Raw genomic sequence first — 57,671 nt, 5'->3', positions numbered from 1 at the left:
AGACGAACACGCCGGGGGTCCCGTGAGCTTCGACTTTCTCATGACCGACCATCCGGCCTGGCATGCGGAGGGTCATCGTACGTCCCGTATCCTGACCCTCGACACAGGCGCTGCCTGGATCATCGAGGTCCGGGGCCAGCAGGTGACTACGACCCACGTGCACGGCGAACAGACCCCACCGCCCCTGGATGTCTTCTCGCTCCCGGCGGCACCCCGTCCGCAGGCGGAACCCATCCACGCTCCGTTGGTTCGAATGGGATCGGTGGCACGCCTTCGTAACCCCAGTCTATGGGAAGCGCTCGCAACGGCAATCATCCGGCAGGTGATCCGCGCGGGACAGGCCCGCAGGCTGTACCGGGACTTCTGCAGCCGCTTCGGCGACGTGATCGCACCATCCGGCGAGACGGACTTTCACACTTTTCCATCCGCCACACGTGTGCTAACCCTGAGCGATGACGAATTCGCCGAGAGTGGCATGTCGTTCAAGCGCAGACCACTTCGACACGCCGCCACCGCATTCCTCAACCACGGGCGCTCCTGGGCGGAGCTGTCACCGTCGGTCCTGGTCAAGGAACTCCAGACCGTTTCTGGCATTGGCCCGTGGAGCGCCGGTGCCACTGTCGCCGACTGGAGCAACGACTGGGCTCTCTACCCCTATGCCGACCTCGCTGTCCGCACCTGGGCGCGACACGCGAACCCCCACCACCGCTGGGCCGCTGACGAGCCGGCCTTCGCGCGACAATGGCGGCGGTTGACCGGTGAGCACCTGGCCACGTACACCCTCCTCACGCTTGCCTACGGCACGCAACAGGCCGGAACTGTCTGACCATCTCATTCTCGGCGTCGCCCCCGGCACACCGATCGATCTCCTGCTGGTCAACGCCCCACTGCGGGACTACACACTCCGTCCTCGGGTCAACGACTTCACGTTGCCGGTGCTCGGGATGGGCTACCTCGCGACTTACGCCGCAGCACAGGGTTTCACCGTCGGCGTCCTGGATGGTGAATCCCTCGGCCTCGGCATCGACCACATCCAGACGGTCGTCAATGAGGTCGCGCCCCGCTGGGTGGGTTTCAATCTGCTGGCACCGACCTACCGCCTGAGTGCCCGGATCGCCGCCGGGCTCGATCCGACGATCCAGATCATGGTCGGTGGGCATCAGGCGAAGGCGATGCCGCAGGCCGTGATCGAAGACCCCCGGTTCGCCCGGCTGGAAGCGCTGGTCGTCGGCGAAGGGGAAACCCGGGTGGCGGAACTCCTCGAAGATCGCCGTCACCGGGTGCGGTTGCCGGGGGTGATGTGGCGAGATCCCGTGCTGGGCACGCCGGTCACGGGCGGCATTCCGGGGACTGCGTGGCACCTGGCTCCCGACATCAATGCCCTACCGTTCGTCGACCGCCGGTTCTTCGCCGCCGACCCCTACCGGTCAGAATCTGGACCGCTTGAGGCAGCCATGGTGGGTGCCCGTGGTTGCCCGTACGACTGTTCGTTCTGCGGGGCAGCTGTCAGCGCCAACCCGGACGTCACCATCCGCACCCGCGAACCGGCCAACATCATCACCGAAATGGACGAGCTGCATGCCCGTTACGGCGTGACAGCTTTCCGATTCGTCGACGACCTCTTCCTCGGCCACGAACGCTTCATCCGGCGATGCATGGCCGCGTTCTGCGAGGTGGGCATCGGCGGCCGGTACGTCTGGGACGCCACTGGGCGCATCAACATCCTTGCCCGTGCCGACGATGCCCTGCTGGAGCAACTTGCCAGCAATGGCTGTCGCGAGGTGGCCCTGGGCATCGAGTCTGGTAGTGAGCGTCTCCTGGGACACATCGGCAAGCGGATCAGACCGGACCTGACGCGGGAGGTGGTCCGCCGCCTCACTCGCCTGGGTATCAGCGTGAAGGGCTACTTCATCCTCGGCCTGCCCACCGAGACGTACGACGAACTGGAAGCGACCGTCCGGCACGTCCACGAACTGTGGGACCTCACCGAGAACACGCCCGGAGGATTCCGCGCGAGTGTCTTTGAGTTCCGGCCCTATCCGGGCACGCCCGAGTGGCACCGGCTGATGGCGACCGGCCGGTACGACCCGGCTGATCTTCTCGCCTACACGGCAGTGGACCTGACCGACGACGGACTGGATGAAGCGATGCGCGCCCGCGACGAATTCAACTTCTCGGTCAATCTCCAGTTCGGGGAGGTCGAGTTGTCCCACGTCCGACGCCGGCTTGTCGAGCTGGCCCGCACCCAACATGACCGGTCGACGACGCGATGACCGGCCGATTCATCGTTCTTGAGGGCCCGAGCGGTGTCGGCAAGACGACCGCTGCCGCGTTGCTCGCCCGCCTCCTGACCGCTGACGGGTGGGAGGTCCACCAGACCAAGGAACCGAGCCACACCGTGCTGGGTGAGACAGCACGGCACGGCACGGACGACTACCGTGGTCTGACGCTCGCCTGTCTGGTGACCGCCGACCGCTACCACCATCTGGAGACCGAGATCCGTCCGGCGCTCGCCGCAGGGAAGGCGGTCATCTGTGATCGCTACCTGGCCACCTCGCTGGTGTTGCAACGGCTCGACGGTGTGGACGGTGACTTCATCTGGGCCCTCAACCAGCACGTCGATCGTCCGGATCTCACCATCATCCTCACCGGCGACCCGGCCCGTTCCCGAGCCAGAGCCGCCGCTCGCGGCATCCACAGCCGGTTCCACCGAGGTGGTCCGGAAGCGGGGCGGCAGGAACGTGAACGCTACGACCAGGTGGCGGTGGAGCTGGCGAAGGCGGGTTTTCCCGTTCACCGGCACGACGTCGGCGAGCAGAACCCCGAAGAGGTGGCAGCCGAACTGCTGCAACAAGTCAGGGAGCTGCTCGCCACAGCCGGCACTCAGCCACCGGCCGGCAATGCCGAGCGCAGCAGCGAATCGTAGGTCTCGGTGCTGCGCACCAACTCCACGCCGAGACTGCGGGCGAACCGGTCCAGTTCCTGCTGGACCTCGGTCGCCGACCGGTCACCGCCGATCATCGTCTCGATCTCGAAGAACGTGCCAAGGCCGTCGACCTCGTCGAGACAGAGCTGCATGTCGTCGATCCGGGCCGTGCGTCGGGCTTTCACGATCCGGGTGGTCGGATAGAACCCCATAACGAGGATCGCCGCGTGCATCGGCTCCCGATCCAGGACTTCAGTCTCGTGTTCCGCGCAGGCCAGTTCGTTCTCCAGCGGTCTCTTCACGCAGAAGGTGTGCCGGCCGTTCTCGGTACGCAATCGGGCGAACGCCGCGCCCGCCTTGCTCTGCCCATAGGTCCAACCGTTGGCCGCGTACGCCTGGTCGTCCTGGCGGATCGGCGCGGAGAAGACGGCACCCCGGGCAGTCAGGGCCCGGATCAGCTCCATCGGCTCGACCACCCGGTACTTGACCTCGATCTCCCGCAAAACGGTGGCCATCGCATCTCCATGAACCCGGTTGGTCTCGTACCGGATCACCCAATCACAGCGCCCACCGGCTGAACGAGCGACACCCTGACCGGACGCTTCCTTCTTCGGTGCCGATCAGCGCGCCCCGATCCCCAACTCCTCGACGCGCTGCCACAGCGGCGTCAGCGCCGCCTCCGGGTCGCGGCTGAACACGCTCCCACGGATCCGTACGAACACGCAGTTGCCGACCCGTTCCAGCACCGCCTGCCGGCGCATGTCGCTCTCCCACTGCTCCGGCCCATGGTAGGCGTCCCCGTCGCACTCGATCGCCAGCCGCCGCCCGTCCGGCGCGGGCAGTACGAAGTCGATCCGGTACGAGCCGATCCGGAACTGCGGCAGTGGCCGCAGCCCCCGGCGCAGCATGCGTCGCAGCACCTCGCGTTCGAAGTCGCTGTCGCAGCGCCGTTCCAGGTCGTCGTACGCCTCCTCGGCGGTGGTGACGTTCTGGCAGTAGCGCAGCAGCAGGCCCCGGGCGTCGTCGGGGCGCAGATCGTCGGGTTGCACGGAGTGAAACACCCAGAGCTGGTCGCGGGCCCGGGAGGCGGCGACGTTGACCCGGCGGTGATGGTCGCGCTTGGTGAAGGCGGCGACCGGGCCCTGGTGCGGGGAGACGACCGTCGACACCAGCACCACGTCGCGTTCGTCGCCCTGGAAGGTGTAGGAGTCGCCGACGCGCAGCCGGCGGCGTTCCATCTCCTCCGCGCCGATCTCCTCACGCAGCCGGGCCAGCAGGTAGAGGGCCTGCCCGCTGGTGCTGAGCAGACTGACCACGCCGACGCTGCGGCCCGCGTACGCCGGGTCGGCGACGATCGCGGCGACCCGGGCGACGAGCGCTTCGGCCTCGGCGACGTTGACGTCGCCGTAGCCGGGCAGCTCCTGGCGGACGCCTTCGGGCACGTGCACGGCGACGACCGGGTCGCCGATGCCGGCGGGCCGGTCGGTGCGCAGCGGTTCGATCTCGCCGCCGTAGTAGGTGTCGCTGGAGAAACCGATGATCGCCGGTACGGACCGGAAATGCTCGGTGAGCAGGATGCGTTCGGGCGAGCGGCGGACCGCGTGGTCGTAGAGGCTGCTCTCCGGGTCGAAGTGCTCGGCCGACGGCACGTCGACGAGGTGGGAGTTGATCAGGCCGGTGACGCTGCCGACGAAGGAGAGCTGCGGGCCGATCTGCTGGTCGTCGCCGACCACGACGGCCCGTTCGGCGAGGGTGAGGACGGGCAGGGCGAACAGGTCAGCCTGGGACGCCTCGTCGACGATGACCACGTCGAACCGCGCCCCGCCGGCGAACTGTTCGATGGCCCGGTCGACGGACATCACCCACACGGGCACGGCGTCCACGGCGGCGGTCATCGCCTTCTGGGCGTGGGCCTGCCACTGGGCGGCGTTCTTCCCCGTCCCCTTGCCGATCTTGCGCAGGGCGGTGGTCCAGTCGGCGAGGGCGGCCCGCCGCCGGTCGTCCAGCGCCAGCGACACCTCCAGCCAGGCGGAGGCGACCACGAGTTCCCGGGTGAGCTGGCGGATGCGTTCCCGGGTGCGGTCGACGCGCCGGCCCAGGGCCACCGGGTCGACGCTGCCGACGACCTGGTCGAACCAGGTCTGCGTGCGCCGCCACCGCCACCGGTCGAGGCAGTCCGCGCCGGTGCCGTGCAGGGCGACGGCGGCGCCGTCCTCAAGCTGGGCGGTCCAGTCCGGGGCGACGGGCCGCAGCCGCCCGGTGAGCTGGGCGAAGCGTTGCGCCTCGGGGCGCAGGGCGGCGAGCCGGCGCACCTCGTCGAGCAGGGCGTCCCAGCCGTCGAGGTCGCCCTGGTAGCTGTGGTCGAGCAGCCGCCACAGGTCGCTGGCGTCGACACCGGACATGCCGCGTTGGAGCAGCGCGTCGAGCCGGTGCTCCTCGGCCACCAGCTCGTCGTGGACGAACACCGCCGTGGCCCGGCCCAGCAGGGTGATCAGCGCGGTCAGCCGACGTACGTCGACTGTGTGTTCGGCGCGCGGCAGCACCCGGCGGACGGTGCGCAGCAGCGTCGGCCAGCGCCGTCGGTCCCAGTCCAGGGCGGTGGCGGCGGCGGTGAGCAGCCGGCCCGTCCAGTACTCCGGTTCGTCGCCGACCTCGGCGGGCAGGCCGAGCGGCGCGCGCCACTCCGCCCACCGGGTGGCCAGGGCCTGCCGCAGCCGACGCCGGGTGACGTACGCGACGACGATGTCGACGTCGTCGGCGTTGCGCAGCACCTCGCCGTCGATCCGGCAGTCGGTGGCGATCCGGGCCAGGGTGCCCTGGAAGAGCTTGTTGACGCCCTTGCCGGCGGCGAAGCGTTGCCGCAGCTCGTCGAGCAGCGCCAGCAGCCGGCGCGGTTCGGTCAGGTGCAGCTCGGCGACGGTGACCTCGTGCCCGGCGATGACCCGGGCGGCGGCGGCCAGGTCGGCGAGCGCCTGTTGGCTGGCGGCGACGTGGTCCTCCCACCGGATCCGCCAGTTCGCGTCGGCCTGCACCAGCGCGCCGAGGCGGTCGGTCCACGCGCCCTCCCGCTCGGTGAGCAGGGTCAACGCCTCCCGTAGCTGCCCGCCGAGCTCCTCCAGGGCGGGCTGCCCGACGGCGCGTACCTCGGCGACCAGCACCCCGGCGTCGGCGAGCCGGTCCAGTTCGTGCCGGGTCGCGGCCAGCTCCCGGCGGTCGTCCCGGATCGCCTCGGCGGTCGGCAGGTCGGCCGCCGTCGGCAGCTCCCGCAACGCCTGCGCCCGGTCGGACCGCCGGGTACGCCGGGCGATGTCGAGCAGGTCGCTGAACTCCTCCCCGGTCAGCGGGGCGTCCAGCTCGGGGGCGAGCGGGTCGGGGATGTCGCCGTACCGGTCGGCCCGTTCGCGCAGCCACCCACCGACGTCGCCGGGGGACAGCCGGACGCCGTCGATCTCGTACCTGGCGGATTCGTGTTCGGCGAGCGCGCGCAGGCCGGCCAGGGCGAGCCCCAGGTCCCGCTCCGCCTCCTCCAGTTGCCGGCGCAGCCGGTCGACCCGCTGCTGTTCGGCGCGACGGTCCAGGGTGGCGCCCCGGTCGGAGAGTTCCCGGGCGGCGAGCTGGAGCTGCACGAGCTGGTCGGCGGAGCGGCCGAGCACGGCCAGGCAGAGCGGTTGGATCTCCGGCGGCAGGCCGTCGCGCAGCACCCGCAGCGGGTCCTCCTTCTGCGCGACGACGAGCACCCGTTTGCCGTGCGCCATCAGGTGGCAGATCAGGTTGCGGATGGTGTGCGTCTTGCCGGTGCCGGGCGGCCCCTGCACCGCGACGTTGCGGTGCTGGGCGAGCCTGCGGGCGATGGACTCCTGCGCCTCGTTGGTGGGCAGCGGCATGAGCAGCCGCTCCCCCAGCGGCTGCCAGCGCTGCGGCTGGTCCTGCGGCATCTCCAGCCGGCTCGGCTCGTGGGCGAGGATGGCGGCGAGCGCGCCGATGCCCGTGGTGTCGCCGGCGAGCAGCCGGGCCCTCAGCTCCTCCAGGAAGCGGCGCAGCATCCGCTGCCGGGGCCGGACGAACAACACCCCGGTGTCGTGCACGTACGGGCCGGTGGGGGCGGGGGCGTCGGCGTCGCGCAGCACCGGGTCGTTGCCGAGGCGGCGCAGCGCCCGCTCGAAGAACTCCCGCCTGTCGAACTCCGCCCAGACGTCGAGGTCGAGCTGCCCGCCGGACCCGGCCAGGGCCAGCAGTTGCCGCAGGTAGCGTTCGTCGAGGCCGGTCAGCGGGTCGGTCTGCAGCCGGGCCGGCCCCTGCGGCACCACCCGCACGACCGACCGGTCGGGGTCGTACTCGACGGCGACCGGGGTCACCACCAGCGGATACCGCACCCGGTGACCGGCGACCTCGGTGCCGATGACGCCGTGGCCCCAGACGAGTTCGTGGCTGGCGGCGGTCATGTCGACCCGGTGCATCAGGTCGAACAGGGCGCGGTGCAGCCGGCGTACCCGGTCGGTGCGGTCGGCCTGCTCGGCCCAGGGCCGCCAGTCCTGCTCCCGCCACTGCTCGAAGCGGGGCCGCAGCCGCGCGATGGTCTTCTCGTCGCCGGTGAGCCTCGGCTCGGCCGGGTAGGGCGGGGGGTCGGCGAGGTGCGCGACGAACTCGACGGGGGTCTTCAGCCGCCGGGGTGCCGCCGGCAGGCCGACCTGGAGCCAGCTCACCCCGTCGGCCGAGACGCCCACCTGGCAGTCGGGGTGGTCGGGCAGGTCGTGCTGCCAGAACACGTCGGCGGTGGGCACCGTCCGGGCCGGCTTCTCCAGTTGGGCACGCACGGCCATCAGGTAGTCGACCAGCGCGGTGGTGCGCTCCAGGATCAGCGCGGGCGATTCGATGTCGGACGTGGCGCGGGAGAGCATGCGGCACCTTTGCTGGCTGTGGCGGTCCCCGGCACCCTACCGGCGAATTCCTCCCGGACGGGACCTCCGGTCGGCATTCTTCACCTCCGGCGGCGGTCAGCCGGGTTCGGCGCCCGCCCGCGCCAGGTTCTCCGGCACGTCGTCGGTGTGCTAGGCCCGCCCGGACGGCTCGATGCCGGCGAGGAACGCAGCTTCCGCCCCTCGTCGTCGGCGGCGAGCAGGGCCGGGGTGGCGGGGTCGTCGGCCAGCAGCCGCAGGACGGTCACCTCGACGTCGTACGCGGCGCGGGCCCCGGCGACGACGGCCGCCGCGTCCTGCCACCAGGGCACCGGCACGTCGAAGTCGGGTGGCGCGCCGAGCGTCCGGCCGGTGGCGTCGACCAGGACGAGGCGGACGGTGTGGGACAGGCCCGGACGGTCACGGTGGCCCCGAGCCGACCAGCGCGATCCCGGGACGCCGCCCGCGACGAGGTGTGGCGGCGGGGGCGCGTCCTCGCCACGGAACCCGTCTTCGTCGGCACCACCGACGGCGAGCCCGTCCGGCTCATCCACGACGTCGAGGTCCACCGCGACGTCGTCGGGTAGGCCTTCGCCGGACGGTCAGCGGACCGGGTCGTGGGTGCCCCGCGGGACGCCCGGCCGGCAGCGGCGCAACCGGTCCGCCGCCATCCGGCCACCGACGGCCAGGCCGTGCCGCTCGACGGCGGCCAGCCCGTACGCGCTGCATGTCGGGGTGTAACGGCACTGGCCCGGCCAACGGTGCGACAGCCACCGCCGGTAACCGAGGATCGCCGCCCGGCCCACCCGGTCCGCCACCGGCGCGCGGCTCACCCGGGCCGCTCCCGCGCCGAGGGTGAGCAGCAGGGAGAACAGCCCGAAGTCGCAGCAGGGCAGGCCGTCACAGCCGTCGCAGTCGGCGTCGCACCAGTCGCGCTTCTTCTTGTGCTGCTTACGCTTGACATGGATCACGCCGTACATGATGCGACGGTCGCGCCAGCCCTGCCGGCCAGGGCTTCCCTGCCGGTGGTGGGCCGAAGTGGCGGCGTCAACCGGGGCCGGACACCACTACTTCGCCCCAACCGCGAGGAACACCCCAGGGGTCAGCGGTGGACGGTGCGACGGACGCCGTCGTGGCCGGCGCAGGGCTTCGGCCGGCCGCCGGTCAGGCTGACCGCGCCGTCGCGGCACAGCACCAGGTAGCCGCGACCGGCCCAGAACTGCGGTACGCAGTCGAACCAGTCGCAGACCCGGTGGTCGGGTTCCCGCACGGGTTCGCCGCCGCAGTAGTCGTACCCCATCGGGTTGGCCGGGGCCCCGCAGCGCCGCTCCCGCACCACGGACGGCGACGGCGACGGCTGCGGCGGCCCGGTGCGCGGCGGGGTGACGCCCGGCCCGGGCGCGGCGGTGGCCGCCGACGCCACCTCGGGGGTGACCGGCGGATCGGACTCGACGAGCACCGCCGGCACCGCCAGGGTCAGCGCGGCGGCCACCGCGACGGTCCGCCGACCACCGGGGAGGCGGGCACCGAGCCGGGCCTGCGCGGGGGTGGCGATCGCCGGCCGGAACGGCGCGCTCTCGGCGTGGGTGGCGATCAGCTCGTCGAGCTGGGCGAGGACGGCGGGCCGCTGCTCGATGGCGTCGGCGAAGGCCAGGGTGAGCACGAACCGGAACTCGGCCGCCGCCCCCGGCGGCAGCAACACGCCGGAGGTCTGCCGCCGGTCCAGGACCTGGATCAGGGTGACCGGGGCCGCCGGGTCGTGCAGCAGCCCGGTCATCCTCCCGTACGCCCAGTCGCGCCGGCCACGCCCGCCGACCAGGACCAGCCGACGGTTGGTGACCACCGCGATCCCGGCGTCGGTGGCCCGGACCCCGTCGGGCAGCCGGTGGCGCAGCGGCCCCGGTTCCGCCTCGACGACCAGGTCGGGGGCGGGCAGCACAGCGGTGTGCCGGACCTCGACCAGTTGCGCGCCGGGCATCGTCCAGAGGACCGCCTCGCCGGGGGTCAACGCCAACGGCAGGCCGACCCCGGCCGCCGCGGTGCCCCGCAGGCCGACGGCGAGGACCCGCAGCCGCCGCAGTTCGTCGTCGCGGCGTCGCCAGGCCCGCTCGACGGTGCGGTAGGCCCGCCGCCGTCGTTCGTTCTGCTGCCGTGCCCAGGTGTAGCGCCAGGTGGAACCCGTCGAATCAGTCATCGCCACGCCGATCCCTCCGCCGTGCGAGCCACCAACCGGGGTGTTCACCCGGCTCAACGGCAGCGACGAGACCAACGGACCCGGCATTACGGATTTACCACCCGATCGGGGGATGGATTTCACCCGACTGTCGCCCTCCGCACGTCCGGTCCACCTTCCGGCCCGACGCCGTGCGGGGTGGTGCCGGCGTGGGTAACGTCAGCCGCAGCCGGGCCGCGACGCCCGCACCGCCGACGCGAAGGGGGACCCGTGACCGGTCCGGACCAGCGCCGCCGCGTGGTGCTCGGCGTCGACATCGGCACCACCAGCACCAAGACCGTGGCCTACGACACCGACGGCCACCAGCTCGCCAGCCACTCCGTCGGCTACCCCCTCGACGAGCCCCACCCCGGCTACGCCGAGCAGGACCCCCGGCTCATCGTCGACGCGGTGGTGGAGACCGTCCGCACGGTCGTCACCGAACTGGGCGACGGCATCGCCGGCCTGTCGTTCAGCACCGCGATGCACAGCCTGATCGGCCTCGACCCGGACGGCGTGCCGCTCACCCCGTCGGTGACCTGGGCCGACTCCCGGGCCAGCAGCCAGGCAGAACGGCTGCGCGCCGCCCCGTGGGGGCTGGCCCTGCACCGGCGCACCGGCACCCCCGTGCACCCGATGGCCCCACTGCCGAAAATCCTCTGGTACGCCGAGCAGGAACCGACGCTGCACGGGCGGGTCGCCCACTGGGTCGGCATCAAGGACTACGTGCTGCTGCGGCTGACCGACGCGCTGGTCACCGACCACTCGGTCGCCTCGGCCACCGGCCTGATGGACATCCACCAGCTCGCCTGGGACGCCCAGGCGCTGCGCATCGCCGGGATCAGCGAGGAGCAGCTCCCCCGGCTCGTCGCCACCACCACCGTGCTGCCGGGGCTGACCGCCCGCGCCGCCACCGCCACCGGCCTGCCCGCCGACACCCCGGTCGTGGTCGGCGCGGGCGACGGCCCCCTGGCCAATCTGGGCCTCGGCGCGGTACGCCCCGGCGTCGTCGCCTGCTCGATCGGCACCTCCGGGGCGATGCGGGTGGCCGTCGAACGTCCCGCCGTCGACCCGCTCGGCGGGGTGTTCTGCTACGCGCTCACCGAGGACCGGTGGGTCGTCGGCGGGGCGATCAACAACGGCGGGATCGTGCTCCAGTGGGCCGGCGACGCCCTCGCCCCCGAGTTCGGCGAGCACGGCGAGGAGGAACTGCTCGCGCTGGCCGCCACCGCCCCGGTCGGCTCCGGCGGGCTGATCATGCTGCCGTACCTGCTCAGCGAGCGTGCCCCGCACTGGAGCGCGCTGCCGCGCGGGGCGTACGTCGGGCTGGCCCACGGGCACCGCCGCGAGCATCTCGTCCGGGCCGCGTTGGAGGGGGTGTGCCAGCAGCTCGCCCTGGTCCTGGCGTCGGTCCGGGCGGCCGGCAACGAGGTCCGCGAGGTGCGGGCCAGCGGCGGCTTCGCCCGTAGCCCACTGTGGCGGCAGATGCTCGCCGACGCGCTCGGCATGCCGGTGCGGTTCCCCGCCGGCCACGAGGGGTCCAGCTTCGGCGCGGCGCTGCTCGGCATGCAGGCCCTCGGCCTGATCGACTCCATCGACGTCGCCGCCGACCTGGTCCGCATCGACGAGACGGTACGCCCCGAACCGGCCTCCGCCGCCACCTACGCCGCCCTGCTCCCCCTGCACGCCGAACTGTACGACGCGCTGGTGCCCACCTTCGCGTCGCTGCGCCGACTGGCCCCCGGCCTGCCGGCGCAGCCACCACCCACCCCCGCACCCATGTGACCGCCCGCCCCACGTCGGGTCGGACCCCGTCCGAAGGTCGTGATCGCCGTGCTCACCCTCCTCGCCGCACCTGCGGAACCGGCCACCAACGCCGGTGACACCCAACTCGTCGTGGCCGCCCTGCTGGGCATCGCCGCGGTCGTGCTGCTCATCGCCTGGGGCAGGGTGCACCCCTTCCTGGCGTTGATCCTCGGCGCGGCGGTGCTCGGCGTGGTCGCCGCCATGGCCCCGGACAGGATGATCGAGTCGTTCAGTGCCGGGGTCGGCTCCACGGTCGGCGGGGTGGGTCTGCTGATCGCCCTCGGCGCGATGATCGGCGGTCTGCTCGCCGAGTCGGGCGGGGCGGACGGCATCGTCAACCGGGTCGTCGGGCGGGTCTCCGGGACCACCCTGCCCTGGGCCATGGCCGGGGTCGCCGCGCTGATCGGCCTGCCGCTGTTCTTCGAGGTCGGCGTGGTGCTGCTGGTGCCGATCGTGCTGCTGGTCTCGCTGCGCACCGACGTCCCGCTGATGAAGGTCGGCATTCCGGCGCTGGCCGGCCTGTCGGTGCTGCACGGCCTCGTCCCGCCGCATCCCGGCCCGCTGGTGGCGATCTCCTCCCTCGACGCCGACCTGGGGCTCACCCTCGGGCTGGGCCTGATCATCGCCATCCCCACCGTGATCGTCGCCGGCCCGGTGTTCGGCAACGTCATAGCCCGGTACGTGCCGGCCACCGCCCCGGCCGCGCTGCTGCCCACCCGGCAGCCGGCCACCACCGGCGGTGGCCGGCGCGGACCGGGCAGCCCCGCCGCTCCCGCCGCCGGCCGCGACCGGGAGCCCGCCGGCCGGAACACCGGACGGGGACCGGCCGGCGACGACGACCTGCTCACCGACGACGACCTGGTCAACCCGGGCACCGGCCGGCCGGGCGCGCCGGTCGACGACAGCGGCACCGAGACGGCCCGGCGTACCCCCGGGTTCTGGCCGGCGGTGCTCACCGTGCTGCTGCCGGTGGTGCTGATGCTGCTGCGCGCGGTCGGCGAACTGACCCTGGCCGAGGGCACCGTCGCCCGGCAGGCCCTCGACATCGCCGGCGCGCCGATCGTGGCCCTGCTGGCCGGGGTGATCGTCGCCATGTTCACCCTCGGCTACCAGGCCGGGTTCAGCCGCAGCCAGGTCTCCTCGGTGCTCGGCGGCTCGCTGCCACCGATCGCCGGCATCCTGCTCATCGTCGCCGCCGGTGGCGGCTTCAAGCAGGTGCTGGTGGACGCCGGGGTGGGCGACCTGGTCGCCGACGCGGCCAAGGACGCGAACCTCTCGCCGCTGCTGCTGGGCTGGCTGGTCGCCGTCGGCATCCGGGTCGCCACCGGCTCGGCGACGGTCGCCACGATCACCGCCGCCGGCATCGTCGCCCCGCTGGCGGCCACCCTGGACCGTCCCGAGGTGGCGCTGCTGGCGCTTGCCGTCGGCTGCGGTTCGCTGTTCTTCTCGCACGTCAACGACGCCGGCTTCTGGCTGGTCAAGGAGTACTTCGGGCTGACCGTGGGGCAGACGATCAAGAGCTGGTCGGTGCTGGAGACGATCATCTCGGTGGTCGGCTTCGCCGGCGTGCTCCTCCTCGACCTGCTCCTGTGACGCCCCCGCGCCGCCCGGTCGGGTCGGGTCGGCGTTGATCAACTCAATGTCGCCGCAAGAGCGGTATCCGAGCGCGTCGACACCGCAGTTGAGGCGATGTTGCGAGCCGGGCCCGCCGGGCGGCCGGGCAGGCGGGCCCGGCGGAAAGGGCGTCAGGCGCCGGGGATGTTGCGGGGCGGGTCCTCGCCGATCAGGCCCGCCGCCGGCTTGTCCGCCGACACGGGCAGGCCGAAGTCCGCGTACGTCAGGTCGAGCGCCGAGACCTTGCCCGCCCCGCCTGACAACTCGATCCGGTAGTGGACCAACCGTCCCTGCGCGTCCAGGGTCGCCGTGAACGGCACCGCGGCGGCCCGGTCCCCGAGCACCCCGCCCACCCCGTCGCCGAGCACCCCGGTGCTGCGCCGCAGGTCCAGGGTCCCGGCGTAGGCCCGTTCGCCTGTCGCGCGCACCTCGGTGGCCGCGCCGAGCGTGCTGGCCAGCCGGGTGTTGTCCAGCCCGGTCCGCTTCGCGGCAGCCGCCTCGGCGGTGCCCAGGTGCCACCAGGTACGCCCGTCCCAGACCGGCACCCGCCGGTCCGGGGCGGTCACCTTCACGTACACGTCGGTGCCGGTGGCGAGCCGCTCGATGACCACCTTGCCGTTCGCCACGGCCAGCGTCGTCGTCTCCAGCCCGCGCCGGCCCCTCGGGTCCCAGACCAGGGTGGTGACGTCACCGCCCGTGCCGCCGTCACCGAGGGTCAGCCGGTAGGGCTGCTGGTCGACCCGCTGCGCGGCGGCGGCCAGCACGGCGGCCGGCGTGGTCGGGGCCGGTCCGGTCGTGGACGACCCGGCGGCGGGGGTCGGTGCCGCACCGCCGTCGTCCGAGGTGCAACCGGCCGCCGTCACCAGCGCGACGAGTGCGGCGGTGGCGGCGGCCAGCTTCGGGTGCTTCACGACGGTCTCCCCGGGTGGCGCGCCCGCCGGCCGAGCCGATCGACGCTGGTGACAGAGCGGTCGCGCCAGCCTAGCCCGACCGCCCGCCGCCGACCGGACACCCCTGTCCGGCCCGGCCACCCCCGACCGGCCGCCGCCGACCGGCCCGGCACCGACCGGCCTGCCGCCGACCGGCCCGGCGACGGGTGGACACCGGGACCACGGCCGGAACCAGGCGCGCGCCCACGCCCGGAACGACGGGCCGGGGCCGGTCAGGGGGCCTCGACGGCGGAGATGCGGTAGCGATGCACCTCCGCGCCCCGGATCGCGGCGACCTGCTCCTGTTCCGGGCCGCCGGCTCCCCGGAACGCCAGCAGTTCGTCGTCGGACTCCCAGCGTTCGTACACGTTGATCCGGCCCGGCTCGACCAGGTCGGCGCCGATGGCGAAGTCGACGCAGCCGGGCGCCGAGCGGGCCTGCCGGACCACCTCCACGCAGGAGGCCAGGTAGGCGTCCCGCTCGGCGGGATCGACGTAGAGACTTCCGGCGACGATGAACATGGGCGACCTCCGGTGGGTGGGCGGGACGAACCCCCATCCTCACCCACCGCAGGCGGCAACGCTCAGGCCCGGCTGATCGCGTTGGCGTGGATCGCCTCGGCCAGGTACTCCGCCAGCCCCGGCGCGATCGTCTCGTAGTAGGCGGTGAACCGGGGATCGGCCAGGTACATGTCGGCCAGCCCGGTGTGCACCTCGTACGAACAGTCGTAGAACCAGCGGACGATGAGCTGCCGGTGCTCCTCGGCCAGCGCCATCGCCTCCGCCGAGTCGGCAGGCGTCCCGGCGGTCGACGCCGCCACGATCCGCCGGCTCCAGTCGTCCTGCTCCGCCTTGTGGCGCAGCCAGTCCTCCTTCGAGTAGCTCGCCGCCCGCCGGGTCGACACCCGGTACGCCTCGGTGTCGCCCCAGCGCTGCCGCGCCTCGTCGGCGTGCTCCTCCGGATCGACGTCACCGAAGACCTCGAACCGTTCCTGCGGGGTCAGACTGATCCCCATCCGTCTCGCCTCCATCGCGATCTCGATCGCGGCGACCATCTCCCGGAGCTTCCCGATCCGCCCGCTCAGCAGGTCGTGCTGCCGGCGCAGGTGCGCCGCCGGGTCGGCATCCGGGTCGTCGAGGATCACCGCGATCTCCTCCAGCGGAAACCCCAGCTCCCGGTAGAAGCGGATGTGCTGCAACCGCTCCAGGTCCGCGTCGTCGTAGCGGCGGTAGCCGGCCGGCGTCCGGCCGCTCGGCGAGAGCAGCCCGATCCCGTCGTAGTGGTGCAGCGTCCGGACCGTCACCCGGGCCGCCTTCGCCACCTGACCCACCGTGTACGCCATGGTTTCCTCCCTTCCGGCACCAAGGCTCCGGCCTGCCGCGACGTGAGGGTCAAGCCCGATTCTGCGCCGGTTCCCCGGCCGGGGCGGCACGACGGCCCGGGTGGGCGGCGGGAGCGGGGCGTCAGCGCGGGGCGGCGAGGGCGTGCAGGGCGGACAGGCCGCCCGGACGGCCGTACCGGTAGCCCTGGCCGTGGACGCAGCCGATCGCGGTGACCGCCGCGTGCTGCCCCTCGGTCTCCACCCCCTCGGCCACCACCGCCAGGTCGAACGCCCCGGCCAGCCGGGTGACCATCTCCACCGTGGCGTACGCCCGCGCGTCGGTGTCGAGCCGGGCCACGAACGACCTGTCGATCTTGAGTTCGGTGGCCGGGATGCGGTGCAGGTAGCTCAACGACGAGTAGCCGGTGCCGAAGTCGTCGATGGCGATACGGATGCCCAGCTCACGGAGTTGGGCGAGCCGTTCCAGCACCGACTCGCTGCCGTCGATGAGCGCCGACTCGGTCAGTTCCAGGGTGAGCGCGCGGGGGGCCAGGCCGGCGGAGGCGGTGGCCGCCGTGACGGTGGCGATCAGATCGGGACGGCGCAGGTGCGCGGCGGCGATGTTGACCGCCACGGTCGCCTCGGGCACCCGGGCCCGCCAGGTCGCGGCGGCCCGGCACGCCTCGTGGATCACCCACCTGTCGATCGGCACGATCAGCCCGGTCTCCTCGGCCAGCGGCAGGAACGCCGCCGGGGCGAGCAGGCCGAGCCGGGGGTGCCGCCAACGCACCAGCGCCTCGGCGCTGCGGACCGCGCCGGTGGCGAGGTCGACGATCGGCTGGTACTCCAGGTGCAGCTGCCGCTCGTCGACGGCCCGCCGCAGGTCGGCGATCAGCTCGGCCCGGGTCACCGCCGACTCCCGCAGCGCCGGCGTGCAGGTACGGTACGCGGACTTCCCGGCGGCCTTCGCCGCGTACATCGCGATGTCGGCGTCACGCAGCAGGTCGGTGTGGGAGGCGTGCTGCGGGCCGAACTCGGCGATGCCGATGCTGGCCGACGGGTGGACGCCGCCGTCCTCCTCGCCCGCCGACGGTTGCAGGGCGGCGAGCAGCCGCTCGGCGAGCCGTTCCGGCACGACCGTCCGGTCCCCGGCGACCAGCACGGCGAACTCGTCCCCGCCGAGCCGGGCGACGGTGCCGTCGCCGCCGACGGCGGCACTCATCCGCAGCGCGATGCTGGTCAGCAGGGTGTCGCCGGTGGCGTGCCCGAACCGGTCGTTGACCTGCTTGAAGCCGTCCAGGTCGAGGAGCAGGACGGCCACCGGCGGCCCCTCGCGCAGCGCCTGACGGAGCCGCCGGTTGAACATCAGCCGGTTCGGCAGGCCGGTGAGCTGGTCGACGTAGGCGAGTTGACGCAGCCGGGCCACCAACCGCAGGTTCTCGTTGGCGGCCAGCCCCTGCCGCAGGGCGAGCACCCCGAGCAGCGCCATCATGCCGCCGAAGACCAGCGGCGGGGTCTGCCCGGTGGGGCGGCGGGCCAGCACCACCGCGATGATCGCCCCGCCGACCGGCAGGTACGGCAGCGCCACCCGCCACCAGGACGGGAGCGGGGACTCGCCGGTGTCCTCGGCCCCCTCGCAGGTCGGCGGCGGCGGTCGGGTGGTGGCAATGCCGATCAGCAGGTAGCTCAGCGGCCAGCAGACGTCGATCGGGTGCCCGGGGGTGTAGCTGCCGTGCGCGACCAGCGAGACGTAGACCGCGTCCGCGCCGGCCCGGGTGACCAGGCCCGCCCCGATCAGGGTCAGCGGCGGCCACATCGAGCGGGCCGGGCCGGCCACCGCGACCAGGATGGTCAGCTGCATCAGGTCGATCATCGGGTAGAGCAGGCCGAGGGTACGCAGCGGATCGTCGAGGTCGGCGGCGGCGACGTCGCGGAACACCACCACCCAGCCGATCGGGAGCAGGGCCAGCCCGACGATCACCCCGTCCAGCACGGTGCGGGCCCGGCCCACCGCGCTGCGCGGCGCGGTCAGCGCGGCCAGCAGCGCGGCCGTGCCGGTGACGATGCCTGCGGTGAAGACCACCCCGATCAGCGGGGTGTGCGGCAGTTCGTCGGCGCGCAGCCGGTCCACCGTCCACAGCAGCCGGCCGGCGGCGGCGAGACCCATGGTGAGGGCGAGCAGCGCCCAGAACCGGCGCAGCGGGGCGGGGTGCCGGCGCATCGTGCGGACGCAGGCGAAACTGGCCCAGCTCGCCACGGCGGTGGCGGTGACGTCACTGACCAGGGCCGCCCTGGGCAGCGCGGCGAGCAGCCAGACCAACTCCAGCACGACGGCCACCGCGGCGACGACCGCGCCCAACCGGGGGAGGGTCAGCGGTCGGGTCGGCGCGCCGGAGACGGCGTCCTGGGATAGCACGGTGATCGCTCCGGCTCTCTCTCCAACGCGCACCTCGACCGTCGGACGGCCCACGGACGGCGAACCATCGAAGCCTAGCCAGCCGGGCGGGTCGCCGCCACACTCACCGGGTCGGCTATCCGACCACTGAGGACACGACATCGGCCGGGTCGAAGGTCGGGGGTCCCCCGTGCGTCCACGGTGTCTCCTCGGCGGTGGGGAACGTTCCGACAGGCAGGTACGCCTCCGACAGGGTGGTCAGGCAGAGCCGCTCCCCCACCTGCGGCACGCTGCCCGGCGGCGCGGTCAGCCCCCGGCCCATCCCGCCCGACAGCTCCAGCACCACCTCGGTCCGGCCGTCCGCCGCCGGGGTCACGAAGACCACCTTCGCCTTCTGCGCGGGCCGCGCCGTTGACCACAGGGTCGCCCCGACCGGCATCCGCACCGGCTCGGTGGTCACCACCTGGATTCGTGGCCGCAGCACCGGCCGCTTGCCGCTGTCGTCCACCCGGCCCGGGTCGGCCAGGGTCACGTCGGCGACGAACGCCTCCCCGGCCAGCCGGTGCTCGGCCATCACCAGCGGATCGTCGTAGGCGCGCTGCACGGCGTAGCTGGTCGCGGCGCGTTCCAGCCGGTGCAGCCGGACCGCCGCCGCGACCGCGCCGTCGTGCCGGGGCTGCGGCCCGCCGTCGGCGTCGAGGTGCTCGGCGTAGCCGGTGAAGGCGTCCCGGTCGCCGGCCCAGCGGCCCGCCACCCGCGCACCGGGCGGCAGCCCGCCGAGCAACCCCAGGCCGCGCCACATCAGCTCCCAGGTGGGCGCGAGCTGCCCGCGCAGCAACCGCACCAGCTCCGCGTACGCCTCGTCGCGGGCGGCCTGATCGTCGTCGGCCGCCGCCCAGGCCGCCATCACCGGGGCGAGCGCCACGTTGTCGAACTCCGGGTCGGTGGCCGGGCCCGCCGGCGGGCACACCCCCGGGTCCTCGGCCCGCGCGGCGGCCTCGACACCCGTCGAGCCGGCCGGCGGGTCGATCCAGCCGAGCAGCGCCGGCAGGTGCTGGTCCTCCACCACGCTCTGCCCGGTCGCCCAGTGCAGGGTCAACGCGTCGGTCATCGCCAGCAGCGCCGACGAGCCGGGCTGCTCGGCCCGTTCGGCGAAGAACGTCAGCCAGCGGCCGAGCAGCGGCACGGCCGGGTGCACCGGGTGTTCGCCGTCCGGCCGACGGAACCGGGTGGAGCGGCCCAGCAACCGCAGGAAGGTGATCCCCGCCGGGTTCGGCACCCACAGCTGCGGGGCGTCGGCGTACCGGTGGCGCACGTCGCGGCCCCGGTCCACGGCCACCGCCTCCGAGACGCCCCGGAAACCGTCCAGCCAGGGCAGCACGGTCCCGGCCAGCTCGGTGACGAAGCGGAACCGCTGGTCCCGGTTGCGGGGCTGCGGCACGATCAGCAGCCGGGCGTCGTCGGGGGCGGTGCCGACCAGCGCGGCGAGCGGGGCGTGCGCCTCACCGGCCATCGCCAGCGGCACCAGCACCAGCGGGCGCTGCGCCAGGTGCAGGTGCCGGACGGTGGCGACCGGCTGGGCCACCCCGGCGGCGAGCGCCTGCGCCTTCGCCAGCGCGCGCAGCGTACTCATGCCGGATGCCCGGCGAGGGCGTCGGCGCGCAGCCGGGCGGCGGCCCGCAGCAGCGCGGCGGCCTCCTCCCGCTCCGGGTCGGCGGCCCGCTCGCCGGTCGCCAGGGCCAGCACCTCGGCCACCTCGGCGATGCCGCCGAGAGCCTCCCGCACCGGTCGGCCCAGCGCCCCGGTCTGCCCGCGCGCCTCGTCCCGGCAGAAGTACGCCAGCTCGCAGCCGGCCAGGCAGTCCGGCGCGTACCGGGCCGGCACGGTACGCAACGCGGCGGTCAGCGTCACCGGGTCGACGGCCGGGTCGACGGTGAACCCGGCCGGCACGGCGGTGAGCAGGTCGTCCAGCCGGGCCATCCGGTCCAGTTGGCGACGCAGCACCAGCAGTTGCTTGCGGACGTCGATCAGGCTGGCCATCGGCTGGTTGGCGAAGTCCCGTGGGCAGACCAGCACCACGTCGTGCGACACCGACTCCGGGTCCCGTCCGGCGGCGGCGAGCAGGTCGCGCAGCGCCAGCACGTAGACGGCCGACTGGACGGCGGCGGCGGACACCTTCGCCGGATCGGCCTGCCCGTCGATCACCGGAAACGACTTGATCTCCACGACGTGGAACCGGCCACCGAGCCGGGCGGCGACCAGGTCCGGTTCCAGGTGCACCCGTTGGCCGGCCACGTCCAGGCCGAGCAGCGGATGGTCGAACAGCGCCGCGTCCGGCCCGGTGGCGGTCAGCGCCGCCCGCGAGCGTTCCCGCCGGTCGGGCAGGTCGTCCGCCCCGCCCAGGTCCGTCCAGCTCGCCCGCTGCGGCACCGGTACGCCCAGCCGCTGCGCGACCAGCCGCAGCAGCTCCGCCCCGCCGTCGGCCTTGACCTGCGCCTCGAAGGCGTTGCCCCGGGTGATCGCGAACCGGGACTGGCCGAACCGGGACGGGAAGCCGACCCGCTCGGCGAGCGCCGTCTTGTCCACCCCGGCCCCGTCCAGCACGGCCCGCCGGGCGCAGCCGGGGTTGCCGGTGAGCGCGGCGATCGTCCGGGCGTTGTGCCGTTTCGGAGGCACGTCGCCCCGGATCGCGGCCAGGCGTTGTGCGGTGCTCGTCACGACAGGCCACGATAGCGGCCCCGACCGACCCCGGCCGGCAGCCGACGCCCGCTCCCGGTGCCCGCGGGGCGGGTGGATCAGCGCTCGGCGGACCGGTTCCAGGGCGAACGGGGCGAACGGGCACCGGCGGACGGCCGGTGGCTGCGGCGCGCCTGGCGACGACCGGGGGTGCAGGACGGGCGGGCGGCGGTGTGCACAGGCGCGGGCGGCGGGCCCGGCGGGCGGCCGATCAGCCAGCAGAGGAAACGGGCCACGGTCAGCCGACCGGGAGGCGACGGGCCTCGTCGGCGTCGACGACGGACTCGGCCCCGCAGAACGAGCACTGCCGCACGTACCTCGACCGGATCGGGATCAGCGGAACGAAGAAGAGGGTGAACTTCGTCGACCTGCGGCTGATCACCTGCGCGGCCTGGTTGCCGCAGTACCGGCAGACGGCGGTCACCACCCCCGACCGGGTGACCCTGGTACGGAGTCCGAAGATGAGGAACATCGCCCGGCAGTACCCAGCCCGACGCCCCGGGAACCCCCGGTAGGGGAACTCCGCCCGCCGCACCGCGACGGGCGGCACCCGCTACCCGACGTCCTGTCGGGCTGACGACGTCGACGGGTCAGCGGACGACGAGAGCCGCACCACGGTGGCGCGGCTCTCGTCGGTTCGGTGCGGTCAGGGCGTCCAGTTCGGCCGCAACGGGTAGCCGTTGACGCCGTCCGGGCCGTTGCGGGTGGCCAGCACCTGGTGCAGTTGGATGCCGTTGCGTTCGAAGGCCAACCGCGACCCGGCCATGTAGAGGCCCCAGACCCGGGCGGTGCCCCGGCCCACCTCGTCGACGCAGAAGTCCCAGTTCGCCACGAGGTTGCGGCACCAGGCGGCAAGCGTCAGCGCGTAGTGCTGCCGCAGGTTCTCCTCGTGGTGCACCTCGAACCCGGCGTCGTGCACCTCGCTGATCAGGCGGCCCGGCCCGGCAAGCTCACCGTCGGGGAAGACGTACCTGTCGATGAACGCGCCGGAGCGGTGCGGGGCCCGGTTGTCGGCCCGGGTGATGCAGTGGTTGAGCAGCCGACCGCCGGGACGCAGCCGCTCCCGCAGCGCCCGGAAGTAGGCCGGATAGTTGCGTACTCCGATGTGCTCGGTCAGCCCGATCGAGGAGATCGCGTCGAACTGCTCCCGCGGGGCGTCGCGGTAGTCGAGGTGACGCACCTCGGCCAGCCCGGTCAGTCCCTCCCGCGCGATGGCCTCCTGCGCCCACTGCGCCTGCGCCCGGGACAGGGTCACCCCGATCGCCTTGACGCCGTACTCGCGGGCCGCGTGCCGGACCATGCCGCCCCAGCCGCAGCCGACGTCGAGCAGACGCATCCCCGGCTGGAGCGCCAGCTTGCCGGCGACCAGGTCGTACTTGGCCGACTGGGCCTGCTCCAGGGTGTCGGTCGGGCTGTGGTAGACCGCGCAGGTGTACGTCATCGAATCGCCGAGCACCTTTTCGTAGAAGGCGTTCGACACGTCGTAGTGGTGCGAGATGGCGGTGCTGTCCCGGCTGCGGGAGTGCCGCAGCCCGCCCATCACCCGCCGCCAGCGGGGCAGCGCCTCCTGCGGCGGGGCCGGCGGGGGCCGCAGCCGCTCCCAGCCGAGCCCGCGTACCAGGGCCAGCCCCTCGGCCAGCGAGGGGATACGCAGCCGCAGGTCCTGGAGCACCCGCAGGGCCTCGTACGGGTCGCCGGGGTGCACCCCGCCGAGCCCGAGGTCGCCGCTGACGTAGGCCCGCGCCATGCCCAGGTCGCCCGGGGCGGTGAGCAGGTAGGACAGTCCCCGCTCGGAGCGGATGTGGAGGGTGATCCCGGCGTCGGCCGGGCCGATCGCGCTGCCGTCGTAGCCGGTGATGCGGACCGGCAGGTCATGCGTGGTGACCGCGCGGACGACGTCGGCGACGGTCGGCGCCCGCCGACCCCCCGCCGGCGGGCTGGCCGGGGCGCTCGCCGCCCCCTGTTCTCGGTCGGTCAGGCTCATTTTCGTGCAACCGCCTTCTCGTAGAGTCCGGTGAGCCGATGGTCCGGGTCGTAGCGGTCCTTCACGGCACGCCAGGTCTCCCCGCCGTAGAGCCGGTCGAAGGCCGCCCGGTCGTAGTACGCGTCGGAGTAGAGCGACTTGTGTCCGCCGAACTCCGACACCATCCGCTCGATGGAGCGGTTCACCTCGCCGTCCGCGGCACCCTCCGCGATCGGCACACTGCCCCAGAAGCCGATGTTGACGTACGTCTGGCCGGGGTGCAGCGGATACAACGGCCAGGCGCGGGCGGAGCCGGGGCCGTCGGGCTCGCGCAGCCGCAACGGGCACAGCCAGACCGGCGTCATCCCCACGTTGCGGTCGAACCAGCGCAGGAAGTCGGCCGTGCCGTCCAGCGGGATCTCGACGTCCTGCACGACCCGTTCCCGGGCCGGCCGGCCGCGCCACCGGTCCACCCGGGCAGCCACCTGGTAGCGGTGTTCCAGCCGGACCAGCCGGTGGTAGACGTCGCTGCGCCGCCAGCGGGCCGGCCAGAGCCGGCGTACCACCGGGTGCTGCACCCCGAACGCGGCCGAGCACCAGAACCAGTCGGTGTCCCACCGCCACAGGTAGTCGTGGCCACTGAGGGTGTCGCGCACCCGGCGGCGCAGCGAGCGGTAGTAGATGTCCTGGCCGGTGTAGTCGCTGGGCCGCTCGGGCTCGTCGGTGAACGAGCCGAGCACCAGGTAGGACTCACCGGGGCTGAACATGACGCCGTCCATCGCGTCGACCGGCCGGCCCTCCCACTCGCCCTTGGCGACCACGTCGGCGACGGCGGCGGTCAGCTCCTCCAGCCGGGTGAACCGGATGTTGCGCAGGGCCACCGCCCGCCCGACCGGCTGGAGTTCGATGCGCAGCCGGGTGGCGTACCCCAGGCTGCCCAGCGAGTTGGGGAAGGCGGCGAACAGTTCGGCGTCCGGGCCGTCGGGGCGGGCGGTGACGATCTCCCCCGCGCCGGTGAGGACGTCCAGCTCGATGACCGACTCGTGCGGGAGCCCGTTGCGGAACGACGTCGACTCGATGCCCAGCCCGGTGACCGCGCCGCCCAGGGTGATCGTGCGCAGCTGCGGCACGACCAGCGGCATCAGCCCGTGCGGGAGGGTCGCGTCGACCAGGTCCTCGTAGGTGCACATGCCCTGCACGTCGGCGGTGCGGGCCACCGGGTCGACCGACAGGACCCCGTCCAGGCCGCTGACGTCGAGGCCGGGGGTGCCGGTGGCCGACCGGGGGCGGAACAGGTTGGAGGTGCGTTTGGCCAGCCGTACGGGGTGCCCGGGGGGCACGGCGGCGTACGACCGTCGCAACGCGTCCACCGCCAGCTCATGATCACGCAACGCGCGCATGAGATCACCTTACGCGCGAAGCGCCGTTCCGGGGGACCGCACCCCTGACCGTTTCGGATCAGCAGGCAACCGCTGCGGCGGCGGTGTCGCCGGCCTGGTCGACCGGGCCGGCGGCACCCGTCCGGCACCGGCGGACGGACGGTCGACGAGGGGCCCGCGCCCCTGGCCCGCCGGGGGCGTAGCGTGGTGACATGCCGAAAGCCGTGTGGAACGACCAGGTCGTGGCCGAGAGCGACGACACCGTCCTGGTGGAGGGCAACCACTACTTCCCCCGAAGCACCCTGCGCGACGACCTGATCACCGAGTCGGCGACGCACACGGTCTGCCCCTGGAAGGGCACCGCCTCCTACTACTCCCTCACCGACGGCGAGCACACGAGCGCCGACGCCGTCTGGTACTACCCCGACCCGAAACCCGAGGCGGAGCAGGTCCGCGACCGGGTGGCGTTCTGGAAGGACGTCCGGGTCGTCGACTGATCCCACCGGCCCGCGGGCCGACTGGCCGTCGGCCCGCCCGGTGGGTCACCATGCAGCCATGGCCGTCCCCGACCCGCACCACGATCCGTCCGGCACCGTGTACGGGGCCCGCCGGGCCGCCCGCCCCGGGCTGCCCGCCGATCCGCTGATGCGGTTCGCGCTGGCCGCCGGCCTGGCCGGCGTACTGCTGGGGGTCTTCTTCGCCACCGGCGTGCTCGGCGGCGGCGACGGCCGGGTGCCGGTGGTGCCGGCCGCAGCGCCGACCCCGGCCGCGTCGACCCCGCCCGCAGAGACGACCGGCCCGCCGGCCGCGACCACCTCCCCGCCCAGCCCGACCCCGCCGCCCACCACCCCGGCCACGGTCACCGGACCTGTCGTGTTGCGGGCGGTCACCTCCGGCCTCTGTGTCGGCACCGACGGCGCGGGCGAGACGGCCACCGCCGAACTGGCCGTCTGCACCGGCGGCGCGGAACAGCAGTGGGTCGCCAACCCGGTCGCGCCCGACCTGGTGACGCTCACCAACGCCGGGCACGGGCAGTGCCTCGACGTCGACGGCGGCAGCGGCGACGACGGCGCGCGGCTCCAGCAGTTCGGCTGCCACGGCCAGGCCAACCAGCAGTGGCGGCTGACCCCGGTCGGCACCGGGCCGGTCCTGCTCGTCGGCGTCGGGTCCGGCAAGTGCGCGCAGGTCCGCGACGACGGCACGGCGGCCGGCGACGACCTGGTGCAGGCCACCTGCACCGCCGCCGCCGGCCAACAGTGGACCCTCGGCTGAGCGCGGCCGGCCGGCGGCGGCCGGCCCGCGCCGGTCAGCCCCGGTAGCTCCAGGCGCCGGCGGGCCGGGCCGGCGTCGGGACCGGCACCGGCGCCGCGCGGCGGCGCAGCAGCAGCGACAGCAGCCCGGCGCCGATGGAGAGCGCACCGGCCGCGTACCAGGCCGGCGCGTAGTCGCCGAGCCGGTCGCGGACCAGGCCGGCGCCCGTCGCCGCGATCGCCGCCCCAAACTGGTGCGCGGCGAAGACCCAGCCGAAGACCACCGCCGCCGAGGCGCCGAAGTACTCCCGGCACAGCGCCACCGTCGGCGGCACGGTCGCCACCCAGTCCAGTCCGTAGAAGACGACGAAGACCAACATGCTCGGCCCGGTGCCACCGGTGAACAGGGCGGGCAGCAGCAACAGCGACAGTCCGCGCAGCCCGTAGTAGCCGGCCAGCAGCAGCCGGCTGTCCATCCGGTCGGTGAGCCAGCCCGAGGCGACGACCCCGACGATGTCGAAGAGGCCGACCAGGGCGAGCAGGCCCGCCGCCGTGGTCTGCGGCATGCCGTGGTCGTGCGCGGCCGGCACGAAGTGGGTACCGACCAGGCCGTTGGTGGTCGCCCCGCAGATCGCGAAGCCCCCCGCGAGCAGCCAGAACGGCCGGGTCCGGGCGGCGGCGGTGAACGCGGCCACCGCCCGCGCGGCGGCCCCGCCGGCCGCCGGCGGCCGGGGCGTCACCTCGGCCGCGCCGTAGGCGGGCAGACCGAGATCCGCCGGGTGTTCCCGCAGCCACCGGGCCACCAGCGGGACGACCGCGAGCGCCGCACCGGCCACCACCAGCGCGGCCGTACGCCAGCCGTGGTCCCGGACCAGCACCGCGAGCAGCAGCAGGAAGACCAGCTGACCGGCGGCCCCACCGGCGGTGAGCACCCCGGTGACCAGCCCCCGGCGGTGTACGAACCAGCGCCCGGTAACGGTGGCGACGAAGGCCAGCGCCATCGAGCCGGTGCCCAGCCCGACCAGGACGCCCCAGCAGAGGATGAGCTGCCAGCTCGCCGTCATGAAGACGGTCAGGCCGCTGCCGAGCGCCACCAGCGCCAGCGCGCCGGCCACCACCCGACGGATGCCGAAGCGGTCCATCAGGGCGGCGGCGAACGGTGCGGTCAGGCCGTAGAGCAGCAGGTTGACCGAGACGGCGGCGGAGATGGTGGCCAGCGGCCAACGGAACTCGGCGTGCAGCGGGTGCAGCAGCACCGACGGGGTGGCGCGGAAGCCGGCCGCGCCGACCAGCGCGACGAAGGCGACGGCGGCCACGGTCCAGGCCGGGTGGAGACGACGGGCTCGGGTCACGCTCCGAGTCTCGGGTACGCCCCGGCCGGCGACGAGTGGCCGGAAAGCCATGGTGCGCAATAATCGGGCCATGACCATCAGGCCGCACCGGATCGGCGTGCTCGCCCTCGACGGCGTGGTCGGCCTCGACCTGGGCACCCCGGCCCAGGTCTTCGGGGCCGCCCGCACCCCCGACCGGCACCCGCTCTACGCCGTCGACACCTGCACCCCCGACGGCGGCCCGGTCCGCAGCTCCGCCGGTTTCCGGATCCTCCCCGACCACGGGCTCGACCTGCTGGCCACCGTCGACACGGTGGTGGTGCCCGGCCTGCACGGCGGCCCGCCGATGACCGACGGCACGATCGACCCGGCGGTCACCGGCGCGCTGCGCGACGCCCACCAGCGGGGCGCGCGGATCATGTCGATCTGCACGGGCGCGTTCGCGCTGGCCGCCGCCGGGCTGCTCGACGGGCACCGGGCCACCACCCACTGGGCGCACGCCGACCGGTTCCGCCTGCTGTACCCGCAGGTCGACCTCGACCCGGACGTGCTGTTCATCGACTCCGGCCTGGTGCTCACCTCGGCCGGGGTGGCCGCCGGGATCGACCTGTGCCTGCACGTCGTCCGTGGCGACCACGGCAGCGAGGTCGCCAACCGGGCGGCCCGGCGGTGCGTGGTGCCGCCCTGGCGCGACGGCGGCCAGGCCCAGTACATCGAACGGCCCGTGCCGCGCAGCCCGGCCAGCGGCACCGCGGCTACCCGGGAGTGGGCCCGGCAGCGGCTGCACGAGCCGGTCGCCCTGCGGGAACTGGCCGCCCACGCCCGGATGAGCGTACGCACCTTCACCAGGCACTTCCGCTCGGAGACCGGGCTGAGCCCGGCGCAGTGGCTGCTCCAGCAGCGCACCGACCACGCCCGGCTGCTCCTGGAGACCACCGACCTGGCCGTCGACCAGGTGGCCCGGCGGGCGGGCTTCGGCACCACCGCCGCCCTGCGCCAACACCTGAACACCCGGATCGGCGTCTCCCCCTCGGCCTACCGACGCACCTTCCGCCGCACCCCCGCCGCCGGGCCGTCCGGTCCCGCCGCCGGGCCGCCCGGGGTGGAGTCAGGCGGGCTGCGGCTGGTCGCGGAGCATCCGTAGCTGCGCCAGGTGCCGGGGCAGATGCACCCGGGCATGCAGGTCGAGGGTGCGGGACCAGGGCAGCGGCTCGTCGACGACCAGGTCGAAACCCTCCCGCAGGTGCGTCTCGACAGGGGTGTCGGCGGCCGGGCCGAGCCGGTCCACCAGGCCGCAGAGCCGGCCGCTGGTGGCACGCAGCAGGGTGGCCAGGCCGGACAGCCCGCCACACTGCGCGACCAGGCCGTCCAACTCGGGCCGGTGCACCCCGGTCAGGTCGTAGTAGGCGAACGGCGTCCCGGCCAGCACCGCCTCGGTCGCCTCGCTCATCAGCTCGTCGTTGGCGATCAGGTGCGCCACGATCCGCTCCGCGTCCCACCCGCCCGGCGGGGCCGGCCGGAACCCGCCCGCCTCGACCTCGGCGAGCAGGCTCCGGTAGACCCCGCGCAGCTCCACGTCCCCAGTCAACCCCGTACCACCGGGGCGGGTGGACGGTTGTGCCGCCCGGATCACCCGGACGGGCGGCCCGGTCAGCGGGCGGAGGCGCGCCGGGACCGCAGGTAGTCGGAGACCACGTACTCGCCCAGGTCACCCAGGTCGGGAGTGAACAGGCGACCCCGGGAACGGCGGGCCACCGCGTCCATGAACCGGCGCAGGCCCGGGTCCTCACCGAGCAGGAAGAGGTTGAGCGTGACCCCGGCCCGGGCCAGCCGGTCCACCTCGCGGACGGTGGCCCGGACCGTCTCCGGCAGCGGCGGCCAGTGGAAGTACGCCTCACCGTCGTCCGGGTCGAGGTGGGCGGTCGGCTCGCCGTCGGTGACCACCAGCACCACCGGCTCGGCCCCCGGATGACGACGCAGGTGCCGGCGGGCCAGCCGCAGCGCGTGCTGGAGGTTGGTGCCCTGCCGCAGGTCCGGCTCGACCGCCGCCAGCTCCTGCTGGGTCAACGGCACCGCCTCCAGACCGAAACCGACGATCTGCAACGCGTCCTGCGGGAACCGGGTCGCCATCAGGTGCGACAGGGCCAGCGCCGTCTGCTTCATCGGCCCCCACCGCCCCTGCGACACCATCGAGTACGACAGGTCCACGCAGAGCGCCACCGCCGCCGACGCCCGCCGTTCCGTCTCCACCACCTCGAAGTCCTCGACGGCGAGTTGCAGCGGCACGGTGGGGCCGGCCCGGCGTACCGCCCGGGTGAGGGTGCGCACCACGTCCAGGGGCTGCTCGTCGCCGTACTCCCACTGCCGGGACGCCCCGCTGACCTCGCCGGCCGCCCCGGCCGTACGCAGGTCGTGCTGGCCGCGCGGGCCGGCGGTGAGGTCGGCGAAGACCCGGCGCAGCGCGGTGCCGGCGAGTCGGCGCAGCGCCTTCGGGCTGAGCGTCAACCCGTCGGCGTCCCGGCTCACCCAGCCCTGCCGGCGCAGCTCCCGTTCCAGCTCCCGCAACCGGCGTACGTCGTCGGCGGCGTCGCGGCCCAGCGTCCGGGCGACCGCGTCGACGTCCACGTCGTCCAGGGTCGCCCCCGGGTGGTCCTGGTCGAGGGAGTCGAGCAGCTCGTCCAGCTCGGCGATCTCGTCCAGCGCCCCGGTCGCCTCGCCGTAGCCGAGCGGCTGGTCGCCCCGGACCCGCTCGCCGCGCTGCCAGTTCAGGTCGGGGCGCAGCGCGCGCAGGTGGGCGTCGAGGGCGGACAGCTCACCGGCGAGCCGGTCACCGAGCGACTGCCGCATCAGCCCGGCCAGCTCCTCACGCTGCCGGTCGGACAGCGACCGCATCAGCCGCTCCCCCGCCGCCGCCCGGCGGGCCAGCACGTCGACGAGTTCGTCGACGGTGCGCGGCTGCTCCGGGAAGAACTCGCCGTGCCGGCGCATGAACTCGGCGAACGCGTCGGTGGTGTCCTCCGCGCGGGCGTGCCGGGCCAGCAGGTCGTTGAGGTCCCGCATCATCGCGGCGAGCTGCGCCTGCACGGCCGGGTCACCGGCGGCCCGCGCCGCGTCCCGCAGCCCGGCGAACCGCTGCTCCAGCACCTCGCCGCGCAGCCCGTCGAGAATCCGCTGGTACGCCTGCCGGGCCTCGTCGCTGGTCCACCGGTACCCGGCCAGCTCCTGCACCGCGCGGGCGGTGGAGCGGGGCAGGTTGTCCAGCACCGTCTCGGCGAACCGGGCGTCGTCGTCGGTACGCCCGCGCAGCGCGTCCCGTTCCGCCGCGAGGGCCTGGTCGAGCAGCGCCCGGGACCGGGTCACCGCCCCGTCCAGGTCGCCCCGGCGCAGCGCCTCCCGGCGCAGCCGGCGGGCCCGGGCGGCCAGGTCGTCCAGGCCGCCCCGGTTGTTCGGGCCCCGGCGCAGCAGGTCGCGCAGCGCCTCCCGCAGGCTGCCGCCGGCCAGCACCTCCCCGCCGACGGAGTCCACGGCGGCACGCACGTCGTACGGCGGGGCGAGCGGGTCGGGGCCGCCCTGCCACTGGCCGTACCGGAACCGGTTGCCGGCCATGCTCAGCTCCGACCGCCGTAGACGGTACGACCGGACTCGGTGACGTCCTTGCCGAGCCGGCGGGTCAGGTGCAGCCCCTCCAGCACGAACTCGACCCCGGCGGCGGCCTGCTCCGGGGTGGGCGCGTCGCCGAGCCCCAGCCGGTCCAGCGCCTTGGCCAGCCCGGGCACGGTGCCGACCTGGCGCAGCAGTTCCGCCGAGGAGACCAGCTCACCGGTCTCGATCACCGCCCCCTCGGCGACCAGCGCGGTGAACCCGGACAGGTCCAGTCCGGCCAGCCGGGCCCGGAACGTCTCGGCGGTCGCGGTGCGCAGCAGGTGGGCGAGGACCTCGATCTCCCGCCCCTCCTCGCCGCTCTCGAACTCGACCTTGCCGCGCAACGTCGAGGTCACCGACACCGCGTCGCCGACCCGGGCGACCGGCGCCTCCTGCCGTACCGTGGCGTCGCCGTCGGCAGGCGCGGCGCCGGCGGGTCCCGCGAGCAGGCCGGCGCGGCGCAACGCGGCGGCGGCGACGGTCTCGGCGGCGGCGATGGCGAACCGGGCGGAGACCCCGGAGCGCGGGTCCACCGACGACGACTCGCGCACCGCGCGGGCGAACCGGGCGAGCACCTCCAGCACGTGCTCAGGCACCTCGGCGACCAGGTCGGCCTCCTGCCGGATCAGCGCCAGCTCCAGCTCCAGGTCGACCGGGTAGTGGGTGCGGACCTCCGCGCCGAACCGGTCCTTGAGCGGGGTGATGATCCGGCCCCGGTTGGTGTAGTCCTCCGGGTTGGCGCTGGCCACCAGGAACAGGTCCAACGGCAGGCGGAGCTGGTAGCCCCGCACCTGGATGTCCCGCTCCTCCAGCACGTTGAGCAACGCGACCTGGATGCGCTCGGCCAGGTCGGGCAGCTCGTTGACGGCGAAGATCCCCCGGTTGGTGCGTGGCACCAGCCCGAAGTGGATGGTCTCCGGGTCGCCGAGGGTACGCCCCTGGGCCAGCCGGATCGGGTCGACGTCACCGATCAGGTCACCGACGCTGGTGTCCGGGGTGGCCAACTTCTCGCCGTACCGCATCGAGCGGTGCAGCCAGCCGACCGGCAGGTCGTCGCCGGCCTCGGCGACCAACGCGCGGGAGGCCGGGGTCAGCGGGTGCAGCGGGTGCTCGTTGAGCACCGAGCCGGGCAGCACCGGGGTCCACTCGTCGAGCAGCGCCACCAGCGAGCGGATGAGTCGGGTCTTGCCCTGGCCGCGTTCGCCGAGCAGCACCATGTCGTGGCCGGCGAGCAACGCCCGCTCGACCTCGGGCAGCACGCTGTCGTCGTAGCCGACGATGCCGGGGAAACGGTCCTCGCCGGAACGCATCCGGGCCAGGAGGTTGTGGCGGAGTTCCTGCTTGACGGTCTGGTACCGGTGTCCGGCGGCGCGCAGCGCGCCGAGGGTGCCCGGCAGGTCGGCGGGCGGGACCGGGAGAGCCTGGTTGGGCGCAGTCACCCGACCCACGCTAGCGCGCTCGGGTGGCCGGCGGTCCACCCCGTGGGGGATCGATGCCGGGAACCCTCCCGGCCCCGACGGGGCTGGCCCGCGCGGATCACGGCGCTTCGCGCCGCCGTCGAACGCGGCCGTCAGCGGTGGTCGGCGACGTACCGCTGCGGGTCCTTGTCGGCGAAGCGCAGGTTGCGGCCGGACCTGTGCTCGCCGTAGAAGGTCAGCCAGCGGGCGCCCAGCTCGGCCCGCAGCTCGACGGAGGCGTGGCGGCGGAAGTCCGGCAGCGCCTCGTCCTCCTCCTCGGCAAGGTGTTCGCTGTTCTCCCGTCGGGCCTGCCACACCGCCGCCCACCACTCGTCGGAGCCGACCGGATGCCGCTTCGACTCGGCGATCGCGTCGCGGATCTTGTTGTGGTCACCGATCGCGTCGGCGGTCTCGTCCTCGCCGTCGTCGCCGTGCCGGACCAGGTGCGGGTAGAGGATCGCCTCCTCCGCCTCGGCGTGGACGTCCAGGTGCAGGGCGAGCGCATCCCAGACCGCGAGCAGTTCGGCCTCGTCGCGGGCGTCGTCCAGGCGGGCGAAACCGCGCCGGAAGGCGGCGTGGTCGTCCAGGATCAGCGCGGTGATGTCGTCCATGATCGGTTCACTTCCCCCAGGTCGGGCGGCGGGTGGCGCTGCCCGAAGGTACCCCGGCCGACCGGACGGCATACCCGTCTTGCCGGGCCGACCCCGGAGCCGACCCGCCCCGGGCTGCCCGGCACCCGGCCGGCGGCGTCCCCGGCCGCACTAGGGTCGAGATCATGACCTACCTCGCCGCGGACGACCGCTACGACCAGATGACCTACCGCCGCAGCGGGCGCAGCGGCCTGCGGCTGCCCGCCCTCTCGCTCGGGCTGTGGCACAACTTCGGGCCGGACCGCCCGTTCGACAGGCAGCGGGACATCGTCCGCCGGGCGTTCGACCTCGGCATCACCCACTTCGACCTGGCCAACAACTACGGCCCGCCGCCCGGCGCGGCGGAGGAGACGTTCGGCCGGCTGCTCGCCACCGACCTGAAGCCGTACCGGGACGAGCTGGTCGTGTCCAGCAAGGCCGGCTACCTGATGTGGCCCGGGCCGTACGGCGAGTGGGGTTCCCGCAAGTACCTGATCTCCTCGCTGGACCAGTCGCTGCGCCGGATGGGGCTGGATCACGTCGACATCTTCTACTCCCACCGCTTCGACCCGGAAACCCCGCTGGAGGAGACCATGGGGGCGCTGGACTCAGTCGTCCGGTCCGGCCGGGCGCTCTACGTCGGCGTCTCCAACTACGACGCGGAGCAGACCGCGCGGGCCGCCGCGATCCTGCGTGACCTGGGCACCCCGCTGCTGATCAACCAGCCGTCGTACTCGATGGTCAACCGCTGGACCGAGGACGACGGGCTGCTCGACACGCTGGCCGAGGTCGGCGCGGGCTGCATCGCGTACAGCCCGCTGGCCCAGGGGCTGCTCACCGACCGTTACCTCGACGGCATCCCGGCCGACTCCCGGGTCCGCACCAGCGTCTTCCTCGACGAGAGCGACGTGACCGACGAGAAGCTCGCCACCGTCCGGGGCCTCGCCGGGGTCGCCGAGCGGCGGGGACAGACGCTCGCCCAGCTCGCCCTGGCCTGGGCGCTGCGCGACCCCCGGATGACCAGCCTGATCATCGGGGCGAGCAGCGTGGCCCAGTTGGAGGGCAACGTCGCCGCCCTGGCCCACCTCGACCTGACCCCCGACGACCTCACCGAGATCGACCGCCTCCTCCCCTGACCGGGCCCGGCCGTCGAATCAGGGCTGTTGGCTCGGAGTTGCGGTATCCGGGCCGGGTGATGCCGCTGTTGGGCCGATGTCGTGTCGATCTTGCGAGAGCGTCGATCTGGCGGGGCGGGGCGGTCCGGCGCGGGTCACCAGACGCGGCGGCGGCCGGCCCGGTGGTTGCGGACGCCGCAGGGACGGCCGGGTGGGACGGGTGCCGGGCGGCGCAGCCGGATCGCCACCACCGCCACCAGCAGCACGGTCACCACCACCGCCGCGCCCACCACCAACCGCAGGTTGCCGCCGCCGACCTGGGTCACCGACGCCACCGGTACGCCGGCCTCCCCGGCCGGTCCGGCGGACCCGACGCCGGCCGGCGTCGCCCCGGCGGAGGCGGCCCGGTCCGGGCCGACGTCGGTCGTACCGTCGGTCGGCTCGGTGGCGGCCGGACCGGTGGCGGCCGGGGTCGGGTCGGCCGGGGTGGCCGCCGGCACACCGCCCGCCGGGCGGAACAGCACGTCGGAGCAGGAGTAGTAGGTGTCCGGGGTATCGGAGTTCTGCCACACCGTGTAGATCAGGTGCCGCCCGGTCAACCCGGCGGGCAGCCGCCCCGGGATCTGGTACGACCCGTCCCGCAGCGGCGGGTCGGTCACCGACAGGAACGGGATCGTGTCGAGATCCGCCCAGCGCAGGGGCGTCCGCGGGTCGTACCCGGAGCGGGTCGTGTAGAGCCGGAAGGTGCCCCTGTGCGGGATGGTGCCCCGGTAGCGGAACGTGTACCTCGCCCCGGCGGTCAGCTCGGTCGCCGGCCAGTCCGCCCGCGCCAGGTCCAGCCCCCGGTAGGCCGACAGCCCGCCGCTGCACAGCTCGCCGTCCGGGATGCGCTGGCGGTCGCGGCCGTTGACGCCGTACACCCGGATGTTGTCCCACTCGCGCACCGCCGCGCCCGCCGACACCGCCGCCAGGCAGGCGGGCGTCGAGACGTGCGGCCCCTGCGGGCCGCAGGCCGCCGAGCGGCTCAACGGGCTGGTCGGTGCGCCGTGCGCGGCGGCAGGAGCCGCGTCGAGCAGCACGGTCACCGCCACGACCGCGAGGGCGGCGAACGTTGCGCGTACGGTCATCTGGTCGACCTCCCGCCCTTGGTACGGACGCGGGCGGGCAAAGGTTCGACGGTACGGCGTGCGGGCCGGCGGCGGAGGGGCGGTTGATCTGTCGATCTACAGTGACCGCACTTCCCGCATCAAGGAGCGTGCGTGTCCAAGCCGGAACCGACCTCAGACTCCCCCGGGGGCCGCCCGCCGCCGCCCGGACCCCCGCCCGTCGGCGGGATGCCGTACCTGTTGACGGTGCCCGCCCGGGAAGGGCTGCCACCGGCGATCAGGTGGCCCGGTCAGGAGGGTGAACCCGGCTGGGCCATCCCGGTCCAGGTCCCGGACGGCACCCTCGGCTACGCGCTCTTCCTGCCCCTGGTGCCGACGACCGACGACACCGCGCCCGGTGGCGCCTGCCCGGCCGCAGCGGTCCTCCCGGCCGGCCCGGGTGACGACCGTCCGACCGGCACGGCCACCACCCCACCACCGCTGACCACGACCGGCCCGGCGGCAGCCGCCGAGGGTGCACCGGCCGCCACGACACCGGCCGCACCGGCGACAGCCGACGCGGTGGCCGGCCCGACGGCGGCCGAGGCCGCACCGGCCGACCCGACGGCGGCCGGCGGACCGGCGGCCGGCGGGTCCAGCCGGCCGGCGGGCGTGCCGGCACCGCGCACCGCGGCGGCCTCGGCGGACCACGCGCCGACCCCGACCGGCCAGCCCACCCCGCTCCCGGCCGCCGCCCCGGCGACGCCCGGCCCACAGTTCGGCCCGGGTCGGCCCGTACCAGCGGGCCAGCAACCGCCTCCCGCCCCCGGCCGGCCGGGGCCCGCCGGGTTCGGTGCGGGCGGCCGGCCGGCGCAGTGGGGTGCGGCGCCCGCGTCCTGGGCCCCGACCCCGACCCCGCCGTCGTTCCTGAGCACCAGGTGGCCCGGTCCCCGACCCGCCACCGGCTGGGCGGTGCCGGCGGCGGTGCTGGCCGGGGCGTTGGGCGTGGCGTTCTTCGTCCCGCTGACCCGCACCGGCATCGGCTGGTTCCTCGGCTGGCTGGTCCTCACCGTCGGGGTGGTCGCGGCCGTCCGACGCAACGCCGACGCGCTGAACCGCACCGACAGGCTGATCCGGGGCGGCTGGGCGGTGGCCGCGCTGGCGCTGCTGGCCGTGCCGGCCTTCCGTAACGCCTGGTGGCTGGTGACCTTCTGCGTCCTCGGGGCGCTGGGCTGCGCGACGCTGGCGATCGTGGGCGGCAGACAGGTCCGCTCCATCCTGTTCAGCCTGGTCGCGGCCCCGTTGGCGGCGCTGCGCGGGCTGCCCTGGGTACGCCGGCACGTGACTGCCACCGACGGCGGGCAGTTGGTGCCCCGGGTCGTCGGGTCGGTCGTCGCCACCGCCGTGGTGGTGCTCGTCTTCGGGCTGCTGCTGTCCTCCGCCGACGCCGCGTTCGACCAGGTGCTCGGCGCGGTCGTGCCCGAGGTCAACGTCGGCACGGTGGTCCGCTGGCTCTTCCTGGCCGCCGTCGGTGGGTCGATCGCGGTCGCCGCCACGTACACCCTGGCCGCACCGCCGGACCTGTCGACCGTCGACCGCGAGGGTCGGCGGCGGCTGGGCATGCTGGAGTGGGCCCCGGCCATCGCCGCCCTGACGCTGCTCTTCGTCGGTTTCGTCGCGGTGCAGTTCACCGTGCTCTTCGGCGGTCAGCGGCACGTCCTGCGCACGGCCGGGCTGAGCTACGCCGAGTACGCGCGCAGCGGGTTCTGGCAGCTGACCGTGGTGACCCTGCTGACCGTGGCCGTGCTGGGCGGGGTCAGCCGCTGGGCGCGCCGCGAGACCCGGGCCGAACGGGTCCTGCTGCGGGCCCTGCTCGGGCTGCTCAGCGCGCTCAGCGTGGTGATCGTGGTGTCCGCGCTGTCCCGGATGTACACCTACCAGAAGGTCTACAGCTTCACCGGGGAACGGATCTTCGTGATGGCGTTCGAACTGCTGCTCGGCGCGGTCTTCCTGATGATCCTGGCGGCGGGCGTACGGTGGCGGGGCCGCTGGATTCCCGGCGCCACCGTCGGGCTGGCCGTGGTGATGCTGCTCAGCCTGGCCGTGCTCAACCCGGAGGACTACGCGGCCCGCCGCAACATCGCCAGGTACGAGCAGTCCGGCAAGATCGACGCCTGGTACCTGCGGGCGCTCTCCGCCGACGCCACCCCCGCCCTGGCCGACCTGCCGGACCCGATCCGCCGCTGCGCCCTGAGCTGGATCGACGACGACCTCGCCGAGCCCGACCCGTGGTACGCCTGGAACCTCGGCCGGAGCCGGGCCCGTGCGGAGTTGAAGCGGCTGGGTCCGCGCGCGGGCGGCGGGCGGAAGGACTGCTTGGCCGCCGACCAGTTCGACCTGCCGAAGACCCGGCGCACCCCGCGCTGACCTCCCTGCGCCGCCCGGCCCCCGGTCTCCGGCCGGGGGCCGGACCGGTCTCGCTGCCCGGACCGGTTGCCTGCCGGGGCCGGGCAGCGGCGTCAGGGTGGCAGGCGGCGATCCCACCCCCGGCGGGCAACCCCCGGTGCCGGACCCCGCGTGGCTATCTCGACAAGGGGATCGGAGGCCCGGTTGGGTGATCGCGACACGGCGTTCGCGGCGTACTTCGCGGCGCGCTCGGAGGCGATGCGCGGCACCGCGTAGCTGCTCTGCGGCGACTGGCACCGGGCCGAGGACCTGGTGCAGACCGCGTTCACGAAGCTCTACCTGGTCTGGAACCGGTATCCCGGCACGAGGTGCTCGACGCCTACGTGCGCCAGATCCTAGGGCGGACCTTCCTCGACGAGCGGCGGCGCGGCTGGTGGCGGCGGGAGCGGGTGGGTGGCGAGCAGACCGACCGGCCGACACCGCCGGACTCGCCGGAGAACCGGCTGGTGCTGCTCCAGGCGCTGGACGCCGTGCCACCGCGCCAGCGGGCCGTGCTGGTGCTCCGGTACTGGGAGGACAAGTCCGTCGACGAGGCCGCAGCGGTGCTCGGCTGCTCCACCGGGACGGAGACCACCCTCATGGTCAACGGACAGCCCCGACGGCTCGACCTTCCTGCCCTCGTCAGCGAGCTACGCGACGCCATCCACCCGGACGAGCAGGTCTGGGCCGCGATGACCCAGGGCGACCCCACCGACTTCAACATCGGCCTCGACGCCGACAACCAGCCCATCTGGTTCGACTACGACACCGCAGGCCTCAACGCCCCGCGGACCTGAGCGACCTCGACTCACCTCAACCCTGCTCAAATTCAAATATTCGCTACTCATGCGATCTTCGGACTGCCTTCACGAGGCACCGCGATCAACGCGGCAACGATCTTATTTTACACCTAGACCAATAGCGAATGACGGCGCAATACAATACTCCAACAGTCAATTGTTATTTTCGTTTTCAGAGTCATTCCTCCCGCCAGCCTTTTTGGCTGCCTCCCAGACAACCCAATGAAGCATTTGGTCGCGATCGACCGCAGCGGCATTTGATAGGCGTCGAAAATTCTCAATAGGCACATCGAGCCGAGAAAAGCATAGCTCGAACCGTTCAGCGCCAGACGCTCTTGTGGGGTCCTTAACCGCAACCACAACGCACATCCAGCTCGGCGCAGGAGACGACTCCCAAAGGTAGGGAAAAAGAAAGTAGCGCCATTCCTCCCGAATCCCGAGACCTTCACCCTTACGACTAAATCCGCAGCTCCTGGCAACGTCGACGAGAACAGAAATCTCTAGGGAAGACGCCGCCTTGGCAATCCGGGGAACAGGCCAGCCGAAGCGCGACCTGACCAGGCCACTGGGCCACAGCCTACCAATCATGGCCACGCCCTCGAGGCAGCTCTGCGATCAACCGAATCAAATCGTCACCGCACAACCAAGAATTCGGTATCGGGCGTAATTCCGCCAAAAAATGGATCATTCATCCTCCTGAGAGCCTCCCCGACTCTATGGTTTCCATTCACAACCTCACGCCCCTCGAGCACTACACTACCCCCCAGCTCATTCGGATTGTTGATCGAATCAATCAACTGCTGATCAGACATCCCTCGAGTCCGCGAAATCTTGATTGGATCTCCATAGTCAGGAAGGTCAACTCCTTCCAGTTCACGGAGTTTGACCGGCGTGCGGCTTGCCCGCATGGCCTCGTCGGCCAATTCCGCAGAGGAAGGCTTCTTGCTGAAGAGCTTACCGAAGAATCCGCCCCCTCCTGAAGGGCAGTTGTGTACTAGGACCGGGGTATCGCCAGCGACCACATAGTACGTGTGGAGGGTGTCGACGGTGAGGTTGTGTACCACCTCGGTTTGGGTGCGGTGGTGTGTGGCCGCTACGGCTGCTGGTCGGTGGTCGGCGGTCTCGAAGGTGTAGCCCGGTTTGAGGTCCTTGGCTTCGCGCCATTGCTGCTGGTCAGCCACCCAGAAGGGGTGCCCGGCGGTGGCGGTGATCGTCTCGGCACGGCTGCCCTGGGGGCCGTCCACGGTGACGGTGATGTCGACGAGTTGCTTGGTGCCGCTACCGACGATCAGAGCGGTGACTACTCGCGGTGCGGTCCGCGCCGTGGTGGGGTCGGTGGCCAGGACCCTGTCGCCGAGCTTCACGTCACGGATGGGCTTGTGGCTGCCATCGGCCATCAGGACCTTCGTGTCGCCGGTGAAGCTGTTGCCGGGGCCGAGGCAGCCGCTGCTCCGGCCCATGAGCCCACGTCCGATGGTGCGCGCCTCACCAAGACCTGCGCCGACGGCCTTACCGCCGGCTGCTCTCATTCCCCCGCCCAGAGCGCGGAGCCCTGCACCGAGGGCCGCGCCCCCGACAGCCCCGGCAGCCCCGCCAGCGGCGCCGAATAGCCCACCGAGCGCGGTTTCGCCGGCGAGATCCCATCCGCGCTTGCCGTTCATGTATCCGGTGACGGCGGAGCCGACCGCTCCGGCCAGGGCACCACAGGCGACGGCACCGACACCGGTCCAGCCGATGGCGGCCCCGCAGCCGATGCCGACGACCGCACCGACGGCGATGCCGGCGATCTCAGCGGCGTGGTCCTCGACGAACTGGGTCGCCTTGTCCCACATCTCGTTGGCGCCCTCGACGAGTGGGGCAAGGCGCTGAGCTGCTTCGAGGAACAGTTTCTGCCGGAATTTGTCAGGGTCACGGATGGCTTGCTGCGTGACGGCGACGACACTTGCCATGACCTTGATGCCGCCGGACACCAACTTGGCTCCCGCCAGCAGCGGCTTGGTGAGGGCGGCGACGACCGGCAGCTTGGTGAACTTGATCGCCTGCCGGACAGCGGCCTTCGCGGCGTTGGTTACCGCCTTCTTGGCTTCGTATATTCGTTGCGCTGCGGCTCGGGCTTGTTCTTTGGCCCAGTTGGTGGCATTGGTACGGAGGTTGGTGACGCCCTCCTTGATGTTGCGGTAGGTGTTTCCAACGGCGGTCTTGGCCTTGTTGTAGAGCCTGGTGGCACCGTTGTAGAGCATCTGCCCGAATGACCTGAGGGCGGAGATTCCCTGGTTCCAGAGTCGGGCACCCTGGTTCCATGCCCATGAGGCGGCGCTGCTGACGAAGTTCGTGGCGGCGTGGTAACCGTTGCTGACCGAGCGGGCGGCCCGCTTGAGCCACTTGGGCCAGTGACCGTCAGGGTCGTCGAAGTCCAGGGGCGCGCCGGCGGCGTAGGCGTACCGGTTCGCGAGGATGGAGTCACCGCTGGTGTAGTCGACACTGTCGCGGGAGGTGAAGGTGCCGGTTCCCGGCTCGTACCACCGGGCACCCATATCGACCTGACCGGTTTGTGGGTCGGTCCAGTCACCCTGGAAGCCGAGGTTGCCGGTGTCTCCGGTGCTGGTGATCTTCTTGCCGAACGGGTCGTACGAGGTGGAGTCGTTCAGCGTGGTCAGGCTGGTGTTGGCGGGATCGAACGCGGCGACGACGTCGCCGTGGGCGTCGGTGAGTGAGAGCTGCTCGTCCGAGCCCTGCCCGGTGGCCAGCAGTTCGTCCACGGGACCGCGGGCAAAGTACTCGACGCCATCGGCGACGACGTCGTCGCCGAGACCGGCATAGGTGAAGTTGGTACCGGTACGGGACACCACCCGGTCCAGGCCGTCGTACTGGTATGTCTGGGTAATGGCGTTGGTGAGACGGTCGAAGGCGTCGAAGGCGTACTGCTCGCTGAGGCCGGAGCTGGTGCGCGACCGGAGGGTGCCGCGCGGTGAATAGGTATAGGTGTAGTCCCCGTCGGTGAGCAGCCGGTTGCGTGCGTCGTAGGTGGCGGTCTTGCTGCCGGCGCGAATCCGGTTGCCGCTGGCATCCCAGGCGTAGGTGATGGTGCCCGCCGGGCTGGTCCAGCCGGTGAGCCTGCCGGCTTTGTCGTAGGTGTAGGTATTGTTGCCGGCGCCAGCGGTGCCGGTGGTGTCCTTGCTGGTCAGATGCCCGTTCAGGTCGAAGCCGTAGGCGACGGAGGCGACGACGGCGTTGGCGGCGTTCTTCAGAGTGTCGCTGTTGACCCGGCCCAGATCGTCGTAGCCGAAGGTACGGATGCGCCCGGCGCCGTAGTCGATCGTCTTCACCTCGCCTGCGGCGTCGTACGTCAGGTTCTGACGTTGTTCGGTGATCGAGTCGGCGAGGGAGGTGAGGCGGCCCTTGACGTAGCCGAAGGTGGCGGTGCCGGTGACGTCGGTCCTGGTGGTCATCTGCCCGTCGTCGTCGTAGCCGAAGGTCGCAGCACCAGAGGGGCCGGAGGTCGACAGCACCGCACCGCGGTCGTTGTAGGTGTAGGTGTTCGTGCCGGTGGGCGCGCTGACACTGGTGAGTCTGCCGGCCTTGTCGTAGCCGAGGCTGCGGGCGGCGGTGGGGGACTCCCCGCCGGAGCCGGTCTCGGCGGTGAGTCGTCCGGCGGCGTCGTAGGTGCGCTGACGGCTGGTCTCACCGGGGGCGCTGATGCGGGTGGCGCGGCCTTCGGCGTCGTAGCCCACGGTCCAGGTGCGGTCGGGGGTGGTGGGATGGCTGCTCGTGGCTGGCTCGATGGCCGACTCTGGCAGGCCGAGAGTGTTGAAGGTGTAGATGGTGGCGTTGCCGCGTCCGTCGGTGTAGCGGGTGCGGTTACCCGACGCGTCGTACCCGAAACTGGTGGTGACCGATTCGGTGTCGGTTACTGGTTCGATCTGCCTGACCAGGCGGTTCACGGCGTCGTACTCGTAGGTGGTGACGACGTTGTAGGGGTCCTTCGAGGAGACCATGTTGCCGGCCTCGTCGTACCCGTACCTCTGGGTACGCAGCACGTCCCCGTCGGCGTTGAGATTGGCGTCGCTCGTCAGGTTGCCGAACAGGTCGTAGCTGGCACGGGTGGTGCGCCCCAGCCCGTCGGAAACACGGACCTTCCGCCCGAAGTAGTCGTATCCGAAGTGGGTGACCGCGCCGTTCGGGGCAGTGGTGCGAATGAGGTCGCCGACGGAGTCGTAGGTGTTGCTCGTGACCGCGCCGGTCGGTGACGTGATGGAGGTGAGGTTCGCGGCGTCGTCGTAGCCCAGCTTGGTGACGAGGTTCCGGTTGACCGGATACCGCTCGACGCGGGTCTGGGTCGTCTGGCGGTCGAGGTCGTCGTAGGTGGACTGAACCTGTGCCCCGGTGGGGCCGGTGACCGTCAGTGTCTCGCCGGTGCGCGTGTAGGTGTAGCGGGTCACCGCTCGGTCGTCGTTGGTGCTGTCGGGCTCGTCCTGGGTGATGAGCCGGTTGAGCTGGTCGTAGCTGAAGCGAGTGGTGCCGCTGGGGTCGATCCGTTCGATGACGTTGCCCAGGCCGTCGTACGTCGTTTGGGTACTCGGGATGAGGGTTTCCGTGACACCCGGGGGCAGATAGGTGGGCGCGACTGCTTTGACCGGGCGACCCAGGTTGTCGTATTCGGTGCGGGAGATCTGGCCACGCGGATCTCTTGTGGCGGTCGCCTCGCCGAAGGCGTTGTAGCCGATCGCGGTGTCAGGTCTGGCCGTGACGGGCGTCTGGCCGTTGCTCTCGATGGCGACTGCCGGACCGGTCGCTCCCACCTGCTGGCCGACTTCGTCGTACCGGTAGGTGGTGGTGAACGCCGACTTGTCCGCGCCGGTCACGTTCCCACGCGGATCGGTGGCGGAGGTACGCAGGCCACGTTGGTCATAGGTGTAGCTGGTGAGCCGGGTCCGCGATCCGTCACCGATGATCTTCTCGGTAAGCAGGTTTCCCGCATCGTCGTAGGTGTAGTCGACGGTTTCCGTGACACCGAGCAGGACGAACCAGGGAAGGTTGGACGTCTTCCCGGTGCGGGTGGTCCGGGTGGTGTTGCCATTGCCGTCGTAGGTGAAGGTGTTCGTCCGGGCGAGCCCTCCCGGATCCACGACGGTGCTGGTGAGCTTTCCGGCGCGGTCGTAGGCGTGTTGGGTGACCTGGGTACCGTTCGCCTCCGCCTTCCGCGTCAGATGGCCGGCCCCGTCGTAGGTGTTCTCCTCGACGACGTAGTCGCGCTTGCTGCCGTCGGGGTTGTGGAAGTCCTTCAGGGTGACCTTCTGCAACAGGTCGTCCCGGTAGTACTGGTACTCCAGCCGACGACCCATGGCGTCGGTGTCACTGGCGAGCCTGCCGGCGAAGTCGTAGATGTAGCGGTGCAGGACCAGGTAGTCGCCGGTGCCGGTGCCCGGTGCCCCTTCCGGGTCACTACGCCAGTCTCTCAGCCGCACCTCGGCAACCTTGTTCTGTGCGGTGTACGCCCAGTCGTACCGGTTGCCGTTGGCGTCGACCATGGACGTGCGGTTGCCGAAACGGTCGTAGCCGTAGCTGGTTTCCTTGCCCTCCGCATCGACCACCAGGACGGGCCGGTTGTACTCGTCGTACTCCGTCGTGCTGACCCGGTCCGGATCGCCGCCCAGCACGTCCGAGGTGGTGACCTTGACGACGTTGCCGTCCGGGTCGTAGTCGTTGGTGACGCGGGCCTGGTGGCGGACTCCGGAAATGACGTCCGTGGTCGCAGGCGCGGTGATGGTCGTGACTCGTGACTGGCTGTCGTAGGTGTAGCTGGTGATGACGCCTGCGGGGTAGCTGTCCGAGACGATCTTCTCGGTGAGCCGCCGTCCGAGCGCGTCATAGGTGTAGGTCGTCACCAGACCGGAGGGCTCGGTCACCTGAGCAAGGTCACCATTGCTGTAGTACACGTTCATGGTGATCTTGCCGCGGCCGTCGGTGCTGGCTTTCAGGAGCCCGGCGGGCTGGGATCCGCCGCTGTACCCGAATTCCAGACCGTCGGTGTACGTGTGGCTGACGACGCTGCCGTCGGGGTTGGTCTGCGCCATCAACTGGCCGTTGGGGTGGTAGGTGAACGACGTACGGTACGTGTTGTCGGTGGGGCCGCTCGACCGCCCGTCCCGGGACTCGATCGCGAGGTCAGCCCGCGGGTCGAACGGGTTGGTGATGCTGGTCGAGTACGTGTAGTAGCTCGTCTGGCACTGGTCGAGGGTGCGGCAGCTCTTCCTCGATGCAAGGTGCCCCTTGTCGTCGTAGGTCATCTCCACCGAGTCGCCGTCCTCGTTGGTGACCTTGCTCTGATATCCGTCCTCGTCGTAGGAGTAGGACCGGACCGCCATTCCCTCGGTGGGATGGCGGATGAAGATGGGACCGCCCGAGGAATCCGGGATTATGGTGCAGAAGGCCGGGTCGTTCGGGTCGGGTTGCGTACAGACCTGGGTGGGGGGCGAGGTGGGCGGGGTGGTGGGCTCCCCTGGCAGGTCCTCCGCACGAGTGTCCCGGCCCAGCGGCGTGCCGGAGCGCAACAGCCGCCCGGCGAGGGCGTCGTACTCGTACAGGTACGGTCGATTGGCCGGGTCGAGAACCTGGATGCTGCGCCGCAGATCGGTGTCGCCGCCGTAGATGGCAGGTTGCCCGACCTTCCAGGTGCCGCCGTTGTCGTCGGTGTACTCCTTGACCCGGTCGGTGGCGGTGTCGTACTCGACCTGACTGGCGATCCGGCCGCTGGGCAGTGTCACCTTCGTCAGCTGCTGGGCAGCCGGCTTGGCATAGCGGAAGTGCGCCGACGCGGTTTGCGAGCCGAGCGGGTGGGAGTAGATCGCCACCTCGTCGATCACCCCGGCGAAGTACCGCTGGGCGGTGCCGCCCCAGCTAGGCCACGAGGTGGGAGACGTCGCCGTCGCAGCACCGATCTGGTTGAACGTCAGTGACGAGTGCTCGATGGTCTGCCCGGCACGATCTGCGACCTTGACACCGTCGAGGTACATCGTCTGCGTTGTCCCCATCGCCGACAGCACGACGTGGTGCCACTTGTTGTCATTGACGGGGTACACCGACGTGACAGGAGCGATACTGCCGCCGGCGAACTGTCCGCGTAGCCGTCCGTCAGTACCCGTGTAGAGCACCGGCACGCCGCTGGTCGCGGTCGCACCGACAGCTGCGTCCTGATATCCCAGAAGCGGACCGCCGGTCTGGGTAAGACCGATCTTGAACCAGAGCTCCACCGCGGCGTCCCGGCTCTTCTTGAGCGATCCCTTCGGAAGCTCGACGTGCGAGGACACGCCGTTGAACGCCGCCGCGGTATTGCCGGTGCCCTCGATGACCCCGGGCTGCGCCAGAGTCGCGTTCTTGTAGGTCCCGGCGTCCTTACCGAGGTTGATCGCGATGTCGCTACCCGCGCCGGTGCCCTGCTCCTCGCCGAGACGGTAGTACGAGTCGGGACGGGCATCGAGTACTGCGGAGCGGTAGTGCGACCCTGCGGCGTAGTCGTAGCTCGTGCACGCCGAGGTCGGAGAGCACACCTTCGTCAGGAGGTCACCGTTGTACTCGTAGGACCAGACAAGCGCGGCACCGTTCACCACATCGGTCTTGACCGTGGTGATGTGCGCACCGGTCCAGGTGAAGTACAGCGCTCGTCCTGCGGTGTTGCTCGCGCTGTTTGACACCTGCGCCTTGGTCAGCTTGCCGGCCAGGTCGTAGCTGAGCACGACCGACCGGGCCGAGATGTCGGTGATCTTCGTTAGTCTTCCGCCCAGGGAGAATTGGTAGGTGGTACCTGAGCGGTCCCGAAGTGTCCAACTGGTGCTGTCGACGGTGAGCTGCGCGACCCGGCCGGACGGTGCGGCAAAGGTGCCGTCCGGGTTCTTTCCGAAGCGCACCTCCTGCCCATCGGGATAGCGGACCACCACATTGCCCGACCCGTCGTCGTCCGACGCCAGTTTCATGTCGTACCTGCTGGACCACCCCGCACCGAACACCGCCGAGGGTCGCGGGTCCAAGCTGTTGTAGGTACGCAGCAGGTTCAGTTCGGGGCCCACCGTCACCACCGTCGCGTCGACAGCCGAGGTGGTGAAGTTGCCGTACTGCGCGTCGAATTCCCGGCCCTGCTCCGCATCGGGAGACCCCGCGATGCGGGAGATCAGGTCAGGCTGCGGCACCGAGGTCAGAAGCACGGAGTCCGCCGACATGACCTCGTTGGCGCCATCCTTGACGAACGTGCGCCACAGGTAGCTCTTGCTCCATGACAACCGGCCGGCCGGCACCACCCACGAGGGATTCGCGCCGTAGCCCGAGTTCGTGCAGTTCGTCGCCGTCCCCGCATCGGTACGGTCGCAGATCTCGAATTTGAACGACAGCGTTGCTCCGGGGGCGGCGTCGGAATCGACGGCCCGTGCCCAGAGCAGTGGAGTCAGCGTCGGCGCCTGATAGCCGTTGCCCGGATAGAGTTCCTGCACCACTGGCGGAACGTCGAACACCTGAAGCACGATCCGACCCGGTGGCACCTGGTGGTCGGTGAAGACCGCACCGCCGGTACGCACCATCGTGAAATCCAGGAAGTACGTGCCGGGCGGCAGGGCTTTGATGGTCGCATCCAGCGTCACCTTCGCCCCGCGGGCGATGGTGGTCGACAGATTCGCGGCGCGCTGCTGGACCACCGCGGCGCCGGTCTCCGCGTTGTACGCACGGTAGGCCAGATAGTAGTTGCCGGGCGACCATGATTCGGCGCTGAGGTTGGTAGCAGTGATCTTGACCTTGCCGTCCTGGTTCCGCAACACCGGCGGCTCGGGAGTCGGCTTCGGGATGGAGTACGCCGCATTGAAGGGCGAGTGCGTCACGTAGAGCTTCGGCGCGTTGGCGGTGCTGGTTCCAGCAAACTTCTTCCAGGCCGAGGCATCGGTCGTCGAAGCACGAAGCGAGAGCCCGTAGTTGGCCTGCTGGCCATTCACCCACCGTTGCACCAGGTCCCTGCCGGCCTTACCCAGGTCGAACATCTCGCCAGCGGCCGGACACGCGGACTGCGACTGCCCCAGCCCGATGTACCCGTGGGCAAACGACCGGCTCGCCAGCACACCGCCTACGGAAGGGCCCGGATACGAGTAGCCCGTACCGGCCGACCACGACTCGGTCACCGGGTGCACGGTCACCTGACGCGATTTGCATGATGCGGCGTCAAAGTTGACCACAGACAGGGCAACACCGTGGATCGTGTGGTTCTGCAGTTGGCCAACCAGGCCACCGAACTTCAGATAGGCGGCGGCGTTGGACCCGCCCGAGCGGCCTACCAGCAGGTCCTGCCCACCGACGGTCGACGATCCCCCGTGCACGTACATGCTGCTGTCGGCACCCACGCCACTGACCGGCGGACCCACCGTCGGATCCACCTCAACCGGGAATCTCCGGTCCGGGCTCCGCAACCAGTCGCTGTCTAGCGTGACCTTCAACGCGGTTCGCCCATTCGACGTGACCAGCTCGTAGGCAACACCTGCCGACGTTGCCGGCCCACGCGATTCGCTGCCCGCATCCAGCATGTAGCCAGGAGGAATAACCGCGCGCCGACCACCAGCCCGGTCGTTCAGCTCCACCTGCCCATCAACGAGCTTCGCCGTCAACCCGCGGAGCTTCAGGGGGAAGACGAACGATGTCGGTGCCTTGGCCGAATGCAGGACGATGGTCTCCTTGACGCCCCCTGCCCTCGGTGCAAGGCGGACGTCAACGCCTGGCTGCACCTGGGAGTAGGTGACAGAGTCCGCATCCGCGAGCCCGACGCTGCGTGCCCCGTCAGCCAGGCCGTAGGAGAACTCCTCCTCTGCCGAGAAGGTCAGCTTCACCAGTTCGCTGTCGTCAGCCCGTCCCGCCAACTTGAGGACGACCGAGTCGGCAACGTTGCGCCACCCGCTTCCACCCGCGTCGGGCGTGAGCCGAGTGTCGATGGGTGCCCAGCTACCATCCGACTTGCGGTAGTTCAAGGCGTCTGTCGACAGCTCGGTGGTCTGCGTACCGTCGGCGTTGTCGTAGACCCGCTTCGTCTCCGAACGCTCACCGAGGCGCTCACGGCTGGTCGCCCTGTCGTATCCCTCGGCATCCGCCACCGGTGCCGCACCGACCGATGCCCTGTTCCGGCCAGGAGCCGGCTGCTGCTTGAACCTGTGCAGCGGGTACTGCCCCCGCAGGGACTTCGGCAGTTCCCGGTTACCCCGCCCACGGCCTATCGGCGGGGACGTATCCGACGCCGATCCCCACCGCTGTGAGGGAGCAGCCGTGGCCGCCCCGCCGTTCTGCGATCCCCCTCGTTCGGAGGCTGCGGTGGACAACCCACTCGCGCCGCTGCCACCCAGATTCACGACCAGGAGGCAGGCCAGAGACATCGAAACTGCCATCCGCACTGAAGTCGATCGCATAAACGCCCCGCGCCGCCTTGAATGGGCCATCGGTTCAAAAAGCATGAACATCGCCAATCATTTAGGCGGACGAAGAGCAGCGAATGAATGTCGGAAGCGAGGATTCACCGGTAACTGTGCCGCGCTTCCGCTCGGACAGCGCTTGCAGAGGTCCCAGCACGAACCCGGACAGGCGGGATGCCGTCGCCGGCCGGTTCGGCGCACCAACGGGCCCGAGACCGCAGCCAGCAATCCACAACAGCCCCCGTGATCGGTCTGAGAGATCACGGGGAACTTACAGACCCCGGGATGCACCTGGGAAGCATCGTCACAAGTTGATGCCACAAAACATGTCAAAGCAGGACAGAAAGTCACGTCAGGTAACTGTGAGCAATGGCTTCATTGCTGAAAGCAGTACACGGGAGCCGGCGCGACCCAACAGGCCCCAACGAACCCCCACCGGCGGCGACGAGAAAGTGATCAACTCCAACCGGACCGGGGCGTCACTCACTCGCCGCCCCCACCAGGCCAACCTTGACGGGCGATCAACCAAATCAACTCGACGGCTCGATGCAGACACGGCAACCCAGATCACTCCGAGTGATCACATGGTGACATTCAGCGCACCTATGCCCCGTTTTGTGGCATCAACTTGTAACTACGCTTCCCATTCACGCCCCGGGATCTGTAAGTTCTTCGTGGTCTTTCGGAGCTAACACGGGGGCCGTTGTGGATTGCTGTCTGAAGTCTTCCGCTCGCTGGCGGGCAAGCTCCGACGCGAGCAGGCAACACGACTGAATCGGCTCCGCCTCTTCTAGCTATCGGGCCGATCTATTTTCCCACCTTCGACTTCGATGGCTGAAAACCGCCGAAGCAAGTGTGTCGGCGTCAGCGGTCAGCGGATCGACGTCCAATGGAAACCCTCAACAGCCGGCCTGCGCCGGTCAACCTTCTGCCGTTGGACCTACAGGGGAGTGATCATCCTGCCACTCAGCAACCACGCTGCCCACATGCGAGGACGGAATGACTGATTCGGGAAAGCTGAAGACCAGGGCTCGATTGCTTTTGGCCTACCTATTAGCGCCGATCTTGATCATTACTACTGCCATTACTCAGGGTCCGCGCCCGGCATTGGCGGACGCAGCAGGCAAGGGCGGTGATTTCGTAGCGACAAACGGTGTGTTGTTGGATACCCGCACGGGCGTGGGTGGTGCGGCCGGCACGCGAGCAGCTGGTTCCGAGACGAAGGTGACCGTACTCGGAGTCGGCGGCATTCCTGCCAACGGGGTCCGCGCACTGCTGGTTGACGTCACGGCCATCAATCCAACGGCGAACACTTTCCTGACGGTTTACCCGGATGGATCCGACCGGCCGACCGCTTCCACGATCAATGCTTCCGCAGGTCAGGTGCTGTCGAATTCCGCGATTGTGGTCACCGTCGGCGCCAACGGCAAGGTCGTGATCTACAACCATTCAGGGAACACCCATGTCAAGCTGGACGTCCAAGGCTACTTCACCAGTAGTACGGGTACTACGGGTGGGGGCCTGGTTTCCCTGCCGCACACCAAGTTGATCGATACCCGCAGCGGCCTCGGGACGACCACCGGCACGATCGCGGGCAACAGCAGCCGGACCGTGACCTTGACTGGAAGTGTCGTGCCTGCCGGCGCTTCGGCAGCGGTCATCGATGTGATCGTGACTGGCGCCGCAGCACTTGGTTGGCTTTCGGTGGCACCCGAGAACGACGCCACAGCGGCCAACGCGATCGACTATCCGGCGGGCACCACGTCCATGGGCATGATCGTGAAGTTGCCCGCCAATGGCAAGGTTGTGTTGGCGAACAAGGGTAGTGGCGCCGTACACGCTGTCGTGACCGTACAGGCATACTTCACTGCCACGCCCACGACGGGCGCAGGGTTACGTACGGTGGCAGCGAGCCGATTGCTGGATACCAGGACGGTCGGCGGCGGCCTCCCGGTGGCAGCAAACGGTACGGTCGATGTAGCCGTTGGTGGGGCATTCGGCTTGCCAACGAGGGATATCGCAGCAGTAGCCCTGAACCTGACCGCAGTGAGCCCAGCCAGCAGCGGTTTCTTGACGGTATGGCCGGTCGATGGAACTACGAGTGTGGCGTCGACGACGAACTTCACTACCGGTCAACTCGCCCGGTCGAGCTTTGCCGTCAGCAAGCTTGGCACCGAGGGTAAGATCAGAGTCAAGAACAACAGCTCAGGGACGCTGCATATTCTGGTCGACCTGCAGGGCTGGTTCGCCGACCCGATACCAATCCAGCCGGTGACACCCTTTACTCGGACATCGGCCGTTCAGCAGTCACCCAACGGCACCACTCTGGGCCTGTTGTTCTACGGGTACACCGACAACTTGGGGCGCATGCGCCGCGGTACGGCATCCCCCGAGACACCCAATATCATCGCGTGGGAAACCCCGGAGAGCAGCGAGGCTTTCACAGGCCGACCCACGCTGAGCGAACTCTCCGACAAGAGAATTCAGGCAGCGGTGCAGAGCATCGACGGCAGCACCTGGAAGAGCACCCGGATCGACACTACCTTGCCTTCCTGGGAGAGTGCGCGGAACATCGGTGGCTCGATGGCGGGTCCTCCGAGCGCACTGACCATGGGAAATGGGACCAATGTGGTCTTCGCCGTCGACATCGACGGACGGCTGTGGACGTACCGCCAGGAAGGGGCAGCACCTCTCTGGAAGAGTCTCGGCGACGCCGACCTAACCGGTACAGTTTCCGTAGTCAAGGACGGTGAGGATGCCCGACTGGTGGCGGTCAGCACCACCGGCACGGTAAAGACAGCCCTGTATTTCGCCGATGGCGCGCTGTCGAGCTGGACTGATCTGGGTGGTACTGCAGAGGGGATACCGGCGGCGTTGCTCTCGACCGCGCATCGCCTGCGCATCGTGATCCGTAACGCCGGCGGTCACATCTCGACCAAGTTCCAGGACCTGGACGGCACCTGGCCTACAACCTGGCAACAGGTGGGAAGCCTCACTGCCATCGGATCACCCGACACCATTCTGGACCCACCGTCCGGCCGTACCGCCATCGCCGTTCGCCGAACTGACAACACGCTGTATCACATCTTCGAAACGGCACCGGGATCGTCGAGCTGGGGTCAGTGGCAGCCATTGAACCCGGACCCCGACAGAGCCGAAAATGCAGCGACCGATCCGACCATGACCGCAGTGACCGGACCCGATGGAACGTCCTACGTCATCATCTTCCGGAACACCGACGACCTGATCCAGGTGTACAGCCGTCAACTGTCGCCTCAGCGCGTCGGGGGATCGTCAGACGAGAGATTCGTTCGCAGCTCAGCTCCAGCGCCCAGGCCCTGAACCGGTCCTTCTCGCATGGCGAGTCCTGGCGCATCCTGAGCAGTAGAGCGCTACAGGAGGGCGGGACAGGCCCCTGAGGGGCCCGTCCCGCCCATGGGCCGCATCGGCGCGACCCGGTCAGCCGGTCAGCTCGGCTCCCCCGACAGGGAGGTCCGTCGCTGCGACGCCATGACCAGGGAGTAGACGTGCTCGCGGAGTTCACCGAAGAGCGGGGTCTGCTTGGTCGCGATCTGGTCGCGGGGCCGGTCGAGGGTGACCGGCAGATCCGCCACGACGACTGAGGGGCCCTGGGACAGGACGACCACCCGGTCGGACAGGTACACGGCCTCGTCGATGTCGTGGGTCACGAACAGCACCGTCGTACCGGTCTCCGCCCAGACCTTGAGCAGCAGGTCCTCCAGGCTGGCCCGGGTCTGGGCGTCCACCGAGGCGAACGGCTCGTCCATGATCAGCATTTCCGGCCGGACGGCGAGCCCCCGGGCGATGGCGACCCGCTGCTGCATGCCGCCGGAGAGCTGCCACGGGTGCAACCCGGCGGCGTGGGCCAGGCCCACCATCTCCAGCGACTCCTGTACCCGCTGCCGGATCTCGGTGCGGGGCAGGCCCCGGTCCCGCAACGGGAGGGCGACGTTCTTCTCGACCGTCAACCAGGGGAACAGCGAGCGGCTGTAGTCCTGGAAGACGACCGCCACGCCGTCGCGGGGGCCGGACATGCGTTCCCCCCGGAACATGACCGCGCCGCCGGAGATGGGCAGGAGCCCGGCGATGCACATCATCAGGGTGGTCTTGCCGCAGCCGGAGGGCCCCACCACCGACACGAACTGGCCGGCGTGGACGGCGAACTCGATGCTGCGTACGGCGGGCACGTCGCCCTTGCGGGACCGGTAGGACTTGCTCAACTCCTGCACGTCGAGCACGGGGGTGTCGAGGGCGGCACCGGGCTGGTGCGGTCGGGTCGTCACGGGGTTCATCCGAGGCTCCTACGTGGTGTCGGTCAGTGGCTTTCCGCGCTGTCGGGGCGCACGTTGCGGTGCCACCGCAGCAGCACCCGCTCGACCAGGGCGAAGACGGCGTTGAAAAGGATGCCCAGCAGCGCCAGCAGGACGATCGCCGACCACAGCTGCGGGAACTGGAACAGCCGCTGCTGGCTCACGATGTAGAAGCCGAGGCCGGCGGTGGCGGCGTACAGCTCGGAGATCACCATCAGGACCAGCGCGATCCCGATGCTGATCCGCATGCCGGCGAAGATGGCGGGGCTTGCGCCGGGCAGCAGGACCCGCAGGAAGTAGCGCCGCCGGGTCAGTCGCAGGCTCCGGGCGGCGGTGACCACCGTACGGTCGATGCCCCGGACGCCGTCGTAGGTGTTGATCAGGATCGGCCAGAGGCAGCCCAGCGCGATGAGGAAGACGTTCATCCCGCTGGTGATGCCGAACAGCACGATGGCGATGGGCAGCAGGGCGGTGACGGGCACCGACATGCCCAGCCGGATCAGCGGGTTGAAGAACGCTCCGGCCGGCCGCCACACCCCGATCAGGATGCCGAGGCCGACGCCGAGCACCGTCGCCGCGCCGTAGCCCAGGCCGAGCCGGACGAGACTCGGCAGGACGTCGGCCCGGAACTGGGAACTGAGGAACAGCGACGACGGCGAGGCGGACAGCCAGGTGTCGACGAACGCCCCGAAGATCTGCGAGACAGGCGGAACGAACAGGGAGCCCACCATCCGGGCGGCGACCTCCCACACCGCCAGCAGCAGGGCGAGCAGCCACAGCGACCGTACTCCGCGTCCCACCGCCAGCGCCGACGTGACCACCGGCCGGCTCAGCCCCTGCCCGCTCATCGTCCACCCTCCCGCTGTGCCTGGCCCCACGGCACCACCAGGCGTTCGACCAGGTTGAAGCCGTAGTAGAGGGCCATCCCGAGCAGGCCGACGAGCAGGATGCCCGCGTAGACGAAGTCGGGTCGCTGCGCCTGCTGGTACGTGGTGATCACCGTTCCCACCCCGTTGGTGGCGCCGAGCAGTTCGGCGGAGAGCACCACGATGAGCGCCGTCGAGCTGGCCACCCGCAGCCCGGTGGCGATGGACGGGGCCGCCGACGGCAGCACCACCCGGGTCAGCAACCGGGTACGCGTCCAGCCCATGCTCCGCCCCGTGGCCAGCATCAGCGGTTCGGTGTCGCGGACGCCGTACATCGAGTTGAGCAGGATCGGCCAGAAGATCGCGTAGATCGCCAGGGACACCTTCATCTGGGTGCCCAGGCCGAACATCAGGATGGCGATCGGCAGGAACGCCGAGGAGGGGATCGACCGGCCGGCGTGCACCACCGAGGACGACGGCCGGTAGAGGGCGGAGAAGTAGCCCAGGGTCAGCCCCAGCGGGATGCCGACGGCGCTGGCGACGAGCATGGCGAGCAGCCACGCCCACAGGGTCTGCGCCACCTCGGTCAGGAACGTCGCGTCGACGAGCAGTTCGCCGGCGCGTTGCAGGGTGTCGGCGGGGTACGGCAGGGAGTCCACCGAGACCGCCCCGGTCCGGACCACCAGGTCCCACAGCACGAACATGGTCACCACGCCCGCCACTCCCAGCACCCAGTCGGGTGTGGGGCCCCACCGGCGGGCCGCGACGGGCCCGCCGGTGGGCCGGGCGTCCGCCTCGACCTGATCAATCACGTGGACGTCCGACGCCATGTCACGTCCTCTCCCCTCATGGTGGCCCGCCTACCGCGGGACAGGACAGGTCAGGACCGCGCGAAGTCGGTGACGAAGGGCCCCAGGTCGGGCTTCTTCGGGAGCATCTTCAGGTCGACCATCTGCTGGGCCATCCGGTCCAGCGCGGCGACGTCGACGGCGGCTTCGAGGGCGTTCTGCGGTTGGGCGGCGAGGGTCTCCGCCGGCACCTTCTGGCACTCGGAGAGCAGCCGGAACGCCTCGTCGGTGTTGGCCGGATCACTGAGCTGCTGGGCGGTCTCGGTGATCGCCTCGTGGAAGCGCTTGGCGGCGTCGCCCTTGCCGACGAAGCTCTTGGCGGCGATGTAGGTCGCGATATAGATCTTGTCGCTGCTGGCGAAGGGGTCGGCCAGGCTGCGCACGTTGTCGTTGTTGTTGCCCAGCAACGAGTAGCCCAGTTGGGCGGCGTCGACCCGTCCACTGAGCACGGCGGGAACCTGCTCGGCGAAGGGCAGCGCCACGAAGCTGACGCTCTCCGGCTCGACCCCGTTGGCCTTCAGCCAGCTCGCGGTCACGATCTGGTTGATGCCGTTGATCTCGTTGACCGCGATCTTCTTGCCGGCGAGGTCGGCAGCCGTCTTGATCGGCGAGTCCTTGCCGACGAAGACGCCCTGCGCGGGCTTGGCCGGCGGCAGCGCGTTGACGTTCACCCCGGACACCATCTGGATCGGGAAGCCGGTGTTGTAGGCGTTGATCGCGGTGTAGCCGTTGACGTAGCCGAAGTCGGCCGCGCCGGACAGGACCGCGGCGACCGCTGCCGAGCCGCCCCCGGAGCGGACCAGTTCGACGTCGAGGCGGTGCTTGCCGTAGACGCCCTTCCCGATCGCCCAGGTGTTCCAGATTTCGCAGCCGAACGTCGTGACGGAGACCTTCGTGGTGCCGTCCGCGTTGTCCGCAGCGCCTTCGGCGCCCCCGCAGGCGCTCGTGAAGAGCAGCGCGGCGAGGGCGACCATCGCACCGGTACGTCGTGTGTTCATCGTGATGCTCCTAGGTGCTTCGCGCGTGCCCCCGACGTCGTCCGCCGCCGACTCCGGCGGTGGCGGGGGTGAGGGCGTTCGGTGGATACGAAGGGACGGCTCCGCCGCGACGGACACGGCCGCCTGGCTGCTGCGGCGCGGGTCCGACGCGAACTGCATCGACTTGGTGATGGTGCTGAATGCCTGAACTGCCAGATTGGGAGGGATCAATCAGGGCCGCGAGAACCGCAGACGGCGTCACGGCATGGCCGGGCAACGCTGGTCACGGCCGGTTCGGGCGGTCGGGCTGCACCCCAGCAGCACCCTGACGCCTCGCCGACTTGCAGCGAAGGTACGGGGCACGAAAACCCCTGTCAAGATGCGGAATGTTATCTCGCATTGCGTCGAGGCGACAGGTGCCGGCGTGCTGGCCGACACGGCGAACGAGCAGGTCGGCGGGCAGGTAACGATACGTCTCCCCTGGTTGACCGGGCCGGCAACGGCGGCTAGCTTCTCCACCAGATGCCATCGGCCCCCGGGAGTGGACATGAGCGTGGAAGAGCCCGTCGCGGCCGTTCCCGCCATCACCCGCGCGCCGATCGGCCACTGGAAGGGCCCGGAGTTCCCCGCCATCCGCCCCGGCACCGGCGCGGGCAAGGCGCTCGTCCCGTTCTGATCGGCAACTCCGCGCCCCGGCGCACCCTGCCCAGATCCGGCCACACCGGCCGCGTCGGCCGCTCCTGTCCACACCGTGGCGGAGCCGCCCGTCGGCGGTGACCCCAGCACCCCGGAAACTGCGGCAGCCCGTCGCCCGTACCCGTGACGGCCCCTCCGCCGTCGCGGTCGGCCCCGGCGCAGGAGGCCCGCCCACCCCCCGCGACCCCAGCCGGGCAGGTGGGCCGGCCCCCGCACCCCAGCGCGCGGGTGGCCGCCCCGGTACGGGCGGAGTCAGGACGACAGCCCACCCCGCGTCACCGCCCGCGCCGGGGTGGGCCGAGGTCGCCAGCCCCCGCCGTCGTCTCAGGCTGCCCAGGCCCGATCGGTGTCGCCGGTCGGGACCGGATACGGAAAAGCGGCCCGGTCGATGCTCGACCAGGCCGCTGACCTGTTGCTTCAAGGGTGGAGCCGAGGGGACTCGAACCCCTGACCCCCACACTGCCAGTGTGGTGCGCTACCAGCTGCGCCACGGCCCCTTGCGGTCGTCCCCGGTCGCCCGGGCACGGGGAGAACTATACACACGCGGCCGAGCATGGTCATCTCGCGGGGGTCCCCGGCGGATCAGTTCAACGCCACGTCCGGCGGGAAGTGCGCGACCGCCGCCATCATGCCGCCCTGCCGGCGCAGCACCATCGGCCAGAGGTCGTCCGGGCGGTCGACGAAGGCGTCACCGGGCAGCGCGTCGAGCACGAACCAGGAGCCGTCCTCGATCTCCTGCTCCAGTTGCCCGGACCCCCAGCCGGAGTAGCCGGCGAAGACCCGGATGCCGCCGATGCTGTCGCGCATCCGCTCCGGGTCGGAGGACAGGTCGACGGTGCCGACCGCGCCGGAGATCGGCTGGAAGCCCTTCAACCGGCGCATCGGATGACGCATCCGGGCCAGGCAGATCGCCGACTCCGGCTGCACCGGGCCACCCTCGAAGAGCACCGCCGGGTGCCTCGCGAGATCGCTCCACTCGCCGAGGACGTCCGCGACGGCCACCTCGGTGGCCCGGTTGAGCACCACCCCGAGCGCCCCGTTGGCCTCGTGGGCGACCAGCAGCACCACCGTTCGATCGAAGTTCGGGTCCTTGAGGGCCGGCGTCGCGACCAGCAGCCGCCCGGTCATCGACTCCACGGCACGACCGCTGATCGCCGGTCCCTCCCCCTGCGTCTCGGACATCGTCAGCCGCGCACCGGGTCCGACAACCGGGCACCACCGACCATCTGTGCTCTCACCGCCATGCCTGGCACCATAGCCTGCACCCGGTGCGGTGGCTAAGGTCTGACCGACAGGTGATCGAGGGCGGTCGAGGGAGGATCGATGGGTCCGACGGCGGACATCGCGGTGATTGGCGGTTCGGGGCTGTACGCGCTCCTCGACGACGCCACGGAACACCAGGTCGACACCCCCTACGGCACCCCCTCGGACGTGCTCACCATCGCCACCGTGGGCGGCCGGTCGGTGGCCTTCCTACCCCGGCACGGGCGTGATCACCGCCACCCCCCGCACCTGATTCCGTACCGGGCGAACCTGTGGGCACTGCGCACGTTGGGAGTACGCCAGGTGCTCGCCCCCTGTGCCGTCGGCGGGCTT

Annotated in this window: 40 protein-coding genes and 1 tRNA gene (1 of these 41 only partly in view); 14 read left to right on the top strand and 27 right to left on the bottom strand. The window is 71.4% G+C overall.

The genetic code is table 11. The annotated features are described in order from the left end of the window. Nucleotides 1–22 precede the first annotated feature (22 nt). The 3 genes from Q2K16_RS26680 to tmk are packed head-to-tail and all read left to right on the top strand — an operon-like array spanning nt 23 to nt 2,926. Nucleotides 23–826 (top strand): DNA glycosylase family protein, encoded by an 804-nt coding sequence (locus tag Q2K16_RS26680; protein ID WP_302740893.1) that lies wholly within the window; start codon nt 23–25, stop codon nt 824–826. Next, nucleotides 792–2,273, top strand: coding sequence for a B12-binding domain-containing radical SAM protein (locus Q2K16_RS26675; protein ID WP_302740892.1), 1,482 nt, complete (start codon nt 792–794; stop codon nt 2,271–2,273). Before Q2K16_RS26680 ends, Q2K16_RS26675 begins: the two co-directional genes overlap by 35 nt. Further along, nucleotides 2,270–2,926, top strand: coding sequence for a dTMP kinase (gene tmk / locus Q2K16_RS26670; RefSeq protein WP_302740891.1), 657 nt, complete (start codon nt 2,270–2,272; stop codon nt 2,924–2,926). Before Q2K16_RS26675 ends, tmk begins: the two co-directional genes overlap by 4 nt. On the opposite strand, the gene Q2K16_RS26665 is transcribed toward tmk, so the two are convergent. From Q2K16_RS26665 to Q2K16_RS26645, 5 genes are all read right to left on the bottom strand, one after another. Then, the gene (locus Q2K16_RS26665; RefSeq protein ID WP_302740890.1) at nt 2,884–3,441 is read right to left on the bottom strand and encodes a class IV adenylate cyclase; all 558 of its coding nucleotides are present in this window, start codon (nt 3,439–3,441) and stop codon (nt 2,884–2,886) included. The two genes, tmk and Q2K16_RS26665, sit on opposite strands and share 43 nt — an antisense overlap. Nucleotides 3,442–3,546: 105 nt before the next feature. Further along, a complete protein-coding gene (locus Q2K16_RS26660; protein WP_302740889.1) occupies nt 3,547–7,824 on the bottom strand; it encodes an AAA domain-containing protein in 4,278 nt (1,425 codons plus the stop codon). Between the two features lie 80 nt (nt 7,825–7,904). Then, nucleotides 7,905–8,390, bottom strand: coding sequence for a hypothetical protein (locus Q2K16_RS26655; RefSeq protein WP_302740888.1), 486 nt, complete (start codon nt 8,388–8,390; stop codon nt 7,905–7,907). 33 nt (nt 8,391–8,423) lie between these two features. After that, nucleotides 8,424–8,801: a membrane protein insertion efficiency factor YidD gene (gene yidD, locus Q2K16_RS26650; RefSeq protein WP_302740887.1), complete on the bottom strand. Its 378-nt coding sequence runs from the start codon at nt 8,799–8,801 to the stop codon at nt 8,424–8,426. Nucleotides 8,802–8,923: 122 nt separating this feature from the next. Next, nucleotides 8,924–10,021 carry a hypothetical protein gene (locus Q2K16_RS26645; RefSeq protein ID WP_302740886.1) on the bottom strand — a complete coding sequence of 366 codons (1,098 nt, stop codon included), beginning with the start codon at nt 10,019–10,021 and terminating at the stop codon, nt 8,924–8,926. 243 nt (nt 10,022–10,264) lie between these two features. Between Q2K16_RS26645 and Q2K16_RS26640 the strand changes: the two genes are divergently transcribed. Together Q2K16_RS26640 and Q2K16_RS26635 are read left to right on the top strand one after the other, a co-directional pair. Next, nucleotides 10,265–11,818: a gluconokinase gene (locus Q2K16_RS26640; RefSeq protein ID WP_302740885.1), complete on the top strand. Its 1,554-nt coding sequence runs from the start codon at nt 10,265–10,267 to the stop codon at nt 11,816–11,818. Nucleotides 11,819–11,866: 48 nt separating this feature from the next. Further along, the gene (locus Q2K16_RS26635; protein ID WP_302746625.1) at nt 11,867–13,432 is read left to right on the top strand and encodes a GntT/GntP/DsdX family permease; all 1,566 of its coding nucleotides are present in this window, start codon (nt 11,867–11,869) and stop codon (nt 13,430–13,432) included. Between the two features lie 152 nt (nt 13,433–13,584). On the opposite strand, the gene Q2K16_RS26630 is transcribed toward Q2K16_RS26635, so the two are convergent. The 9 genes from Q2K16_RS26630 to Q2K16_RS26590 all read right to left on the bottom strand — a co-directional run bounded on the left by Q2K16_RS26630 (nt 13,585) and on the right by Q2K16_RS26590 (nt 24,197). Continuing rightward, a complete protein-coding gene (locus tag Q2K16_RS26630; RefSeq protein ID WP_302740884.1) occupies nt 13,585–14,364 on the bottom strand; it encodes a hypothetical protein in 780 nt (259 codons plus the stop codon). Between the two features lie 251 nt (nt 14,365–14,615). Further along, the gene (locus tag Q2K16_RS26625) at nt 14,616–14,903 is read right to left on the bottom strand and encodes a putative quinol monooxygenase (protein ID WP_302740883.1); all 288 of its coding nucleotides are present in this window, start codon (nt 14,901–14,903) and stop codon (nt 14,616–14,618) included. Nucleotides 14,904–14,965: 62 nt separating this feature from the next. Continuing rightward, nucleotides 14,966–15,724: a MerR family transcriptional regulator gene (locus Q2K16_RS26620; protein WP_302740882.1), complete on the bottom strand. Its 759-nt coding sequence runs from the start codon at nt 15,722–15,724 to the stop codon at nt 14,966–14,968. Nucleotides 15,725–15,845: 121 nt separating this feature from the next. Then, nucleotides 15,846–18,119, bottom strand: a complete 2,274-nt coding sequence (locus tag Q2K16_RS26615; RefSeq protein ID WP_302740881.1) for a putative bifunctional diguanylate cyclase/phosphodiesterase — start codon at nt 18,117–18,119, stop codon at nt 15,846–15,848. Between the two features lie 115 nt (nt 18,120–18,234). Then, nucleotides 18,235–19,731, bottom strand: coding sequence for a hypothetical protein (locus Q2K16_RS26610; RefSeq protein ID WP_302740880.1), 1,497 nt, complete (start codon nt 19,729–19,731; stop codon nt 18,235–18,237). Continuing rightward, on the bottom strand, nt 19,728–20,816 hold the full coding sequence (locus Q2K16_RS26605) for a hypothetical protein (protein ID WP_302740879.1): 1,089 nt from the start codon (nt 20,814–20,816) through the stop codon (nt 19,728–19,730). The genes Q2K16_RS26610 and Q2K16_RS26605 overlap by 4 nt, the downstream gene beginning before the upstream one ends. A 256-nt stretch (nt 20,817–21,072) precedes the next feature. Continuing rightward, nucleotides 21,073–21,306: a zinc-ribbon domain-containing protein gene (locus Q2K16_RS26600; RefSeq protein ID WP_302740878.1), complete on the bottom strand. Its 234-nt coding sequence runs from the start codon at nt 21,304–21,306 to the stop codon at nt 21,073–21,075. Nucleotides 21,307–21,480: 174 nt separating this feature from the next. After that, on the bottom strand, nt 21,481–22,818 hold the full coding sequence (locus tag Q2K16_RS26595) for a class I SAM-dependent methyltransferase (RefSeq protein WP_302740877.1): 1,338 nt from the start codon (nt 22,816–22,818) through the stop codon (nt 21,481–21,483). Then, a complete protein-coding gene (locus Q2K16_RS26590; protein WP_302740876.1) occupies nt 22,815–24,197 on the bottom strand; it encodes an FAD-binding oxidoreductase in 1,383 nt (460 codons plus the stop codon). The genes Q2K16_RS26595 and Q2K16_RS26590 overlap by 4 nt, the downstream gene beginning before the upstream one ends. Before the next feature lie 191 nt (nt 24,198–24,388). On the opposite strand from Q2K16_RS26590, the gene Q2K16_RS26585 reads away from it, so the two are divergent. Next, on the top strand, nt 24,389–24,673 hold the full coding sequence (locus Q2K16_RS26585) for a DUF427 domain-containing protein (protein ID WP_088641843.1): 285 nt from the start codon (nt 24,389–24,391) through the stop codon (nt 24,671–24,673). A 58-nt stretch (nt 24,674–24,731) separates the two neighbouring features. Continuing rightward, nucleotides 24,732–25,448, top strand: coding sequence for an RICIN domain-containing protein (locus Q2K16_RS26580; RefSeq protein ID WP_302740875.1), 717 nt, complete (start codon nt 24,732–24,734; stop codon nt 25,446–25,448). Nucleotides 25,449–25,482: 34 nt separating this feature from the next. Here the strand turns inward: Q2K16_RS26580 and Q2K16_RS26575 are convergent, their stop codons facing one another. Further along, nucleotides 25,483–26,778, bottom strand: coding sequence for an MFS transporter (locus Q2K16_RS26575; protein ID WP_302740874.1), 1,296 nt, complete (start codon nt 26,776–26,778; stop codon nt 25,483–25,485). A 70-nt stretch (nt 26,779–26,848) separates the two neighbouring features. Here Q2K16_RS26575 and Q2K16_RS26570 point away from each other — a divergent pair, with 70 nt between their 5' ends. Continuing rightward, entirely contained in the window at nt 26,849–27,901 is a 1,053-nt protein-coding gene (locus Q2K16_RS26570; RefSeq protein ID WP_302740873.1) for a GlxA family transcriptional regulator, read from the top strand. Here Q2K16_RS26570 and Q2K16_RS26565 read toward each other — a convergent pair. The 4 genes from Q2K16_RS26565 to Q2K16_RS26550 all read right to left on the bottom strand — a co-directional run bounded on the left by Q2K16_RS26565 (nt 27,866) and on the right by Q2K16_RS26550 (nt 32,467). Then, entirely contained in the window at nt 27,866–28,345 is a 480-nt protein-coding gene (locus Q2K16_RS26565) for a hypothetical protein (protein ID WP_302740872.1), read from the bottom strand. The genes Q2K16_RS26570 and Q2K16_RS26565 overlap by 36 nt on opposite strands. Nucleotides 28,346–28,407: 62 nt before the next feature. Beyond that, the gene (locus Q2K16_RS26560; RefSeq protein ID WP_302740871.1) at nt 28,408–30,363 is read right to left on the bottom strand and encodes a VWA domain-containing protein; all 1,956 of its coding nucleotides are present in this window, start codon (nt 30,361–30,363) and stop codon (nt 28,408–28,410) included. A 2-nt stretch (nt 30,364–30,365) separates the two neighbouring features. Then, nucleotides 30,366–31,847 carry a magnesium chelatase ATPase subunit I gene (locus Q2K16_RS26555; protein WP_302740870.1) on the bottom strand — a complete coding sequence of 494 codons (1,482 nt, stop codon included), beginning with the start codon at nt 31,845–31,847 and terminating at the stop codon, nt 30,366–30,368. Between the two features lie 122 nt (nt 31,848–31,969). Then, on the bottom strand, nt 31,970–32,467 hold the full coding sequence (locus tag Q2K16_RS26550; protein WP_302740869.1) for a hemerythrin domain-containing protein: 498 nt from the start codon (nt 32,465–32,467) through the stop codon (nt 31,970–31,972). 164 nt (nt 32,468–32,631) lie between these two features. Here Q2K16_RS26550 and mgrA point away from each other — a divergent pair, with 164 nt between their 5' ends. Beyond that, nucleotides 32,632–33,621 carry an L-glyceraldehyde 3-phosphate reductase gene (gene mgrA, locus Q2K16_RS26545; protein ID WP_302740868.1) on the top strand — a complete coding sequence of 330 codons (990 nt, stop codon included), beginning with the start codon at nt 32,632–32,634 and terminating at the stop codon, nt 33,619–33,621. Nucleotides 33,622–33,755: 134 nt separating this feature from the next. Here mgrA and Q2K16_RS26540 read toward each other — a convergent pair whose 3' ends face one another. Continuing rightward, nucleotides 33,756–34,727 (bottom strand): lytic polysaccharide monooxygenase auxiliary activity family 9 protein, encoded by a 972-nt coding sequence (locus tag Q2K16_RS26540; protein ID WP_302740867.1) that lies wholly within the window; start codon nt 34,725–34,727, stop codon nt 33,756–33,758. A 132-nt stretch (nt 34,728–34,859) separates the two neighbouring features. Between Q2K16_RS26540 and Q2K16_RS26535 the strand changes: the two genes are divergently transcribed. Further along, nucleotides 34,860–37,112 carry a DUF4153 domain-containing protein gene (locus Q2K16_RS26535; RefSeq protein ID WP_302740866.1) on the top strand — a complete coding sequence of 751 codons (2,253 nt, stop codon included), beginning with the start codon at nt 34,860–34,862 and terminating at the stop codon, nt 37,110–37,112. A gap of 362 nt (nt 37,113–37,474) precedes the next feature. Next, nucleotides 37,475–37,927: a sigma factor-like helix-turn-helix DNA-binding protein gene (locus Q2K16_RS26530; RefSeq protein WP_302740865.1), complete on the top strand. Its 453-nt coding sequence runs from the start codon at nt 37,475–37,477 to the stop codon at nt 37,925–37,927. 635 nt (nt 37,928–38,562) lie between these two features. On the opposite strand, the gene Q2K16_RS26525 is transcribed toward Q2K16_RS26530, so the two are convergent. Further along, nucleotides 38,563–48,045: a DNRLRE domain-containing protein gene (locus Q2K16_RS26525; RefSeq protein WP_302740864.1), complete on the bottom strand. Its 9,483-nt coding sequence runs from the start codon at nt 48,043–48,045 to the stop codon at nt 38,563–38,565. 1,311 nt (nt 48,046–49,356) lie between these two features. On the opposite strand from Q2K16_RS26525, the gene Q2K16_RS26520 reads away from it, so the two are divergent. Continuing rightward, nucleotides 49,357–51,699, top strand: coding sequence for a DUF8189 domain-containing protein (locus Q2K16_RS26520; protein ID WP_302740863.1), 2,343 nt, complete (start codon nt 49,357–49,359; stop codon nt 51,697–51,699). 125 nt (nt 51,700–51,824) lie between these two features. On the opposite strand, the gene Q2K16_RS26515 is transcribed toward Q2K16_RS26520, so the two are convergent. Genes Q2K16_RS26515 through Q2K16_RS26500 form a run of 4 tightly spaced genes read right to left on the bottom strand, consistent with a single transcriptional unit; the run spans nt 51,825 to nt 55,400 of the window. Continuing rightward, the gene (locus Q2K16_RS26515; RefSeq protein WP_302740862.1) at nt 51,825–52,670 is read right to left on the bottom strand and encodes an ABC transporter ATP-binding protein; all 846 of its coding nucleotides are present in this window, start codon (nt 52,668–52,670) and stop codon (nt 51,825–51,827) included. 23 nt (nt 52,671–52,693) lie between these two features. Beyond that, nucleotides 52,694–53,536, bottom strand: a complete 843-nt coding sequence (locus tag Q2K16_RS26510; RefSeq protein WP_302740861.1) for an ABC transporter permease — start codon at nt 53,534–53,536, stop codon at nt 52,694–52,696. Beyond that, complete coding sequence (locus tag Q2K16_RS26505; RefSeq protein WP_302740860.1) at nt 53,533–54,384, bottom strand: ABC transporter permease; 852 nt, start codon at nt 54,382–54,384, stop codon at nt 53,533–53,535. The genes Q2K16_RS26510 and Q2K16_RS26505 overlap by 4 nt, the downstream gene beginning before the upstream one ends. Before the next feature lie 50 nt (nt 54,385–54,434). Then, on the bottom strand, nt 54,435–55,400 hold the full coding sequence (locus tag Q2K16_RS26500; RefSeq protein ID WP_302740859.1) for an ABC transporter substrate-binding protein: 966 nt from the start codon (nt 55,398–55,400) through the stop codon (nt 54,435–54,437). Between the two features lie 526 nt (nt 55,401–55,926). Here Q2K16_RS26500 and Q2K16_RS26495 point away from each other — a divergent pair. Further along, nucleotides 55,927–56,055, top strand: a complete 129-nt coding sequence (locus Q2K16_RS26495) for a hypothetical protein (RefSeq protein WP_255553766.1) — start codon at nt 55,927–55,929, stop codon at nt 56,053–56,055. 444 nt (nt 56,056–56,499) lie between these two features. Here Q2K16_RS26495 and Q2K16_RS26490 read toward each other — a convergent pair. Beyond that, nucleotides 56,500–56,572, bottom strand: a tRNA-Ala gene (locus Q2K16_RS26490). Nucleotides 56,573–56,657: 85 nt separating this feature from the next. Then, nucleotides 56,658–57,257, bottom strand: coding sequence for a YqgE/AlgH family protein (locus Q2K16_RS26485; RefSeq protein ID WP_088642982.1), 600 nt, complete (start codon nt 57,255–57,257; stop codon nt 56,658–56,660). 141 nt (nt 57,258–57,398) lie between these two features. Between Q2K16_RS26485 and Q2K16_RS26480 the strand changes: the two genes are divergently transcribed. Next, a protein-coding gene (locus tag Q2K16_RS26480) for an S-methyl-5'-thioadenosine phosphorylase (protein WP_302740858.1) crosses the window boundary here: on the top strand, nt 57,399–57,671 show its start. It continues 531 nt past the right edge of the window; 273 of the gene's 804 nt are visible here — the first part of the coding sequence; it begins with the start codon at nt 57,399–57,401; the stop codon falls past the right edge of the window.

The sequence above is a fragment of the Micromonospora cynarisoli genome (assembly GCF_030518815.1).
Taxonomy (GTDB): domain Bacteria; phylum Actinomycetota; class Actinomycetes; order Mycobacteriales; family Micromonosporaceae; genus Micromonospora; species Micromonospora wenchangensis.
The sequence above is the reverse complement of the archived record's forward strand: the minus strand, read 5'-3'. Positions and strand labels throughout refer to the sequence as shown.

Bases quoted from the DNA above. Each gene is read 5' to 3' on its own strand.
- tmk (WP_302740891.1), top strand. From the start codon at position 2,270: ATGACCGGCCGATTCATCGTTCTTGAGGGCCCGAGCGGTGTCGGCAAG.
- Q2K16_RS26665 (WP_302740890.1), bottom strand. From the start codon at position 3,441: ATGGCCACCGTTTTGCGGGAGATCGAGGTCAAGTACCGGGTGGTCGAG.
- Q2K16_RS26660 (WP_302740889.1), bottom strand. From the start codon at position 7,824: ATGCTCTCCCGCGCCACGTCCGACATCGAATCGCCCGCGCTGATCCTG.
- yidD (WP_302740887.1), bottom strand. From the start codon at position 8,801: ATGTACGGCGTGATCCATGTCAAGCGTAAGCAGCACAAGAAGAAGCGC.
- Q2K16_RS26625 (WP_302740883.1), bottom strand. From the start codon at position 14,903: ATGTTCATCGTCGCCGGAAGTCTCTACGTCGATCCCGCCGAGCGGGAC.
- Q2K16_RS26620 (WP_302740882.1), bottom strand. From the start codon at position 15,724: ATGGCGTACACGGTGGGTCAGGTGGCGAAGGCGGCCCGGGTGACGGTC.
- Q2K16_RS26610 (WP_302740880.1), bottom strand. From the start codon at position 19,731: ATGAGTACGCTGCGCGCGCTGGCGAAGGCGCAGGCGCTCGCCGCCGGG.
- Q2K16_RS26600 (WP_302740878.1), bottom strand. From the start codon at position 21,306: ATGTTCCTCATCTTCGGACTCCGTACCAGGGTCACCCGGTCGGGGGTG.
- Q2K16_RS26595 (WP_302740877.1), bottom strand. From the start codon at position 22,818: ATGAGCCTGACCGACCGAGAACAGGGGGCGGCGAGCGCCCCGGCCAGC.
- Q2K16_RS26590 (WP_302740876.1), bottom strand. From the start codon at position 24,197: ATGCGCGCGTTGCGTGATCATGAGCTGGCGGTGGACGCGTTGCGACGG.
- Q2K16_RS26585 (WP_088641843.1), top strand. From the start codon at position 24,389: ATGCCGAAAGCCGTGTGGAACGACCAGGTCGTGGCCGAGAGCGACGAC.
- Q2K16_RS26580 (WP_302740875.1), top strand. From the start codon at position 24,732: ATGGCCGTCCCCGACCCGCACCACGATCCGTCCGGCACCGTGTACGGG.
- Q2K16_RS26570 (WP_302740873.1), top strand. From the start codon at position 26,849: ATGACCATCAGGCCGCACCGGATCGGCGTGCTCGCCCTCGACGGCGTG.
- Q2K16_RS26560 (WP_302740871.1), bottom strand. From the start codon at position 30,363: ATGGCCGGCAACCGGTTCCGGTACGGCCAGTGGCAGGGCGGCCCCGAC.
- Q2K16_RS26550 (WP_302740869.1), bottom strand. From the start codon at position 32,467: ATGGACGACATCACCGCGCTGATCCTGGACGACCACGCCGCCTTCCGG.
- mgrA (WP_302740868.1), top strand. From the start codon at position 32,632: ATGACCTACCTCGCCGCGGACGACCGCTACGACCAGATGACCTACCGC.
- Q2K16_RS26540 (WP_302740867.1), bottom strand. From the start codon at position 34,727: ATGACCGTACGCGCAACGTTCGCCGCCCTCGCGGTCGTGGCGGTGACC.
- Q2K16_RS26520 (WP_302740863.1), top strand. From the start codon at position 49,357: ATGACTGATTCGGGAAAGCTGAAGACCAGGGCTCGATTGCTTTTGGCC.
- Q2K16_RS26515 (WP_302740862.1), bottom strand. From the start codon at position 52,670: ATGAACCCCGTGACGACCCGACCGCACCAGCCCGGTGCCGCCCTCGAC.
- Q2K16_RS26510 (WP_302740861.1), bottom strand. From the start codon at position 53,536: ATGAGCGGGCAGGGGCTGAGCCGGCCGGTGGTCACGTCGGCGCTGGCG.
- Q2K16_RS26505 (WP_302740860.1), bottom strand. From the start codon at position 54,384: ATGGCGTCGGACGTCCACGTGATTGATCAGGTCGAGGCGGACGCCCGG.
- Q2K16_RS26500 (WP_302740859.1), bottom strand. From the start codon at position 55,400: ATGAACACACGACGTACCGGTGCGATGGTCGCCCTCGCCGCGCTGCTC.
- Q2K16_RS26495 (WP_255553766.1), top strand. From the start codon at position 55,927: ATGAGCGTGGAAGAGCCCGTCGCGGCCGTTCCCGCCATCACCCGCGCG.
- Q2K16_RS26485 (WP_088642982.1), bottom strand. From the start codon at position 57,257: ATGTCCGAGACGCAGGGGGAGGGACCGGCGATCAGCGGTCGTGCCGTG.